Genomic DNA, 55,293 nt, shown 5'->3' with positions numbered 1-55,293 from the left:
CCGAGGAAGCCGAAGGGCGAGCCGTCGGCGAGATTGGCCGCGTAGACGCCGTCCGGGCGGAGCACCCGCTCGGCGGCGCGGGCGAACTCGACGGAGGTGAGATGCGCGGGCACCCGTGAGCCGCCGAAGACATCGGCGACGATCACATCGGCGCTCCGCGGGGGCGCGGACTCCACATGGGCGCGGGCGTCGGCGGCGCGTACGGTGATCCCCGATGCCCCGGGGAGCGGCAGGTGTTCGGCCACCAGGGCGATCAGGCCCCGGTCCGCCTCCACCACCTCCTGGCGCGAGCCCGGCCGGGTCGCGGCGGTGTAGCGGGGCAGGGTGAGCGCGCCGCCGCCGAGGTGGAGCACGTCGAGCGGCGCGCCCTCGGGGGCCGCCGTGTCGAGGAGATGGGCGATCCGCCGGGTGTACTCGAACTCCAGATGGGCCGGGTCGTCGAGGTCCACATAGGACTGCGGGGCCCCGTCGACCGTCAGCAGCCAGGCCCGGGCCCGGTCCACATCGGGCAGCAGCCTGGCGGTGCCGTGGTCGACGGTCCGGACGACGGGTATCGCCTCCGGTTCGGTGCCGGGCGGGCCGGATCGGTTGTTCTCCACTCCCCCATTGTCGGCGCGCCGGACCGGGCGCCGCACCGGGGTCGGGTCCGGGGATCCGGTCCGGGGGTCCGGGTCCGTCCGGAGTCCGGAGGATCCGGTACGGCCCCGGGACCCGTGCCGGGTTCCCGGGGCCGCCGGACCGGCGTTCGCGGCGCCGAGCTCGCGAAGGCGCGGCACCCGCCGTCGGCGCGCCGGTTCAGAGCAGGTCCGTCACCGTCCCGGCGCCGACCGTACGGCCGCCCTCGCGGATCGCGAAGCCGAGGCCCGGCTCCAGCGGGACGTCCCGCCCCAGTTCGACGGTGACCATGACGGTCTCGCCGGGACGGGCGACGGCCCGCTCGCCGAGGTCGATGTACCCGGCCACGTCCGCGGTCCGGAGATAGAACTGCGGCCGGTAGCCGGTGGCGACCGGGGTGGTCCGGCCGCCCTCACGGCCCGAGAGCAGATACACCCTGGCCGTGAACCGCCGCCTGGGGGTGGTACTGCCCGGCGCGGCCACCACGTGTCCGCGCCGGACCGCGTCGCGGCGCAGACCGCGGAGCAGCAGCGCCACGCTGTCCCCGGCCTCGGCGTACTCCATCGGTTTGCCGAAGGTCTCCAGACCGGTGACGACGGTCTCGGTACCGGCGCCCGGCACCTCGACCCGGTCGCCGACCCGGATCGTGCCCCGCTCGACCGCGCCGGTGACCACGGTGCCCCGGCCGGTGATGGTCAGGACGTTCTCCACCGGCATCAGGAACGGCGCGTCGGTGTACCGGACCGGCAGCGGCACATAGGTGTCCACCGCGTCGAGCAGCGCCTCGATCGACGCCGTCCAGCGGGGATCGCCCTCCAGGGCGCGCAGCCCGGAGACCCGTACCACCGGAGTGGTCTCGCCGCCGTATCCGTACCGGTCGAGCAGTTCGCGGACCTCCAGCTCCACCAGGTCGGCGAGTTCGCCGTCGCCCGCGTCGGCCTTGTTGAGGGCGACCACGATGTGATCGACCCCGACCTGACGGGCCAGCAGGACGTGCTCGGCGGTCTGCGGCATCACGCCGTCGACGGCGGAGACCACCAGGATCGCGCCGTCGAGCTGGGCGGCGCCGGTGACCATGTTCTTGATGTAGTCGGCGTGGCCCGGCATGTCGATATGGGCGTAGTGCCGGGTCCCGGTCTCGTACTCGACGTGCGCGATGTCGATGGTGATCCCGCGGGCGGCCTCCTCGGGGGCCCGGTCGATCCGCTCGAAGGGGACGAAGCCGCCGCCGCCGCGGTCGCTGAGGACCTTGGTGATGGCGGCGGTCAGGGTCGTCTTGCCGTGGTCGACATGGCCCATCGTGCCGATGTTGAGATGGGGCTTGGTGCGTACGTAGGCGGTCTTCGCCATGGTGATCGTCCTCGAATCGCCGTGCTCGGTGGAAGCGGACCCCGGGGGTCTGACCGACCCTCCCCCTGCGGGGTCCACGGACGATCCGGGAAGGGTCAGCCTCGGGCGCCGTCGGCGGCGAGGACGAGGGCAGCCCTCACCGCCGCCGCGACAGCGCGGCGATCAGCGGGGAGGGCGTACCGGAACATGCGCCGATCATGTCCGAGCCGGGGGCCCCGGTCGACCGGTTTTCGGTGCCCTCGGCGGGGCCGCGGGGTCCGGGCCGGTGCCGCGGTACGGCCCGGACGGGCGTACGGACGGGCCGCGGGAGGGCCCGGGCGCCGAGTGAGGCCCGCGTTACGGCGGCGGTCCGCCCCGTCGGTTACGCTCCCCGGATGTTCGAACCCGCGCCCGGGCCCGCCGCGAGCCCCCGGCCCGCCGCCTCGCTCGCCCTCCGCTGCGGCCGGGCCCTGCTCTCCCCGTGGTCACGCCTGTCCCTGCTGGCGCTGGTCCTGCTGTCGGCCGGGGTGCTCGTACTGCTGTACGAGCCGCAGCGGCTGCTCGCCGACGGCTGGCCGCCGTTCCGGCTGAGCGGACCGGCCGCGGTGGTCCTGTTCGCGGCGGCGTACGGGATCTGCACGGCAGCGTTCGTCCCCCGACCCCTGCTGAATCTGGCCGCGGGGGCGCTCTTCGGCTCCCAGGCCGGTCTGGTCTCGGCGGTCACGGGCACGGTCCTGGGCGCCGGTATCGCCTTCGCCCTCGGCCGGCTGCTGGGGCAGGACGCGCTGCGACCCCTGCTCCGGGGCCGCTGGCTGAAGGCCGCGGACCATCAGCTGAGCGCGCACGGTTTCCGCTCGATGCTGGCGGTCCGGCTCTTCCCCGGGGTGCCGTTCGCCGCGGCGAACTACTGTGCGGCCGTGTCCAGAATGGGCTGTACGCCGTTTCTGCTCGCCACCGCCGTCGGTTCGATCCCCAATACCGCCGCCTATGTGATCGCGGGCAGCCGGGCCAGCTCGCCCACCTCCCCGGCGTTTCTGATCTCCACCGGGTTCATCGTGCTCACCGGCGTGGTCGCGGCGGTCGTCGCCTGGCGCAAACGCCATCGGTTGAGCGGGAATTAACCGGACGTTCACCCCTTCGGGGGCATGGCCGTACATCTCCCTGCGGGACGGTACTCTTCCTGCCCATCGGCGCAGGACGGACAGCCCGCGCCCCGGGACGCCCCCGGGCCGCCGGACCGCGAACTCTTCCCTTGGGTGGCGTACTTCTTCATGTCGTGGTTTGAATCCCTCGTCCTCGGACTCGTCCAGGGACTGACCGAATTCCTGCCCATCTCGTCGAGCGCGCATCTCCGGCTGACGGCCGCGTTCGCGGGCTGGGAGGACCCCGGGGCGGCCTTCACCGCGATCACCCAGATCGGGACCGAGACGGCGGTACTGATCTACTTCCGCCGGGACATCGCCAGGATCCTCTCCGCGTGGTTCAGGTCGCTGACCGACAAGGCGATGCGCGCGGACCACGACGCCCGGATGGGCTGGCTGGTCATCATCGGCTCGATCCCGATCGGGGTGCTGGGCGTGAGCCTCAAGGACCAGATCGAGGGCCCGTTCCGCGATCTGCGGCTGATCGCCACGACCCTGATCGTGATGGGTGTCGTCCTCGGCGTCGCCGACCGGCTGGCCGCCCGGGACGAGTCCGGCGGCCGGCACCGGGCGCCGAAACAGCGCAAGACGCTCGGGGAGTTGACCGTCCGGGACGGTCTGATCTACGGGTTCTGCCAGGCGATGGCCCTGATCCCCGGGGTCTCCCGGTCCGGCGCCACCATCAGCGGCGGCCTGCTGATGGGCTACACCCGTGAGGCGGCGGCCCGTTACTCCTTTCTGCTCGCCATCCCGGCCGTGCTCGCCTCGGGCGCCTACGAGTTGAAGGACGCGGGCGAGGGCCATGTCTCCTGGGGGCCGACGGTCTTCGCGACCGTGGTGGCCTTTCTGGTGGGTTACGCGGTCATCGCCTGGTTCATGAAATTCATCACCACCAAGAGCTTCATGCCGTTCGTGGTCTATCGGATCCTGCTGGGAATCCTGATCTTCGCCCTGGTGGGAGCGGGTGTGCTCAGTCCGCACGCGGGAGAGTCCGCGGGCTGAGACCGGGCCCGCCGACAGGGCGGCAACAGGGCCTTGAGCGGATGACATACATCACGGCCGCCGGGCCGCCACTCAGGCAACCCGGCGCCGATTACCCTGCATTCATGCAGTTCAAACCGGCGTGACCGGGTGATTCGGAGGCACAGCGCCGGAAATTGGAGGCGTTCGGGGAGTGCGGCGGGGGTTCACGTCCGTCCGGGAGGCCGTAATCTGAGGTCATGTCCCCCCTTCAACGCGAGTCCGAGGCCGTCGTGCCGTCGGCGTCCGCCCAGTCCGCCGCAGAGCTGAACGCCCGTATCCGGGAGCTGTGGGCGGACGGACGGCTGCCAGAGGAGCGGCGCGGGGAGTACGAGGCCCTCGTACTGAAGTGGGCGACGGCGCTGGAGCACATCGAGCGCGCCGCCTGATCCTCCGGGCCTGAGCCCCCGGGCCTGTTCCGGGCCGGGTGACAGGCCCGGGCGGCGACCGGCCCGAGTCGCTCGGCCGGGCGGCAGGGCCGTGGCCGCCCGGTTCGGCGTCCCGCCCCGGTGCGGCTAGCCTGACTGCACGATGAACCGTCTGACCACGCCCTGGGGCGAGCTCGCCCTCACCCGCTTCCCCGAGGACCCCCGCGACCAGCTGCGCGCCTGGGACGCCGCCGACGAGTACCTGCTGCGGCATCTCGCCGACGAGGGGACGGATCTCTCCGGATCGCTGGTCGTCCTCGGCGACCGCTGGGGCGCGCTGACCGCATCGCTCGCCGGACACGGACCCGTCCAGCTCACCGACTCCTACCTGGGGCGGCGGGCCACCGAGGCCAATCTGGCCCGGACCGGGGCGGACACCTCGGCGGTGACCCTGCGGACCGTCCGCGACGAACCGCCGGGCCGGATCGACGTCCTGCTGGTCCGGGTGCCCAAGAGCCTGGCGCTGCTGGAGGACCAGCTCCACCGGCTGGCCCCGGCCATCCACCCGGGCACCGTCGTGGTCGGGGCCGGGATGGTCGACGAGATCCACACCTCCACCCTGCGGCTCTTCGAACGGCTCGTCGGGCCGACCCGGACCTCCCTCGCCGTCCGCAAGGCGCGGCTGATCTTCTGTACGCCCGACCCGGCGCCGGCCCGGTCTCCGAGCCCCTGGCCGCTGCGGTACGCCCTGCCGGGCGACATCGGGGCCATGGCGGGCCGTACGGTCACCAACCACGCGGGTGTCTTCTGCGCCGACCGGCTGGACATCGGGACCCGGTTCTTCCTCGGTACGCTCCCGGCGCCGCGCGGCGCGGTCGACGTGGTCGACCTGGGGTGCGGCAACGGAGTGGTCGGCACCGCGGTGGCCGTGGCCTCCCCGGACGCCTCGGTGACCTTCGTCGACGAGTCGTACTCGGCCGTGGCGTCGGCCCGGGAGACCTATCGCGACAACGTCCCCGACGGCGTCGGCCGGGCCGCGTTCGCCGTCGGCGACGGCCTCACCGGACTGCCGGACGGTTCGGCCGATCTGGTGCTCTGCAATCCGCCCTTCCACTCCCACCGGGCGACCACCGACGCCACCGCGCGGCGGATGTTCGGCGACGCCCGGCGGGTACTGCGGCCCGGCGGCGAGCTCTGGGTGGTCGGCAACCGCCACCTCGGCTACCACGTCCGGCTGCGCCGGATCTTCGGCGGCTGCGAGACCGTGGCGGGACATCCCAAGTTCGTGGTGCTGCGGGCCGTGGCCCCGGCACCGGCACCCTCCGCGGGTCGCCGTTCGCGGACCGGGACGCGCTGAGCGACCCGACCCGCACGGGTCTTGGCCTCCGGGTGCCGCTGCCGGAGACTTGGCCGATGACACAGCGCGTGGATCTTTCGACCGTGATGGACCGGCTGGCCATCGACGACCTGGTCACGGGGTACGCGGTGGCCGTGGACGACGGGGACTGGGGCGCCTTCGGGGCGCTCTTCACCGACGACGGCCGGGCGGACTACCGGTCGGCGGGCGGCGCCGAGGGCCCGGCGGCCGAGATCGCCGAGTGGCTGGCGAACACCCTGACCGACGTCCCCGTCCGCCAGCATCTGATCGCCAACCGCCGGGTGGACATCGAGGATCTGGGCGGCTATCCGGGTGACCGGGCCGAGCTCCGGGCGGACTATGTCTCCCCGATGCGGCTGGCCGCGGGAACGGATCTGGTCACCGGTGGCCGCTACCACTTCACCCTGGTCAGGACCGGTGCGGGCTGGCGGGTGAGCGCCGTCGTGGTCGAGGAACGGTGGCGGCGCGGCCCGGCGTGAGCCGGATCCGGACGCGCCGCCGGCCGTCCCGGGCCGCACTGTGGGCCTACGGGGCCGGGCCCGCCGCGGCCCCGGCCGCGAGTCCCGGCCACGGCGACGGCCACGGGGCGGAAGGAGGTCCCGTATGCGGATGCCGGGTGGCCGGTGGCGTACCGTCGCCGCGCCCCTCGCGGGTGCGCTGCCGGTCTTCGCCTTCCCCGTGCCGTCGCTGTGGTGGTCGGCGTACGCGGCCCTCGTGCCCTGGCTGCTGCTGTTGCGGACCGCGCCGACCGGCCGCCGGGCGGCGTACGAGGGCTGGCTCGGCGGAACCGGTTTCCTGGTCGCCGTCCACAGCTGGCTCGTCCCGAGTCTGCATATCTTCATCGTGGTGCTGGCGGCGCTGCCGGGGCTGCTGTGGGCACCGTGGGGATGGCTCGTCCAGGCCTGGCTGGGCCGTCGGGACGGACCCGGGGAGCCGTCGGCGGCACGCGCCACGGCGGCCGTCGCCGTCGTCCCCTCGGGCTGGCTGCTGATCGAGCTGGTCCGCTCCTGGCAGGGGCTCGGCGGCCCCTGGGGTCTGCTGGGCGCCTCTCAGTGGCAGTTCCCGCCCGCCCTGCGGCTGGCGTCCGCCGGAGGGGTGTGGCTGCCGAGTCTGCTGGTGGTGGCGGTGAATACGGCGATCGTCGTACTGATCGCCGTCCCCCGGGCGCGCCGGGCGACCGCCGTGGTGGCCGTGGCCGGTGCGCTGGCCGCCGGGTCGCTCGTGGTGTGGTCGCCGAGGCCGCACCCGGCCGGTACGGCGCGGATCGCGGTGGTCCAGCCGGGCGTGATCCACGGTGCGGAGGCCCGGTTCGACCGGGCGGAGCGGCTGACCTACGGGCTGGCGGGGCGGCGGCTCGATCTGGTGCTGTGGGGCGAGAGCGGTGTCGGGGCGGATCTGTCGGCGCGACCGGACCTCGCGGCCCGGCTGGCGGCGCTCTCCCGCGCGGTGGGCGCCGATCTGCTGGTGAATACGGACGCGCGGCGCGCCGGTGACGTCGGCGGTGGCGAGGGCGGGGGTATCTACAAGAGCGCCGTCCTGGTGGGACCGTCCGGTCCGACGGGTCAGCGGTACGACAAGACGCGGCTGGTGCCGTTCGGGGAGTACATCCCGTTCCGTTCGGCGCTGGGCTGGGTGACGGCGCTGGGCCGGGCGGCCCGCGAGAACCGGCTGCGGGGGACGCGCCAAGTGGTGATGGAGCTGCCGCCCGGCCCCGGCGATCCCGCGGGGCTGCGGATCGGCCCGCTGATCTGCTTCGAGACCACGTTCCCCGATATGAGCCGGAATCTGGTCCGCGGCGGCGCGCGGGTCCTTACGGCCCAGTCGTCGACCTCGACGTTCCAGCACAGCTGGGCCCCGGCGCAGCACGCGTCGCTGGCCGCGCTGCGGGCCGCCGAGACGGGCCGTCCGATGGTCCACGCGACCCTGACCGGGATCAGCGCGGCCTTCGGTCCCGACGGCGGCCCGGTCGGGCCCCGGCTGCCGGTGGACGCCTCGGCGGCCGTGGTCTACGAGGCCCCGCTGGCGACGGGGACGACGGCGTTCGTCCGGTTCGGGAACTGGGCGGTGTACGCGGCCGGGGCGGTGCTGGCGCTGGCGGGGACCGCGGCGCTCGCCCGGCGGCGCGGCCTACGGGAGCCGTAGACCACACCTCGCCCCCGGAACCGGAACCGGTACCGGGGTAGGGAGTTCCTGGGGGATCGGGCCGGATGGGCGAGCGGGGTCTGGTGCGTGCGGTCGCAAGGCGGAGGACGGGGGTTCCTCCGGGCCGCCAGGGCCCGGGGGGCGAGTCCACGCGGTGGGGGTACGCGCCCTGGGCTCCGCCCGGGAGGTGCCTCCACCCGCGCCGCCGGGCGCAGGGGGCCGTCGGCGACCGACGACAACGCCGGGGGTCCCTCCCGTGCCCGAAGGGCGACAGGGGAGAGCGGGCGTGCCGGGGCGGGCGAGCCCGGCAAGATCCACAAGAGACGGCCTGGCCGCCCGGCTCACCGGGCCTGTTCGAGGGCGCGGACGACGACCTGTTCGCAGAGTTCATGGGTGCGCAGGGCGTCCCGGGCGTCGGGGACCCGGCCCGCGCGGACGTCGTCGAGGAAGGCGAGGACGGCCTGTTCGATGCCGCGCTGCCGGGCGACGGGCACCCAGTCGCCCCGGCGCCGTACGCTCGGCTGCCCCTTGTGGTCGACGATCTCCGCCAGATTGCGCACCTCGCGCTTGGTGTCCTGGCCGGAGACCTCCAGGATCTCCTCGACCGATCCGCTCATGTGGTTCATCGTGCCGATGGCGGTGAAGCCGTCGCCGGAGAGCTGGAGGACGACATGGCGCAGCAGTCCGTCCTCGATCCGGGCGCGGACATCGGTATGGGTGATGGTGCCGGGGGCGAGGAAGCGGAGGGTGTCGACGACATGGATGAAGTCGTCGAAGACGAAGACCCGGGGGTCCTCGGGGAGGCCGACCCGGTTCTTCTGCATCAGGATCAGATCGCGCGGATGATCGGCGCACTGGGCGTAGGCCGGGGCGAGCCGCCGGTTGAAGCCGACGGTGAGCGTCGTGCCCCGGGCCTCGGCCAGCTCCACCAGCCGCCGCGCCTCGGCGATCTCGTAGGCCAGCGGCTTGTCGACGTAGGTGGGGATCCCGGCTTCGATGAGGGCGGTGACGATCCCGGAGTGGCTCGCCGTGGGGGCGTGGACGAAGGCCGCGTCGGGCCCGGCGGCGATCAGCGACTCCAGGTCGGTGTGGCGCGCCCCGGCGGGGACGCGGTACTCGTCGCCGACCCGGGCGAGGGTGGCGGGGGTACGGGTCTGGAGATGCAGTTCGACGCCCGGAAGGGTGCCGAGGACCGGCAGATATGCCTTTCGGGCGATGTCGCCGAGTCCGATGCAGCCGACCTTCACTGAGCCTCCTGTTGCCACCGCCGACCGCCGCCGGCCCCTCGCCGCGGTGCCGTCCGGTCACCCGTACGGGACCGGCCGGACCGTCACCCGTTCCGGGTCCGGTCAGCATACGTGCGGCCCGGTGGCCGCCAGTCGGCGATCCCGTCGAAGGCCCGCAGGGCGGCGCCGGGGACCAGCCGGGCGGCGAGGGCGATCAGGTTCTCCCGGAGGGCGACGGCGGGGGCGGCGCCGAGCGACTGGATCCGGCAGATCCGGGCCGCCTCGCGGACCACGGCGGTGGTGCGGGGCAGCCGGTCGGCGGTGTACGCGGCGAGGGCGGCGCCCTGGTCGGCGTCGGGGGCGCAGTGGTGGGCGAGGACGACGGCGTCCTCGATCGCCTGGTTGCCGCCCTGGCCGAGGGTGGGGGCCATGGCGTGGGCGGCGTCGCCGATCAGCACGGTCCGGCCGCGGTGGAAGGCGGGCAGCGGATCGGTGATGTGGTGGATGTCGTGGCGGAGTACGCCGCCGGGCTCGGCCGCGGCGACGAGAGCCGGGATCGGGTCGTGCCAGTCGCCGTACCGGCGCAGCAGTTCGGCCTTCTCGTCGGGCGCGCGGGTTCCGGCGGGGGCGAGGGCCGCCGCGTAGGCGTAGATCCGGCCGTCCTTCATGGGCTGGCTGCCCCAGATCCGGCCGGGGCCCCAGGTCTCGTGCGGCCGGATGCCGCCGGGGAGGCCGGGGACGACAATGCGCCAGCTGGTGAAGCCGGAGTAGCGGGGTCCGGGGTGGGCGGGGAAGAGGAACCGGCGTACTCCGGAGTGGATGCCGTCGGCGCCGACGACCAGGTCTGCCTCCTCCTCGGCGTCCCCGACGGCGACCACGGCCGGGCGTCCCCCGGCGGTCCCGGGGTCGGTGACCCGGGCGGCGGTACCGGTCCTGACCGCGTCTTCGGGCAGCCGGGTGAGGATCCGGTCCAGCAGGGTGGCGCGGTGGAGCAGCACCATGGGGCCGCCGTAGCGGGCGGCGAGCGCCTCGCCGCTGGTCCTGGCCAGCCATCGGCCGGCGGGGGTGCGCAGTCCGCCGTCGCCCTGCCAGGCGGCGAGGGCGCGGATCTCGTCGCCGAGCCCGACGGTGTCGAGGGCGCGCTGGGCGTTGGGGGCGAGGCCGATTCCGGCGCCGACGGGTTCGAGGGCGGCGGCTTGTTCGAGCACGGTGACCCGCCAGCCGCGCCGGTGGAGGGCGACGGCCGCGGTCAGTCCGCCGACTCCGCCGCCGATCACCAGGGCGCGCCGGTTCGGCATGATGACTCCTCACAGGTCGACTACAGCCGTAGTAGAACGGCACGCTACTACAGCCGTAGTGGGGGCGGTAGATTGACCGTCATGACGCCCCGAACCCCCGCCGGACCGACCCGCCCGGCACCCGCCGTGTCCCGAGCCGGGCTGATCGCCGATACGGCCCTGCGACTGCTGGCCGAACGGGGCATGCGCGGGCTCACCCACCGCGCCGTGGACGAGGCCGCGGGCCTCCCGCAGGGCTCGACCTCCAATACCGCCCGTACCCGGCTCGCCCTGCTGGAGATCGCGGTACGCCGGCTCGCGGAGCGCGAGGGCACCGTCCTGGGGATCCATGAACTCCCCGGGCCCGGCAGCGGTCCCGCGGCCGTCGCCGACGCGCTGGCGCTCGCCCTCCACCGCTGTCTGGCGCACCACCGGTCCCTGGTGGTGGCCCGCTACGAACTGGCCCTGGAGGCCACCCGCCGCCCCGAGTTGAGGGCGATCTACGACACCACCGGCGCCCGGCTGCGCGCCCCCCTGATCGCCCTGCTCACCGGGGCCGGGTCGACCGCGCCCGAACGGCACGCCCTCTCCCTGATCGCCTGGACGGACGGCCTGATGTTCACCTGCGCGGCCGGGTCGTACCAGGCGGAGGTCCCGGGGCTCGACGAACTCCGGTCGGGCTTCGCGGAACTCCTCGGCGGCATGCTCGGCACCCCGGGACGACCGGCCGCGGGCTGAGCCCGTCACCGCCGGAGCAGCGGCGCATCACTCGTACGAAGCAAACTCCGCGCGTACGACGGCACGCGCGCCCTCGCGCCCACCAGAGTGGCGGGGTGCCCCCGACGACGAACTCCGCCATCACCCTGGGCACGCTCACCCTCTGGGCCGCCGCGGGCCTCGCGGTCACCGGCTGCGTGAGCGTGTCACCCGCCGATCCGCCGCGGTCCGGCCCCGCGACCCGGACGAACGCCCCGCCGCCCGTCGTCGTACGGCCCCATATCGTCCGGCAGCCCGCGGTGGAGTCCCTGGACCGGCCGCCCGGGCCCACCCCGTCGTCCTCCGCGCGCCCGGCCGAGCCGGCGCGGCCGGACCGCCCGGCGCCGCCCGCCGCCCGGACCGTCCCCGACGACCGTCCGCGCCGGGTACCGCCCCGCCGTCCACCGGCGCTCCGGGTGACCCCGAGCACGGTCCCGGACGTCTGCGGCCTGGCGGAGACCTACGGCGGCTGGCCGCCCGACAGCCCCCAGGCCCGGATCTGCCGGGACGCGGCCCGCCGCTGACCGGCGCCGCCACGGCCCCGGCCGCCACCCCGGCGCCGCCGGGTCAGGTCAGCTCCCCCGCGACGCCCCGCCGTCCTGGTCGAGGCGGCGGGTCAACCGGTCGAGTGCCCGGCGGACCCCGGGGGCGTAGTCGTCGTCAGCCGGATCGCCCAGGGCTCCCAGCGCCGCCCGGGCCCGGTCGAGATGGAGCCGGGCCGCCTCCGGGTGGTGCAGTCGCAGATAGTCGGCGGCCAGATCGAGATGGAGTACGGGCCGGAGCGCGCGCAGCTCCCGTCCGGCCGCCTCCGGCGGTTCCGCCGGAGCGCTCTCGGCCGCCGCGAGGGCCCGCAGATCCCAGGCGAGCGTATCGCCGGGGTCGTCCTGGGCGTCCGCGAGATACCGGGCGAGCGTACAGCGGTGGAGGGCGGCACCGGACTCGCCGATCTCCGCCCAGAGCGCCCCGAACCGCTGCCGGGCCTCCTCCCGGTCGCCGCCGTGCAGCAGCATGGCCGTCTGCCCGATCCGGGTCCCGAGGACGTCGTCGTACGCCCGCTGCTGGGTCACCGCTGCCTCCCGCGCCTTGACGGGCGGCGCCGCGAAGGGCCGTCCGCCCCACCCGGTGCCACCGGTTCCACTGGAAGCGACGGTAGCCGCAGAACGCCGCGAACCGGGGCAGGCCGGGCGGCGGGGCCCGGCCCGGCCGACGACGGCCGACGGCGCCCCGGCCCCGTACCGCGAGCCCGGGAACGGCCCGCGCCCGCGCCCGCGCCCGGAACGGGCGGGGGCGCGGGTCGTCCGGAGGATCAGCCCAGGTCGGGGATGCGCCAGTCGATCGGCTCATGGCCCTGGGCCGCGACCGCCTCGTTGATCTGGGTGAAGGGGTGCGAGCCGAAGAACTTCTTCGCCGACAGCGGCGAGGGGTGCGCCCCCTTCACCACCACATGCCGCTCCTCGTCGATCAGCGGCAGCTTCTTCTGCGCGTAGTTCCCCCAGAGGACGAAGACGGCCGGGTCGGGCCGCTCGGCCACGGCCCTGATCACCGCGTCCGTCACCTTCTCCCAGCCCTTGCCCTTGTGGGAGTTGGCCTCCCCGCCCCGGACCGTGAGCACCGCGTTCAGCAGCAGGACGCCCTGCTGCGCCCAGGGCATCAGATAGCCGTTGTCCGGGACGGGCAGCCCCAGCTCCGCGTGCATCTCCTTGTAGATGTTCCGGAGCGACGGGGGGACCTTCACCCCGGGCCGCACCGAGAAGCAGAGGCCGTGGCCCTGGCCCTCCCCGTGGTACGGGTCCTGGCCGAGCACGAGGACCTTGACCCGGTCGTACGGCGTGGCCTCCAGGGCGGCGAAGACCTCCTCGCGCGGCGGATACACCGGCCCCTTGGCCCGCTCCTCCTCGACGAACTCGGTCAGCTCCTTGAAATAGGGCTTCTGCAGTTCGTCGCCGAGGACTCCCCGCCAGGACTCGGGCAGCAGGTCGGTGTCGGTCACGTCAAGAACCTCCGGAAAGCGTCGTGTTACCGAACACAGAACCTACCGGGGCCCACTGACAACGGTCCCGCCAACCGGAAGACTCCTGGTCGACGGAGTGTGCGAGGGATTGGATCACCACTCGCCCTTACGGAACAGCTCCCACATCAGCATCACGGTCTGCGGGTCCATGGCCCGGTCGGCGCCGCCGATGTCATCGGTGGTGGCGACGTACAGCTTGCCCTGCCAGAGCGGCAGATGCCGGACGTCCTCGACGAAGATCTCCTGGGCCCGGCCGAACTGCTTCGCCACCGCTCCCCGGTCGCTCTCGCGCCGCGCCTCCGGCAGCAGTGTCCCGGTGATCTCGGGGCTGTCGTACGGGGTGTTCAGCGCGTTCCGCTCGCCGACGAAGGGGGCGACGAAGTTGTCCGGGTCCGGGAAGTCGGGGAACCAGCCGCGGCCGAAGGCCGGGTACTTCCCGGCCGCGTACCCCTGCTGGAACTCCGCCCACGGCTTGCCCCGCACGGTGACCTCGAAGAGGCCCGTGGCCTCCAGCTGCCGCTTGATCTCGGCGAACTCCGCCGCCGTCGCGGTGCCGTACCGGTCGGTCGTGTACCAGAACTCCAGCTCGACGGGCGTGTCGATACCGGCGTCCCGGAGGATCTTCCGCGCCTTCTTCGTATCGGGCTCCCCGTAGACGTCGAAGAACTTGGTGGTGTGCCCCGTTATGCCCTTGGGGATCATCGAGTACAGCGGCTCGGCGGTGCCCCGGTAGACGGTGCCGACGAGCCGGCCGCGGTCGATCACCTGGGCGATCGCCCGGCGGACCGCGAGCTTTCCGACCACCGGGTCCTCGGCGTTGAAGACCAGGTAGCGGATGTCGGAGCCGACCGTCTCCACCAGTCGCAGATGGTTGTACTCCGGCATGCCCTTCTGGAGTTCGGTGACCTCGTCGGCGGTCAGACCGCGGTAGACCGCGTCGATCTGCCGGATCGCCAGCGCGTTGATCATCTCATCGGACTTCTTGAAGTACCGGATGGTCACGGAATCGTTTTTGCGGTCGGCGAACCCCTTGTAGTCGGGGTTCTTGGCGAGTTCGGCCCGTTCGCCCTTGGTGTAGGAGTCGAGGACGTACGGCCCCGATCCGGTGAGCTTCCCGTCGGATCTGAGCCGGGTGGCCGGGTACTCGCCCGGCGGCACCAGCGAGAGGGCGGGGGTGGCCAGGATGAAGGGGAAGGTCGCGTCCGGGGCCTTCAGCCGGAAGATCACGATCCGGTCGCCCTGGGTCTCCACGGTGCCCAGGGACCCGAGCAGCGCCTGCGGTCCGGTATCGGACTTGATGGTGCGGATCCGGTCCACGGTGTGCTTCACGGCCCGGGCGTCCAGCTTCTCCCCGTTGGAGAACGTCAGATCCCGGCGCAGCTCACAGCGGTAGACCTTGTTGGTGGTGTCGGTGAAAGCACAGGAGGCGGCGTCCGGGCGGGGGGTCGTACTGCCGGTCGGGAAGCTGAGGAGGGTCTGGAAGACATTCCGGTACAACTCCCAGGAGCCGTCGTACGCGGCGGCGGGATCGAGGGTGGAGGGCTCACTGATCGTCCCGACGACGATCCGCCGGTTCCCCTCGGCCTCGGCGTCGGAGAACAGTCCACATCCAGCCAGGAGGGAGAGGGTCGCCAGGGCCCCCACACCCCGCAGACAGTTCCGGTAGAACACGTGCGCACGCTCCTCGTTCGACCTGGATCCGGCGGACCCCACCGAAGTGCCCCGCCGGGTCAACACACGGTTTCCGGCAGGGCATCCGCCTCACGGGGCGACGGCGTCCGGGTCCCTGCGGACCCCTCCGTCCGTGCCGCACGAGGCCGTGCGCGCGTGCGGACACGGCCTCGGCGCGATGGCTCAATGCACTCCGGCTGTGAGGAACATACCGCCGTCCAGGACCAACGTCTGCCCTGTGATCCAATCGGATTGCGCGGAGGTGAGAAACGCGGCGGCGCCCCCCACGTCCCCGGGCACGCCGAGCCGCCCCAGCGGATAGCCCGCGGCGGTCTCCGCCTCCCGCCCTTCGTAGAGCGCCCGGGCGAACCGGGTCTTCACCACGGCGGGCGCGATGGCGTTGACCCGGACCCCCGGAGCGAACTCGTGGGCCAGCTGGAGGGTCAGATTCACCATGGCCGCCTTGCTCATCCCGTACGCGCCCACGAACGGCGACGGCGCGAGTCCGGCGACGGAGGCGATGTTCACGATCGCGCCACCGTGTCGCCGCTGCCAGGCGTGCCAGGTCCGCTGGGCGAAGCCGAGCGCCGAGACCACATTGGTCTCGTAGACCTTGCGGACGACCGCCGGGTCGAGGTCGGCGAGGGGCCCGTAGACCGGGTTGGTGCCCGCGTTGTTCACCAGGAAGTCGATCCGCCCGAAGGCGTCCATCACCCGCTCCACGGCCACCGCCTGATGGGCCTCGTCATGGGCCCGGCCCGCGACGCCGATCACCCGGTCGGGGCCGAGCGCGGCCACCGCCGCCGCCAGGTTCTCCTCGTCGCGGCCGGTGACGCAGACCCGGTCGCCCCGGGCCACCAGCGCCTCGGCGACGGCATAGCCGATGCCCCGGCTGGCACCGGTGACCAGGGCGACCCGTCCGCTGTCGGGAACCTCCACCCCACTCGCCCCGGCCGTCTCCGGTGTCGTCGCTGTCTCGTTCGGCATGATCGCTCCTCCGGTCAGTCGAGCGGTCCGCCCGCGACGTACAGCACCTGTCCCGAGACGAATCCGGTGTCGTCTCCCGCGAAGAACGCGATGGCCCCGGCGACGTCCTCCGGACGGCCGACGCGCTGGACCGGGATCTGGGTGGCGGCCGCGGCCTGGAAGTCCTCGAAGCCCATCCCGACCCGGGCGGCCGTCTGGGCGGTCATCTCGGTGGCGATGAAGCCGGGGGCGACCGCGTTCGCGGTGATCCCGAACTTCCCCAGCTCCTTCGCGAGCGTCTTGGTGAACCCCTGGAGCCCGGCCTTCACGGCCGCGTAGTTCGCCTGGCCCCGGTTGCCGAGCGCCGACGACGAGGAGAGCGAGACGATCCGGCCGAACCCGGCGTCGACCATGTACTTCTGACACGCCCGGGACATCAGGAACGCGCCCTTCAGATGGACGTCCATCACGGTGTCCCAGTCGGACTCGCTCATCTTGAAGAGCAGATTGTCCCGGAGCACGCCCGCGTTGTTGACCAGAACGACGGGCGGCCCGAGTTCCCCGGCGATCCGGGCGACGGCGGCCTCGACCCGGGCCGAGTCCGAGACGTCGCAGCCGACGGCGAGGGCCCGGCCGCCCGCCGCGACGATCTTCCCGACGGTCTCCTCGCAGGCCGTCTCGTCGAGATCGAGCACGGCCACGGCCCGGCCGTCGGCGGCCAGCCGGACCGCGGTGGCGGCACCGATGCCCCGGGCGGCACCGGTCACGACGGCGACACGCTGTTCGGTGGTGGACATACTGCTTCTCCTCGCCCTGGGGCGGGGCTCGTCCGGAGGTCCCGTCACGGGTGCCGTCAGGAGGTACGTACCACGCGCAGCGGGTACGCCAGCCGGATGAGCGACCGCTTAGTATCGTTCCGCTGACGTGACGCTAGAAGCCGGGGCACCCGGTGTCAACGGCCCACCGGGTGCGCCGGGGCCGCGTCCGCCGACCGGAACGGGCGTACGGGCGCGGGCGCCATCGACCGGCGCCACCGGCGGGCACCGCCGCGGGCTCATCGCACCAGCAGCTCCACCAGCCGGTCCAGCTCGGCTCGGGGATCCGCGGTGAGACCGGTATGGACCGGCCCCGGCTGCACGACCGTGGAACGGGGCGCCACCAGCCAGCGGAACCGGCGCCCCGCGTCGTCCCGGGCCGCCTGCCCGGCTTCGTCGCCGCCCGCGCAGACCCCCTCGACGGCGCGCAGGGCGGCCCGTACTCCGGCCGTGTCCGCGGCCGGATCGAGGGCCTTCAGCTTGACCTCGTCCAGCTGGGTGAGGGCCCCGACGAAGGAGTGGGCGCGGCAGTACAGCACGACGCCCGCGTTGAAGCACTCCCCGCGTTCGACCCGGGGCACCACGCGCACCAGCGCGTACTCGAAGACGACCCGCTCGCTCATGCGCCCGCCCCCGCTCCGCCCGTACGCTCCCCCGCGCCGGACGCGGGTGGGGACCCCTCGGGCGCGGACCCGGCCCGGGTACGTGTCACCGGCAGCCGGCCGGCCAGCCAGCCGGGGGCCCGGGACGGCCGGGGCTTCGACGGCTCGTCGAGGACGATCCGCTCGTGGATCGTCGCGACCCGCGACAGCAGGGCCCGCGCGTAGGCACGGCGGACCTCGTCGGTGGAGCCGAAGCCGGGCTCGTCGACCAGCCATGCGTCCGGTACGTCGGCCGTGACCTCCGCCAGCAGTTCCTCGGTGACCAGCGGGGCGAGCGCGTCGGCCGCGGCCTCCACTTCGGGCCGGAAGGGGGCGAGGGCATGGTCCGAGGCGTCGTACGGCTTGGCCGCGGACGCCTCGGCGCCGGGCCAGTTGTGGTGCCAGATCATGGTGGCCCCGTGGTCGATCAGCCAGAGGTCGCCGTGCCAGACCAGCAGATTGGGGTTGCGCCAGGAGCGGTCGACATTGTTGATCAGGGCGTCGAACCAGACGACCCGGCCGGCCTCGGCGGGATCCACCTCGTAGGCCAGCGGATCGAAGCCGATGGATCCCGGGAGATAGTCCATCCCGAGGTTCAGGCCGCCACTGGCCTTCAGCAGCTCCTGTACCTCCTGGTCGGGCTCGCCGAGCCCGATCACCGGGTCCAGTTCGATCGCCGCCAGCTCGGGAATCCGCAGCCCGAGCCGCCGGGCGAGCTGGCCGCAGATCACCTCGGCGACCAGCGTCTTGCGCCCCTGTCCGGCGCCGGTGAACTTCATGACGTACGTACCGAGGTCGTCGGCCTCGACGATCCCGGGGAGCGAACCGCCTTCACGCAGGGGCGTGACATACCGGGTCGCTGTCACTTCTGTCAGCATTTCCCCAGGTTATACGGCTGCCCGCGCGGGCAATCGGGGGAAGTGCGGGGGGCCGTACGGACCGTCGGACACTCGCGCCCCACCCGTCCCGGCCCGGCGCCCGCCCGCCTGCCGCCGCCCGGCGCCGCGCCCCGCGTCCCGCCCCGGGCCACCGGCCGCGGACGGAGCCACCGGAGAAACTAGTCGGACGTCCGAGCACATACCTTCTTGCTATTGGTATGTACCAATGCGATCCTGCCAGGGCAGAACTCATCGGCCCAACACCCCACGTACGGGCCGGTGTTGACGAAGACCTCCCGACGTCCCCAATACACGTACGAGAGTGAGCTGCCATCTTGTCTGCCATACGCCGCCGTATCGCCGCCGCGTCCGCCGTCGCGTCCGCCGCGACGCTGCTGTCCCTGACCCCCTCCCCCGCGACCGCGCACGGCTCCGTCTTCGGTCCGGCCAGCCGGGTGAGCGCCTGCTTCGCCGAAGGCCCGGAGACCCCGAAATCCAAGGTCTGCAAGGATCTCGTCGCCGACTCGGGCACCCAGCCCCTCTACGACTGGAACGAGGTGAACATCGCCAACGCCGACGGGAAGCACCAGCAGATCATCCCCGACGGCAAGCTCTGTTCCGCCAACCGCCAGAAGTACCGCGCCCTGGACTGGGCCCGTACCGACTGGCCCGCCACATCGGTCTCCGCGGGCTCCTACAACTTCAATGTCAGGATCACCGCGGCCCATCTGGGCACGATGAAGATGTACATCACCAAGCCGGGCTTCGACCCGACGAAGCCGCTGAAGTGGTCGGACCTCGACGCGACGCCGGTGGCCACGTACTCCACGCCTCGCGCCAGCGACAACGGCTACTACCGGTTCACGGGCACGCTCCCCGCCCGCACCGGCCGCCACATCGTCTACAAGGTCTGGCAGCGCCATGACAGCACCGAGGCGTTCTACGGCTGCTCGGACGTCGTCTACGGCAACGCGTCCGCGGCCACCGCCAAGGCCCCCAGCCAGACGGCGATCGACGCGAACGCGTCGCGCTCGACCGTCAGCCACGCCGGGCACGGCGGAGACGAGCACGCCCCCGCGCCGGCCTCCGCCGCGACGCAGACCGGCGGACCCTCGACCGCGGTCGCCGTGTCCGCGTCGGCGGGCGCCGCCGCGTTCGCCGTGGGCGCCCTGCTCTTCGGCCGCCGCCGCCAGCGGATGAACTGACCGGCCTCCGGCCCGCCCGGCACCACTCGGGACGGTTCCCGCCGCGCGTCCTGACGCGGCGGGGCCCGTTCCGCTACGGCCTCCGCCCCGTTCCGCGCCTCGTCACCGAGGCCCGGGACCGGCGGAGGCCGTACTCGTGCCGCCGCCGACACGAGCACTCGCGCCGCTTCGGTCTTTCGGGCTACCGCCTGCCCGGGGGCGGCGAACCCCGTTCGATCCGCCCCTCGACACCTTCCGGCCGAGGTGCCGACAGGCACTCTGCCGCTAGACTTGCAGAGTTCTGCAATTCACAAGATCGCATCGGCGAGGGAGGCGGAGTGCCGGGGTTCGAGGAAGCGGCGCGTGCGCGGGTCCGGCAGGCGCGGGCCGAACTGCTGGCCGCCCGGGAGGCCGGTGACGCCGTGGAAGAGGCATGGGCCGCCGACGAACTGGCCGACGCGCTGCGGACGGTCCGCGATCACGGGTTGGAGCCGGACGACGGTCCGGCGGCGGAAGAGGAAACCTCATGAGCGGCGCCCGGGACGGCCGCGGCAGGACGAACGAGGTGGACGAGGAGGAGCGCAAGGAGAAGGGCGTGGCGTTGCGCGTCTTCTTCTACATCTTCGGGACGCATCTGTTCGCCGGTTTCGTCTGGCTGCTCTTCTACGTCGGGCAGCACGCCCAGAAGTAGCCCTCGCCCATGCGGCGCCGCCCGTGCCGTCGGCGCCGTCGAGACCCCAGGGAATCCGGCCCGGCCTCGGAAAACGCCGCCGCGGGCGGCGCGACGGCCCGCGGCGCCCGGCGGGTCGGCCGCGGGTCAGCTCGCGCTCTGCGCGGCCATCACATGATCACGGGCGCCTTCGACATGGGCGGTGATCACCCGGCGGAGCGCCGCCGCGTCACGGTCGCGCAGGGCGTCGACCATCCGCTGGTGTTCGGCGTCGATGCGTTCGAGGTCGTGGCCGGAGCGCACCCAGCGCCGGCTGTACGGCTCCACGAGATGCAGCAGCTGATCGACGAAGCGGAGCGTGAGCCGTCGCTCCGAGAGGGCGTAGACGCGCCGGTGGAACTCGTAGTTGAGGGACGCCCGGCTCGCGGCGTCGGCGCCCCGGCGGCGCATCTCGTCGGCCAGTTCCTGGAGTTCGTCGATGTCCCGGTCACGGGCACCGCGGACGATCTCATCGGCCAGATGCGGCTCCATCTGGAGCCGTAGTTCGAAGAGTTCGGCGATCTCGCCGCGGCTCAGCTCGGCGACGACCATGCCGCGCCGCGGCTGTACTTCGATCAGCCCTTCGGCCGCCAGCGCGTGCAGCGCCTCGCGCAGGGGGATCCGGCTCACCTTCAGTTCGGTCGCCAGCTTCTCCTGCACCAGCCGGGTGCCCGGGAGCAGCCCTCCGTCGCGAATGGAGGTGCGTAGCCGATCGGCGATGACGCCGGCGCTGTTGCTCGTGCTGGGGGTCCGGGCTGCTCGGGTCACCTGATCACTCTATCCCTTGTGTACTCAGGCAGCGGCTGTATACATTCACTCTTCATTCGCAGCGAATGTATACAGTCGCTGCGCATTCTCTGTTCCCGCCACCGGAAGGGCTGCCGGATGTCACACGCCGTCGACGTCGCCGTCATCGGAGGAGGGCTGCTCGGGCTCGCCACGGCCCGGGCGCTGCTGCGGGCCCGGCCCGAACTCTCCGTCACGGTCCTGGAGAAGGAGGACCACTGGGGTGCCCACCAGTCCGGGCACAACAGCAATGTCATCCACAGCGGGCTGTACTACGCGCCGGGCTCCCTCAAGGCCCGGCTGGCCCGGGCCGGTGGCGAGGCGATGATCCGGTACTGCGAGGAGCACGGGGTGCCCGTCAAGCGCACCGGGAAGCTCGTGGTGGCCACGGCCGCGTCCCAGCTCCCCGGCCTGGACGCGCTCGCGCAGCGCGGCCGGGCGAACGGCGTCACCGTCAGCAGGCTGAGCCGGGCCGAGTTCGCCGAGCGGGAACCGCATATCGCCGGGGTGGCCGCGCTGTCGGTCGCGGATACCGCGATGACCGACTTCGGCGCGGTGTGCCGGGCGCTGGCGGCCGAGTTGACGGAGCTGGGAGCCGAACTGCGTACGGGATCACCGGCTCTCTCCTTCGCCACCGCCGGGGACCGGACCGTGATCCGCACACCGGGCGGGGAGATCCGCGCCAGGACCCTGGTGAACTGCGCGGGTCTGCACAGCGACAGGATCGCGGCGGCGGCCGGTGACCGTCCGGCGGTACGGATCATGCCCTTCCGCGGCGAGTACGCCGAGATCAGGCCCGGCCGCCGGGGACTGGTCAACAACCCCGTCTATCCGGTGCCCGACCCCGAACTCCCCTTCCTCGGCGTCCACATCACCCCGATGCTCGACGGTTCGGTCCATGTGGGTCCCAACGCCGTACCGGCCCTCGCCCGCCAGGGCTACCGCTGGCGCGATGTCGACCCCCGCCTGGTGGGCGAGCTCCTGCGGGACCCGGCCCTGCGCGGTCTCGCCCGGCGCTTCTGGCGGCACGGGGTCACCGAGATCAGCCGGTCGCTGATCTGGCCGCTCTTCGTCCGCGACGTCCGGCGGCTGCTGCCGGAGATCGAGAGCCGGGACATGCGGCGGCACGGCAGCGGGGTCCGCGCCCAGGCGGTCACAGCGGACGGGCGGCTGGTCGACGACTTCGTCATCAGCCGCACGCCGCGCGCCGTCCATGTACTCAACGCGCCGTCCCCCGCGGCCACGTCGAGCCTCCACATCGGCAGCCGGATAGCGGCCGACGTGCTGGAGCAACTGGGTCACCAGGAGTCCGCCCGGACCGTACGCCAGGAGTCCGCCGCGGTCTGACCGCGAACGTCCCCACCACCCTTCCGCCAACCCCTTTTCCCGGTTCTCCGAGTTCCGATTTCCGGGCGCCGGACCGTTTCGCCGCGGTCCGGCCGCTCACCAACCCGCCCCCCCGGCGGAACCCCACCCCCCACCCCCCCTTCCCCGTCTCTTCCCCTCTCTTTGAACGGTGATCGAGGACAGCACATGGAGCACGCCCCGCAGAAAGCCGCGCAGGACCCCGGAACATCCCCCGCCGTCGCCCGCCGCCGCGTCGCCACCGCCACCATCGTGGGCTCGGCGCTGGAGTGGTACGACTTCTATCTCTACGCCTCCATGGCCGCACTGGTCTTCGGCAAGATCTTCTTCCCGCAGACCGACGACGCGGCCGGCACCATGGCCGCCTTCGCGACCTTCGCGGCCGGATTCCTGGCCCGCCCCCTGGGCGGCGTCCTGTTCGGCCATCTCGCCGACCGCATCGGCCGGCGCAACGTACTGATCATCACCTTCGTCCTGATGGGCGTCTCCACCGGGCTGATCGGACTACTGCCCACCTACGACACCGTCGGCGTCGCGGCACCCGTCGCCCTGGTGGTCCTCCGCATCCTCCAGGGCCTAGGCTCGGGGGCCGAGTACGCCAGCGCCGCGGTGGTCGCCTACGAGCACGCCGACGAGAACCGGCGCGGCCGCCAGGGCGCCTGGCCGGCCCTGGGGCTCAACCTCGGCCTGCTGCTGTCGTCGCTGACCGTCACGCTCCTCACCAGCCTGGACGAGGAGACCCTGCTGAACTGGGCCTGGCGGGTGCCGTTCGTGGCGAGCTTCGCCCTCGCGGGGATCGGGCTGTGGGTGCGCCGCCGGGTGCCCGAGTCGGGCGACTTCCACCGGACCAAGGAGAAGCAGAAGCAGGACGCCGCCCCGAAGATGCCGCTCGTCACCCTGCTGCGGGAGCATCGGCGCGGCCTGCTGGTGGTGCTGGCCGTCTCGCTCGGCTACAACGCCCTCAGCTATATCTTCAAGACCTTCTCCCTGGCCTATCTCGCGGACTTCCAGGACGTCTCGGCGAGCGTCGGCGCCTTCGGCGTCACCCTGGCCAGCGCCACCGCCATCGTCGCCGTACCGTTCTTCGGCTGGGCCAGTGACCGCTTCGGCAGCCGGAAGGTGCTCGCGGGCGGCGGGATCGCCTCGGCGCTCTTCGCCTTCCCGTTCTTCGTCCTGCTCGACACCCGGAACTCCGTGGTGATCTGGCTCTGTCTGATCATCGCGACGGGCATCCTGGCACCGGCCATGTTCGCCCCGCAGGGCTCCTTCCTCTCCCGGCAGTTCCCGGCGGACGTCCGGGTGAGCGGAGTCGGCACCGGGCGGGAGCTCGGGGCCGCGTTCTCGGGCGGTCTGGCGCCCCTGGCGGCCCTGGCCATCGTCGGCGCCAGCGCGTCCCACGCCACCTGGGGCGTCTCCCTCATCCTCGTCGCGGGAGCCGTGGTGGTCGTCATCGGCTCCCTCTACGACCGGTCGGCGGGCCCGGCCGCCCCGGCGGCCGTACCCCGGGAGTCGGCCACGGACCGGTCCCCCGACCCGGCACCGGACCGGGAGGAGGTCCCCGCGGGCCGGTCGGGCCGCGCGGACTGACACCGGAGCCCACCGCGTTCCGTCCGGCGGACGGACCGGCCCGGACCCTCGCGGTCCGGGCCGGTCCGTCATGTCTCCCGCCGGTCCGTTCGGCTCCGTTCCGCTGTCCGGCGGCGGCCTTCGACGGGGAACGGAACCGGCGTACCGTCCGTGAACCGGGGCGAATCCGGCCGAGCCCGCCCGGTCCGCCCGCAATGCCTCGAACCACGAAGCACCGACAAGCACCGACCAACATGGCCTATGCATTTCAGCCACGATCGTACGGAAGGAGCCTCCGCGGGACCGGTAATCCGGGTGAAATGCGGGTCAACTCCAGGGGTGGACGAGGTCCGAGAGGTGACCTTCGGCCGTACCGACGAGTACACGGTCCACAAGCCGGGGGTGTGCGGCAGAGTCGGTTCGCCATGCGGGACCGGGATCACCGGTCACCGTCCGGTCCTGCCCCACCAGGAGGTTCCGATGTCACCCCGAGCACGATCCCGGTCCCGGTCCCGGTTCCGCCTCTCGCGGCCCGTGCGGGTCGCCGTCACGGTCGGTCTGCCGCTCGCCCTGATCGGCGGAGTGGCCTTCACCGCCAACGCCACCATGGATTCCTCCGGCTCCGGTCCGGACTCCGCGCAGCGGGCCGAGGCGCCCGTGGTCACCGGCTCCGCCGTACTGGACGAGATACCGCTCGCCGAGTTCGGCAACGGACTGATCCCCGGCTCGATCGCCGACGACCGGGGCGTCGACCTCGGTATCGGCAGCGATCTCTACCCGGCCGACCGCCCCGGCGAGTTCTGGGCCCTCACCGACCGCGGCCCGAACGGGCTGATCACCGTGGCCGGGAAGAAGCGCCGGACGTTCGCCGTACCGGAGTTCAACCCCGCGATCGTGCGGGTGAAGGTCGAGGGCGAGCGGGTCCGGGTACTCGGCGCCGTCCCGATCACCACCCGGTCCGGAAAGCCGGTGACCGGACTGCCCAACCAGCTCTCCCGGGACGAGGCCCCGTTCACCTACGACGCCCGGACGCCCCTGGCCACGAACCCGAACGGGCTCGACACCGAGGGTCTGGCCAGGGCGGCCGACGGCACGTTCTGGCTGGTCGACGAGTACAGCCCGTCCCTCGTCAAGGTCTCCCCCAAGGGCAAGGTGCTGGCCCGCTACGTCCCCGAGGGGCTGAAGCTGCAGGGCGCCGACTATCCGGTGGTCGAGGCGCTGCCGTCGATCCTGCTGAACCGCAAGCAGAACCGGGGCTTCGAGGCGCTGACCCTCCTTCCCGGCGGCGATCTGCTGATCGCGGTGCAGAGCCCGCTGCTGGTACCCGACAAGCCCGCCGGCGAGGCGTCCCGCAATCTGCGGCTGCTCCGGTTCTCGCCCGAGGAGGGCGAGGTCACCGCCGAGTACGCGTACCGGGTCGACCCGGTGAACGTGGTGGACCCGGCGGAGACCGACCAGTCGGAGCTGAAGGTCTCGGCCCTGGTCGCGGTGGACGCGAGGACGGTCCTGGTCCAGGAGCGCACCGACCGTACGGCCCGGCTGCACCGGGTGACCCTGCCGAGCGGCGAGGGCATCCTCGACAGCCGCTGGGACGAGGTCACCACATCCCCCAGCTACGAGCAGACCGAGGACCCGGCCGCCGCCGGGATCGACGTCCTGCCCAAGCGGCTCGTGGTGGATCTCGGCAAGATCCCCGGGGTACCGGGCAAGGTCGAGGGCGCGGCCCTGGTCGGCCGGGACACCCTCGCTCTGATCAACGACAACGACTTCGGGATGTCGGACGGCCCCGAGGCGTTCGACGAGCACGGCAGGCTGCGGGACAGCGGCCTCAACACCAGGATCACCCACGTCGAGCTCCCCTCCCCGATCCGCCGTTGAGCCTTGCCGGTGTGCCCGCCCCCGGCCTGTCGGGGGCGGGCACACCGCCGGGCGCGGTGATCCGCCCGGAGCAGGCGCGCACGTCGCGGGCCCCCGTCCCCAAGGCCGGGCCCGTTTGATGAAGCGGGCGGGGCCGTGTCACGATCGGCTCCCCTCCGCCGGGAGATGCGCCGTGGGATCTCGACCGTGCCGGGTTCCGGGGCGGCCACCGTGGCGGTGCGCCCCCGCCGACGGCGCTCGCCGGGACGGACGTCCTCCCGGCCCGGCGGGCTTTCCCCTGCTGCCGGCTGGAGTCCGAGCCCCATGTCACCGTCTTTCGACACCTCGCCCAATGTCCTGTTCGAGACCCGGGTACGCGCCGTGCGGCGGCCCTCCCCCGGATTCGTCCGGCTCACCCTGACCGGGCCCCGGCTGGACGTGTTCGCCCCCTACGGCCTCGACCAGCGGGTCAAGATACTCATTCCGGACGGCGGCTATCCGGCGGTCTTCGACGAGGACCTGCTCCCCGAGGCGCGCTGGCGCAGCCGGTGGCGCGAGCTGCCCGCCGCCGAGCGGCCGACCATGCGCAGTTACACCCCGAGCGCCGTCCGGCCGGGGCCGCGCGAGGTCGATCTGGACTTCTTCGTACACACCCGGCCCGGCCCGGCGAGTGCCTGGGCGCTCTCGGCCCGGGAGGGGGAACGGGTGCTCGTCTCCGGGCCCGACGCGCGTCCCGGGCGGCCGACGCACGGGATCCAGTGGGAACCCGGGCCCGCGACCCGGGTATTGATCGCCGGGGACGAGACGGCCTTCCCGGCGATCCGGAACATCGTCTCGACGCTCGACGCGTCGGTGCGGGCGGAGATCTTCCTCGAAGCGGAAGACGACGCGGACGCCGAGGCGGTCGGCGCCGCGCCGGACGGCGGGACCGTCACGGTCCGCCGCCGTCATGGCGGGGATCCCGCCGGGCCGCTGTTCGGGGAGATCGACACCTGGGCCCGTGCGTACGGCGCCGAAGCCGCGGCGCTCGGCCGGGGGTTCTACGCCTGGCTGGCCACCGAGAGCACCCGGGTGGCCCGGCTCCGGGACCGGCTGCGGGACGCGGGGATCGCCCCGGACCGGCTGCACGCGCAGGGCTACTGGCACGACAGGATCCGGACGTCCTGAACCACCTCGGCTCGTCTTAGCCGGTGGACAGCCGTAAGACCGAAAATCAGCCAATGCTAATTTAGGCATGCCTAAGCTAAGTTGCCTACGGCTTCGCCCTCTCCCGGAACGGAACCATCCGATGCCGCCCAGAACCGGTCCTGCCAAGCGGAGGCTGCTCGCCGGCCTCGCCCTGCCCGCCGTCGCCGCCCTCGCGCTCACCGCGTGCGGCAGTGGTGACGGCGATTCGGCGAACGGCTCCGGCGGCCACTCCGGCAAGCACGAGGTGAAGCACGCCCGGGGTACGGCGAACGTGCCGGCCGAGCCGAAGCGCGTGGTGACCCTGGAGCCGGTCCAACTGGACACCTCGGTCGCCCTCGGAGTCGTACCGGTCGGCACCGCGGTGCTCAACGAGAAGACCGGCGTCCCCCCGTACCTCGGTGAGAAGGCGGCCGGGATCAAGACCGTGGGGACGGTCCAGGAGCCGAACATCGAGAAGATCGCCGCCCTGAAGCCGGATCTCATCCTCGGTACCGAGTCCCGGCACTCGGCCCTCTACGAGCGGCTCACGTCCGTGGCCCCGACGGTCTTCATGGCCACCCAGACCGACCCCTGGACCGAGAACGTCCGGCTGGTCGCGCGGGCCCTCGGGGACGAGAAGGGCGCCGACAGGCTGCTCGGCGACTACCGCACCCGCTGTACCGAGGTGGCCGGCGAGCACCGGACCAAGGGCAGAACCGCCCAGCTCATCCGGCCCCGCGACGGGGTGCTGAGTCTGTACGGCCCCACGTCCTTCGCGGGCAGCACCCTCGAATGCGCCGGATTCACCACGCCCGCCCGGGACTGGGAGAACTCGATCTCGGTGGACCTCTCCCCCGAGCGGGTCCGTGACGCCGGGGCCGATCTCGTCCTGGTGACCGCGGCGGACGTCGAGGCGGCCGACGCCGTCCCGGACGCGATCCGCGACAACGCGAAGACGTTCCCGGCACCGCATGTGGTGGACCAGTCGTTCTGGATCTCCGGTGTCGGCCCGCTCGGCGGCCAGGCCGTTCTCAACGACCTCGACCGCATCCTCACCGCCGCGAAGTAGCCCTCCATGGCCCTGACACGTGTAGGTACGGGAACCGAAGGCACGAAACGGGCCTCCGTGCTGCCCCGCCCCGCCCGGGTGACCGGCGCGGCGGTCGTACTCGCCGTCGCCGTCGCCCTCTCCCTGCTGGTCGGCGCGAACCCGCTGTCCCCGTCGACCGTGCTGGAGACCCTGCTGGGCGGGGGCAGCGACGAATCCCGGTTCGTCGTCTGGGAACAGCGCGTACCGCGTACGGTCGCGGGCGTCCTGGTCGGCGCGGCACTGGGCGTCGCGGGCGCGCTGATCCAGGCGTTCACCCGCAATCCGCTGGCCGACCCGGGGATCCTCGGGGTCAACGCGGGGGCCGCGTTCGCGGTCGCCGTCGGCATCGTCTTCCTCGGTGTCACCAGCCCGTTCGGCTATGTCTGGCTGGCCTGCGCGGGCGCCCTCGTACTGACCACGATCGTCTACGGGGTCGGCGCCACCGGACGGGACGCCGCGGGCCCGGTCCGGCTGACCGTCACCGGTGTGGCGGTCGGCGCGGTCTTCGCCGGGCTCACCACCGGACTCACCCTCACCCACCCCGACGCCTTCGACCGGATGCGGGGCTGGAGCGCCGGAAGCCTGCTGGGACGCGGCTTCGACGTGCTGCTCCCGGTCCTTCCGCTGGTCGTCGTCGGGCTGCTGCTGGCCGTCGCCGCGGCCCCCGGGCTCAACTCCGTCGCCCTCGGCGTCGACGTGGCGCGGGCCCAGGGCGTGAACGTACGCCGGATCCGGATCGCCGTCCTGGCCGCCGTCACCCTGCTGGCGGGGTGCGCCACCGCCGTCGCGGGTCCGATCGTCTTCGTCGGTCTGATGGTGCCGCATCTCGTCCGCTGGGCCGTCGGGACCGACCAGCGCCGGATCGTCCTCGGCTCACTGGTCGTCGCCCCGGCCCTGGTCGTCCTCGCCGATGTCCTCGGCCGGGTGGCGGTCCTGCCGAGCGAGATGCCCGCCGGAGTCGTCACCGCCTTCCTGGGAGCGCCCGTGCTGATCGCCCTCGTCCGCCGTCCGCAGGCGAGCGGCCTGTGAGCGCGCCGGAGCACCGCCCCGGGGCGCCCTCTACGGCCGTGCGCCGGGCGCCGCTCGACATCGGCAGACGTCGGCTCGTGATCGGACCGGACCGGCTGCATCTCGTCCTGGGCGCCCGGTCCTTCGCGGTCACCCTGCTGATCTGCGCCGTGACCGCCGTCCTCGGGGTACTCGCCCTGGCCCTGGGCGACTTCCCGCTGTCCTCCGCCGAGGTGCTGGGCGTCATCACCGGGGAGACCGGGGGCTTCGCCCGTACGGTGGTCCTCGAATGGCGGCTGCCGCGTGCCGCGTCGGCCGTGCTGTTCGGTGCCGCGCTCGCCGTCGCCGGGGCGGTGTTCCAGACCCTCACCCGCAATCCGCTCGCCAGCCCGGACATCATCGGTCTGGCGAACGGTTCCTTCACCGGCATGCTGATCGCGCTGCTGATGCTCGGCGGCAGCTGGCCGCTGCTGACGGCGGGTTCGCTGATCGGCGGGCTGCTGGCGGCGGTCGCGATCTATCTGCTGGCCTACCGCGACGGACTGCAGGGGTTCCGTTTCATCGTGGTGGGGATCGGCGTCTCCGCCGTGCTCTCCTCCTTCAACACCTGGATGCTGCTGCGGGCGGAGCTGGAGACCGCCCTCTTCGCGTCCGCGTGGGGGGCCGGAACCCTCAACAACGTCACCGTCACCACGGCGGTCCCCGCGGGGATCTGCATCGTCCTGCTGCTCGCCCTGATACCGCTGCTCACCCCGTCGCTGCGCCAGCTGGATCTGGGCGACGACGCCGCGCGGGCGACCGGGGTCCGGGTGGCCCGGGTCCGTCCGGCCGCCATCGTGGTCGCGGTGGGGCTGGTGAGCGTCGTCACCTCGGTGGCCGGGCCGATCGCGTTCGTGGCCCTGGCCGCGCCGCAGATCGCCCGGCGGCTCACCCGCTCCCCCGGAATCCCGTTCGGGGCGGCCGGGGCGGTCGGCGCGGTACTCCTCCTGGGGTCCGATCTGATCGCCCAGCACGTCCTTCCGCTCACCGTGCCGGTCGGCGTGGTCACCATCGTCCTCGGTGGCGGCTATCTCGTCTGGCTCCTCATCCACCAAGCCAGAAACCGGACATGACGACAGAGCCGTCCACCGCGCCCGCCGAGAACGCCAAAAACCCGGCCTCCACCGACAAGGCAGGCCGCGCCGTCGGCCCCGGCGGGCCCGCCGTCGCCGACGCCCGGCTGGGAGCCGAAGGGCTCAGCCTGCGCTACGGCCGCCGGACCGTCGTCGAGAATCTGGAGCTCGTGGTGCCTCCGGGGTCGTTCACCGTCGTCATCGGCCCGAACGCCTGCGGCAAGTCGACCCTGCTGCGCGCCCTGGCGGGGCTGCTCCCGCCGGCGGCCGGGCGGATCGTCCTCGACGGTGCCGACATCGCCTCCTATCCGCCGAAGGAGGCGGCTCGGCGGCTCGGCCTGCTGCCCCAGACCGCGATCGCGCCCGACGGAATCACCGTCGCCGAACTCGTCTCCCGGGGCCGGTACGCGCACCAGCGGGTGCTGCGGCAGTGGTCGCGCGAGGACGAGGCGGCCGTCCTGGACGCCCTGACCGCCACCGGGGTGGCCGATCTGTCGGCCCGCCGGGTCGAGGAGCTGTCGGGCGGCCAGCGGCAGCGGGTGTGGATCGCGATGGTGCTGGCCCAGGAGACTCCGCTGATCCTGCTGGACGAGCCGACCACCTATCTCGACATCGCCCATCAGATCGAGGTCCTCAATCTGCTCCACGACCTCCATCTGCGGGGCCGCACGATCGTCGCCGTACTCCACGACCTCAACCAGGCGGCCCGCTACGCGTCGCATGTCGTCGCCATGAAGGACGGCCGGATCACCGCCGCCGGCACCCCCGCCGAGACGATCACCGCCGAGCTGGTCCGGGAGGTGTTCGGGCTCGCCGGGATCGTGATCCCCGACCCGGTCACGGGCACACCGCTGATCGTCCCGGCCGATACCCGTACCCCGGCGCCCGAAGCCTGACGGTGTGCCGGGCACCCGGGGCGGACGACCACCCGAAGGGCGCCGCCGGGCGGGTCAGGCCCGCAGCTAGGCGAGCACGGCCAGCACCCTGCGATGCGTCCGGTCGGTCTGCGGCAGATCCAGTTTCGTGAGGATACTGCCGATGTGTTCACCGACCGCCGCCTCGGAGACCACCAACTGCCCGGCGATCGCGCCGTTGGATCTGCCCTCGGCGATCAGGGCCGGCACCTCGCGTTCGCGCGGGGTGAGCCGCTCGGGGTTCTTCGTGGTCCTCGGGATCGCGCTCCCCTATACCGGGCTGTCCTTGGCCGACACGATGGCGATGGCGGCCTCGGACCGGTCGCGCGAGCCGGCCGTGCTCCGGCTGACCGGGGACACGGGCGGTCAGATCCTGCGGCTGGTGGCCGCCGAGGCGCTGACGGCGGCCGTAGTGGGCGGGCTGCTGGGAGCGCTGGTCACCGCGGTCGATCCGGCCGGGATGCGGGGCGCGCCGGCCCTGCTCTCGGTACGGCCGCCGATCGGGATGCCGTGGCCGACGCTCGCGGCGGCCGCTGCCGCCCGTGCGGTACTCGCCGTGGTCGCGGCGGTCGTTCCGGCCGCGCTCGCCCTCCGGCGGCGGGCCGTGGGGCCGGCGGGGGTGCGGGAGTGACCTCGTGGCGAGGACTCGCCGGTCCGGTGTAAGCGGCGGGGTCCCGGGTAGGTGCGTTCACCCGAGGGACGTCACCACACCATCCGCTACGGGAGAGGTTCCACGTTCGTCATGCACCAGACCGCACATACCTCGTCGGACACGTACACGGACCGCCCTCCGGGCGGCCGCCGGTTGAGCCCCGGGTTCGCCGGGATGCTGGAGAGGATCCGGTACGACGGCGCTTACGCCACCAGAGCCCAGGCGGAACGGGCCACCCGGCCCGTGCTCGCCGCCCTCGGCCGGCAGTTGGCGGCGCCCGAACGCCGGGAGCTGGCCGCCGTGCTGCCGCCCGAGGCGGCCGAGGTGCTCGTCGGTGAGCCGGTGGCGAAGACGCCCCTCGGTCCGCTCGACTTCGTCCGGGAGATAGCGGAGCACAGCGGTGGTACGCCCGCGACGGCACGCTGGGCCGCCGACGCCGTCTGCGCGCAGCTGGCCGGGTTCTGCGGTCCGGACCTCACGGGCCGGGTGGTCGACGGGCTGCCGTCCGGATACGCCGCTCTGTTCGGCCGGGTCCGGACGGAGCGGGCCGCCGCCTGACCGCGCGCCCGCCCCGCCCCCGCTGCTGCCGGGCGCGGGGCGCCGCGGGCGGCGGTACGGAGCATCAGATGCTGAAGCGCTCCTTCGCCAGCAGCGGCCTGACCCGGGCGGCGAAACCGCCTGTGCGGAAGGGGCGCTGAAGCAGTCCCGGGCGCAGTTCCTGGGCGAGGGCCGCCGCGATCATGCCCTGGTCGAGGGCGAGTACGAAGTCGCTGACCCGGCCCGTGCGGACGTCGACGGAGTCCCGGAAGCCGTATCCGTCGTGGTAGGCGCCGAAGTCGCGGGCGAGCGCCGTCAGATTGGCGATCGCCTCGGTACGGGCGTAGGGCAGGGCGAGCATCGCGGCGTGCGGGGTGACGACCCCGCTGGAGTGGTAGCCGTCGATCTGCATGCCGAGGGCGTCCACGCCGTACTCGCGGTAGCCGCCGTCGGGGACGTTCGACGGGGAGAAGCCCCAGTAGCCGTACCGCTCCTCCAGCGTGCCGTGCTCGATCTGGGAGCGGACGTACCGCCGGTGGGTCACTCCCCAGGAGCGGCGGGCCCATTCGGGTTCGGGGACGAAGAGGGGACCATCAGGGCCTCGAACATGGAGCCGCCCCAGGAGGAGACGAGTTTGCGGCCCCGGTGGGTGTAGTGGCCGTTCCAGACCCGGATGCCGTCGACGACGGCGTACGTACCGCCGGGCGGCTGCTCCTGGCCGTGTTCGGGGAGCATGGTCCGCAGCAGGTGCCGGTAGTGGTCGGCGGGGAGGGAGCCGTCGGCGATGCCGAGGTAGCTGGCCATCCGGGGTTCGGTGTCGAGGGCGCCGTAGTGGTGTCCGGTGGGTTCGCCGGTGTCGGTCCAGAAGCCGCCGCGGAGCTGTCCGGGACCCGTGACCGGGTCGGCGGGGTCGTAGGGGGTGTAGAAGTACGACCAGTCGGCGGTGGCGAGGATCCGGTCGACGCGACGGCGCAGCCGCGGGGAGGCGTCGGCGGCGATCATCAGTCCGGTGACCAGCCAGGCGTTGTCGACCGATGACGGTCGTGAGTAGCAGCGGTACAGCGGTTAGCGCTAAGCCTCCGGGGCAGGTCAGCGGCCGTGATCGGCGCTGAGGGTGATCACGCTCGGGGGCCCGATATCACGGAAGGGATCTTCCGCGCAGGGGTTCGAGTGACGGCTGACTGAGCCAGCGGCGGCCCGGCCACCCTCCGGCCCGTGCCGGTTGAGTTCTTAACTGATGATCAGGCCGCGTCCTACGGCTCCTTCAAAGAGCTGCCGGCCCGCCCTGAGCTGGAGCGATTCTTCTTCCTCGATGACGAGGACCGCCTGCTGACCGCGAAACGGCGCGGGGACCACAACCGCCTCGGCTTCGCCCCGCAGATCTGCACCGTCCGGTACGTGGGGCTGTTCCTGGCGGACCCGCTGGACGTGCCGTGGGCGGTGGTGGACTACCTGGCCGAGCAGCTGGTGCCCGAGGACGACGGCTCGGCGGAGATCGCGCTGCGCCAGCAGCTGACCGGCCGGTACAACACGGTGCGCCCGTTCCCCGCGCTGCTGGGCGACAGCGACGCGCTCGGGGCCGCGCAGGGCGGGCGCCGCGTGCTGAAGGCGGTGCGGCGGCTGCCGGTGCTGACCCGGCGCGACGTCTTCGCCGCGCCGTCGAACCGCTGGTCCGACCCTCGGGCGCGGCTGCTGGACGGCGCCCGGTGGGAGGCGGTGCGCGAGGACGTGCTGGCCGGCCTGAGCCTGACCGAGCCGGTGGACGAGCACCTGGACGGGCTGACCCGCGGGCTGGACGCGGCGTGGCGGCAGATGGCGGCCCGGCTGGAGGAGGCGGGCCCGGCGGCGAAGGTGGAGATCGTGGTACCGCCGGAGGGCGGGCGGGCCCGGCTGAGCGTGGGCAAGCTCGGCGCGCTCGGCGAGAGCCGGTCGCTGAACTGGCTGCGCAAGACCACGCTGGCGATGCTGCCGCGCATCGACCTGCCGGACCTGCTGTTCGAGGTGCACTCCTGGACCGGGTTCCTGGACGCCTTCACCCACGTCTCCACCAGCGCGACCCGGATGGAGGGCCTGCCGGTCAGCCTGGTGGCGCTGCTCGTGAGCGAGAGCTGCGACATCGGGCTGACCCCGGTGACGAACCCGGCCTACCCGGAGCTGACCCGCAGCCGGCTCTCCCACGTGGACCAGAACTACCTGCGGGCCGACACGATCGCAGCCAGCAACGCCCTGCTCATCTCGGCCCAGGCGCGGGCCGCTCGCGCAGAGCTGGGGCGGCGGAATGCGCGCCTCGGTGGACGGCCTGCGGTTCGTCGTGCCCAAGCGCAGCATCAACTCGGCGCCCCCGCCCGAGCACTTCGGGCAGAAGAGGGGTCTGACCTGGCTCAACGCACTGAATGACCAGGTGTCGGGGATCGGCGCGATGCTGGTGCCCGGCACCCCGCGCGACTCCCTGTTCATCCTGGACACCCTGCTGAACCTGGACGGCGGGGTGCGCCCGGAGATGGTGGCGACCGACAACGCCTCGTACTCCGACATGGTCTTCGGGATCTTCAAGATGCTCGGCTTCCGCTTCGCGCCGCGCTTCCGCGACCTGGCCGACCAGCGGTTCTGGCGCGCCGACACACCCGGCGAGCAACCGGCCGGCGGCTACGGGCCGCTGGAGGCCATCGCCTGCAACAAGGTGAACCTCAAGAAGATCCGCGAGCAGTGGCCCGACATGCTGCGGGTGGCCGGGTCGCCGATCACCAACCAGGTCCGCGCCTGCGACCTGCTGCGGATGTTCGGCCGCGAAGGCCACCCCACCCCGCTGGGGCGGGCGTTCGCCGAGTACGGCCGGATCGAGAAGACCTTCCACCTCTTCGACCTGGTCGACCCGGTGGACGACACCTACCGGCGCCGGATGAACCGCCGGCTCACCGTGCAGGCGTCCCGCCACACCCTGGCCCGCGCGATCTGCCACGGCAAGCGCGGCCACATCCAGCAGGCCTACAAGGACAGCCAGGAGGACCAGTTGGCCAGCCTCGGACTGGTCCTCAATGCCGTGGTGCTGTGGAACACCCGCTACCTCGACGCCGCCGTCGAGCAGCGCGGGCGCTGCCCGCCGACCAGCGCGAGCACGACGTCCTGGACGAGGACGGCGCCCGCCTGTCCCCGCTCAAGGCCGGCCACCCGAACGTCCTGGGCCGGTACGCCTTCACCCCCTCCCAGCCCGAAGGCGCTCTGCGTCCGCTGCGCGACCCGGACGCGGTGGACGACGACGACCAGGACGACGAGTAGCTCCGGCGGCCCAACCGCGAGGAACGGGCGGGCTGGGGCGTCGTTGAGCCGGTGCGCGGGCCGAAGGGCCCGGTCGCTCAGGTTCTGCCGGGTTTGCCCGTCGAGACCAGCAGGAGGACGGACGAGCCCGGTGCCACCGGTTCTGCGCCGCCCCGGGGGGCACTGCTGATCACCTGCCCGGCGGGAGCGTTCCAGTCCGTGTGCCGCATGATCGTGCAGCTCAGTCCGAGTCCGCGCAGCAGGCTTCCGGCCTGTTCGACCGGCATGCCGGCCAGGTCCGGCAGCGCGATGCCCGCTCCCGCGGTCTGCTCCTGCTCCTGTGTCGGAGTCGCATCGGCGCTTCCGCTCTTGGGGGTGCCGGTGGCGAGCGGGGTGCACGCCCCGTTCGCCGGCGGGGACAGGGACGGGGAGGCGCCGGGCGCGGGCGGCATGGGCTTCAGCGCGAAGAACCCCACCGTGGCGCACGCCAGCACGCCGCACGCCGCAGCGGTGCCGAGGAGCGCCCGGCGGGTGCGGCTGCGGCTGACGACTCGCTCGATCGCGGCCGCGTCGACGACCGGCGCCGTCGGCCCGTCGGCGAAGGAGGCCACCGCGGCACGCAGCTCGGCTTCGAGGCCCGGCTCGAACGGGGCGGGTCCGGACGACGTGTTCCTCACTTCGTACCTCCGAAAGCGGCTGACGGGGTGTGCGGCGCCTGGGCGCCCGATACGGAATCGTGCAGCTTGGCCAGGCCGCGGGCGAGCTGGGACCTCACCGCGCTCGAAGAGATGTCCAGGACGTCGGCGACCTGCCGGGCGTCCAGATCGTGCAGGTAGTACAGGACCACCACGCTGCGCATGCCCATCGGCAGCCCGAGCAGTGCCTCGATCAGTTCCGCGCGCAGATCCACCTGCCCGAACCGGTCCCGGGGGTCGGCCTTCTCGGGCACCCCCGACAGCCCGGGGCGCTCGCCCAGGCGCGACAGCCGCCGCCAGCGGTCGTTGGCCAGGTTGACCAGCACTTTGCGCACGTACGCCTCCGGCGAGTCCGCCACCGCGACCTTCCGCCAGTGTCGGCACGCCCGCTCCAGCGCCTCCTGCACCAGATCCTCGGCCACGTGCACGTCACCGGTCAGCGCATACGCGGTGCGGAACAACGCTCCCGACCGATGTGCGACGAACTCCGTGAATCCGTTGCCCGGACCGCTCCTGCGAAATCTCACCCGCCGACCTCCTTTCCTCGTCCCGTCCCGATCACTGCCCCCATGACGGCGGAACGGGGCCGGGTGCTGCACCGAGCCGCCGGAAGTGACGTGAATCACAGCCGGGACGGAAGGGTGTCCCAGGGCCTCGCGCCGCTGCCGCCCGGGGTGGGGGCGGGGCCCGGCGTCCCGCGCGGGCGGAGCGGAAGCGGGCTCGGGCTCCGACCGGCCGCCCGTCGTCACGGAACGCGGGCCGGCCCTCTCCCGGGAGGCGAGCAGGCGAGTCCGGCCGTCCGGGGGTTCAGTCCTCCGGGATGCCCGGCCTGGCCGGTGGGGGCGGTGGGGCTGCGGCGAAGTGGTCTCCGCCCTGGCCGGCTCCGGGTGTCAGTCCTCCCACAGCTCGGTCATCTCGCGGTCGCAGTGGTAGCAGTACATGGATGCGCTGTCGGCCAGGTCGAAGAACAGCCCCGGGTTCGCCTTGCGCATCGCGGCCTCGGTGGTCTCGCACCAGTCGTCCGGTCCCGGCCGGCGTCGAGGCGGCCGGACTGCGCACTTGGCGTACCGGTGGCCCGGGTCGTGGTCGACCGCATCCGTGCAGCCGTTCGGGCAGGGCCAGTTCTGCGCGGCCGTAGGAGTACAGCGGGGGCAGTACCGCGGATTCCGGGCGTGCGGGCACTTGCGGGTGGGCGGGAACTGCTTTCCGTCGTGCGGCTGGATGTAGTCCGCGGGGCCGTACTGCGGCCACAACCGGTGGAAGCAGTTGTAGCAGCTCGCGCAGCCAGAAGCCGTCCTGGTGGGCGGCCAGCAGGCCGACTGCCGCGTTGACGGCCTCGTTGCCGACGCCCTCCAGCAGGACGCGGGCCAGCTCGGGCGCGGTGGCGGTGGTGGTGCTCACTCGGGTTCTCCGCTCGGTCGGGGACGGTCTTCCCCGCCAGCGTGGAGGCCGGTGCGTGCCGGGCCGCCGAACCGGTGACGGCGTGCCTGCGGCACCGGGCCCGCAAGCGTTTCGGTCGAAACGCTTGCGGGCCGATGGTTGGCTGATCGGCCCGAGATCAATGGAACCGTGGTTAGCGGTGAGAACGATCTTGGTCGACGGCAGCCAGGCCGCTCGCATAGCTACGGCGAAGGGACAAGTAGCCGAGCGTCACGATGGTGACGGTGGGTGATTCGCAGAAATGGTCAGTTGTGAGAGTTCCGCGAGCCCCCCGGGTCATGTCTGGTTTGTCCGGGTATCCATTCGCAGAACATCTCTCAGAACTCCGGCGCCCCGAGAGGCACTTCCGAGGGAATCCCGGCATGGATCTGACACCCGATCAGGCCGCAGATGCGGTAGAGCGGCACGATTGTCCCAAATGCGAGGCTCCGGCGGGGAGCCCCTGCCGCACCCAGGGCGGGAAGACCGCGGCGAAGTACCACACCGCCCGCTTCACCCTCGTCTCGAAGCTGCGCGAGGAGCTGGAGGTGCCGGTGCCCGCCGACCGGGGACCGGGCCGGGCGTGGGTCGAGCGCCCACCGCTGCCGGCCGGGCCGGTGGAGACCGGCTCGGTGGTGATCCGGATCGGGTACGCGCGCTGCTCGATGGCCGAGCAGGAGATCGCCAGCCAGCTGGTCGCGCTGGAGAAGGCCGGCTGCACGAAGGTCTTCCAGGAGAAGATCTCCACCCGGGTCCACCGCCGCCCCGAGATGGAGGCCGCGCTCGCGCTGGCCAACAACATCAAGGAGGCCGCCCCGGACCAGGTGGTCATCCTGACCGTCCACGAGATGAAGCGCCTGGCCCGCAACGCGGCCGAGCTGATGCAGCTCGCCTCCGACCTGGAGAAGGCGGACATCCTGCTGGAGCTGCTGACCGGCCCGCTCACCGGCATCTACGACCCGAACGGGATGGGCGCGATGTTCTTCGCCGTCCTGGCCGCCGCCGCCCAGATCGAGCGCAACTACATCCGGGAGAAGACGCTGGAGGGCCAGCAGATCGCCGCGGCCAGGGGCAACCACGGCGGCCGGCCCAAGGTGATCGACGACGACATGCTGACCTTCGCCCTCGCGCTCAAGGCCAAGGGCGCCCCGCTGCCGGAGATCGCGGCCAAGCTCACCATCAAGGAGGGCAAGAACGCCGGGAAGAACCCCTCGGTGGCCTCCGTCTACCGGGCGCTCGCCGAGGCCGAGGAAGCCGCCGCAGCGACCCGGGCCGACGACGATCCGCCCCTGCGGCCCGTGCCCGTACGGCTCCGCCAACCCGGGGACCCGCTCACCGCCGAGGACCTGAAGCTGCGCGAGCGCCTGGTCGCCCAGCGCGCCGCGCTCACCGCCGCCGAGCGCGAGGAGGCCACCCCGTGATCCCCAAGCCCGCACCGGATGCAGGGCGGCGCGCTGCTGCTCGGCGCCGAGCAGCGCGGTCGGCCCGGCCCGTTCGGCACCTGGACCGACACACCGGAGCCGATCGAAGCCGACGTCGAGGACACCGACCCGGCCGGCCGGGAGGAGGCGCGGTGAGCGGGGAGTGGAGCAACCCGGCGTACGTTCCCGTCTACGACATGCTGCTGGAGCTGGAGAAGCGCCTCGACGCCCTGCGGCACGTCGGCCACGCCGACGGCATCGACCCGCGCGGGACCACCGCCCTGCACGCCGTCCGGCTCGCCGCGGCCATCCTGCAGCCCGTCGTCCCCGGCACCGAGCCGCCGCCGTTCCCCGACGACACCGGCCCGCCTGCTGCAGCTGATCGCCAACTGGCGCGACGCCGCTCTCGACCTCGGCGAGTTCGCCCCCGCCGACCCCGTCCTGCGGGTCATCCCCGGCGGCCGGGACAACCGGCCCGGGTCGGCAGGGTAACGGCCGGCCGTCGCCTTCGCCGTGCTCTCGGAGCCACTCGGCGACATCGTGCACCTCGTGCACCCGGCGCCCGGTGACTTCCTCGTGCAGGTCCATGTCCCCGGTGTCGAGGGCGATCAGGATCGCGGTGCCGCGCAGGGCGGAGGCGACGTTCAGCAGGTCCTCGTCGCGGTAGTCCTGCATCCGCCAGCCGAGATCGCCCATCCGCTCGGCCAGCAGCCGCAGGCCGCCGCGGCTGCCACGGCCTGGCGGGCGAGAGCGGCAAGCTCGGCGTTCCGGTCCTCAGCCACACCTCCAGCGTGCGCCCGTTCTGGCCGGGCCGCCCCCGGGAGCGAAGATCATTCCTTAGCGCTAACCGCTGTACCGCTGCTACTCGCGACCGGAACAGGCGGGACGACGGGCCCGGCGCCCGGGGGCGGGCGTGCGGCCGGGGGACGAGAGCCCCACGCCCCGTACCGCAGTACCTGTACCGCAGGACCCGCGTGCCGCAGAACCCGTACCCCGCGGCCCGTACGGCGGCCCCGGTAAAGGGGGGCGGCCGTGAGCAGCGGCCTGCTGGGTCGCTGCTCACGGCCGTGGGCGCCGGGCCGTCACCACGGCCCGGCACCCGGGTCGCCGGAATCCGCGGGGGCGGGTCCGGTGCCACCGCGGCACCGGACCCGGAACCCGAGCGGTCGCGGATCCCGGCATGTCGAGAGTCGTCAGGCGGCCGTTCGCGGCCCCCACGCGTGGCGGTCCCGGACCGCCGCCTTCTTCCCCAGATGCCCCTCCCTGACCAGAACGGCCAGGGAGTCCAGGATCACCCGGGCGCTGAGCAGCGCCGTCTGTTCGGCCCAGTCGTACGGCGGCGCGCACTCCACGACCTCCAGTCCGGCGAGACCGGGGGCCGAGATCTTCCGGATGAGATTGAGGGCTTCGCGCGGCAGCAGACCGCCGGGTTCGGGCCAGCCGGTGCCGGGGACGAAGCCCGCGTCGACGACGTCGATGTCGAAGGAGAGATAGACCGCCTTGGCCCCCTTCCACGCCGTCTCCAGGGCGATCTCGGCGACCTTGTCGATACCGACCCGTTCGACGTCGCCCACCGTGATCACCGTGGTGCCGCGCTCCCGCCCGACCTCGACCCCGGCCCGCGGCGCCTGCCAGCCGCCGATGCCGACCTGGACCAGATTGGTCGCGGGGGCGTTCTTGATGTTCGTGGCGTGGAACCACGGTGTGGTGTGCATGCGTTCGTCGAGATCGGTCTCCTGGGTGTCCACATGCCGGTCGAAGTGGATGATCCCGATATTGCCGTCGACGTAAGGGGCCATTCCCCGAATGGTGGGATAGCCGATGGAGTGGTCGCCGCCGAGGATGACCGGGAACACTCCCCGCTGGTAGACATGGGCCATCGCCTGGCTGATCTGGTCGAAGGACTTCTCCAAGTTGCCGGGGATGGTGAAGACATCACCGATGTCGACCATATTGAGCTGCTCGCGCAGATCGACGCCCAGTTCGAAGCAGTAGGTGCCGAAGAGATTGGTCGACCGCCGGATGCCCTGGGGGCCGAACCGGGCGCCGGGCCGGTAGGTGGCGCCGGAGTCGAGAGGCGCTCCGAAGACGGCGACCTCGGCGTCCTCGATCTCATTGACGTCCTCCAGGAACGGGCTCTTGAGGAAAGTGCCCCGTTCCCCGGCGAAATGCGGGAGTTCACCGCGGGAGAAGGTGGGAATGGTCCGGTCGACCAGGGTCGGTGAGCCCGGCAGCCCATGGGCCAGGCCGCGCTGGATCTCTTCGTCGTGCCGGAAGAGCGAGATCCGTTCCTCGGCGAGCTGGGCCCACTTGCCTTCCTTCACGGCAAAGGCGTCGCTGTGCGAATGTCCGTGCTCATGACGGTGGGAGTGGCCCGAAGGGCCGTGGTGGTGCTGGTGACGATGTGAGTCGCTGCCCGCCGCGCCGGCGTCGTCGCGCTCAAAGGGATCGGGCGTTTTCGGCATTCTCAGCCTCCAACGAGGCCGTCTTTACGCGAAACCGGTACGGCCACCCTCGTCGGCAGATGCTCTGATAGCACCTGTTCGGCACTGTAGCACCGGAACCCGGCGGTCCGGGCTGCTTCCCCGGCCCGGACCGCCGGGTTCCGGGGACCGGCCGGGGGTACCGGAACCGAGTGCTCTACAGTGCCCGTGACCGGCCCGGGGCTGATATCGCCGCCCGGGCGGGCCGGGGATCCGGATCGGAGGAGCGCCGGGGTGACGGACCATCACGAGGATTTCTCCGCCCATCTCCTGGACGCGGCGACGGGCGTCCTGGCGCGTTTTCCGGCGGAGCTCCGGCCGGAGATCTACGCCCTCTCGTTCCGGATCTGGCGGACGGACGACGACGACCGCCGCCCCTATGTGGCCATCGGCTGCAACACGGAGAGCCGCTACGAGCGGGAGAGTCTGCGCACGGATCCCGGCGAGGCCCGCTGGAACTACGCGTACTGGCGGCTGGACGGCTTCGAGACGCTGGGGAACGTGCCCGGGGACCCGGTGGGTTCCCGGCTGTACACGACGGAGGTCCGGCGGCTCGGTCTGTGGTTCGAGGACGACGGGTCGGAGGACGAGGCGCCGGAGAACGGTGGACAGGGGAACGGTGCACCGGACGACGACCGGGAGTCCCGGCGCGAACTGCTCCGGGAGCACTTCGCCTCCGCCTGTGTCCGGGTGGCCCGGCGGCTGCACACGGAGGGCCGGATCGAGCGGATCTTCGGACGTCCGCTGCCGGTCGTGGTCTTCGACATGTACTGCCCCGGCTGGGAGGTGGAGGCCACCAGGGCCGCCAATCCGCCGGAGGCCGTCCGTGACTTCCTGGCCTGGTACGACACGCCCGCACCGGGGTGATCCAGCCCCCTTCCGCCCATGGACGGACCCCGGCTACGGCGGGGGCTGCGGGGCCGGCGGCCCCGAACCCGGCGGACCGCCCGGGTCCCCGCCCCCGCTCCCGCGACGAGTCCGGGCAGCCGCCGGAGATCGTCGACGAGTACCGTGTCCGGGCCCGCCGGCCGGTCCGCCGGGGTCAGTCCGCCGTGGTAGCCGAAGACCCGCATCCCCGCCGCGCGGGCCGCGGCACAGCCGTACGGACTGTCCTCGACCACCGCGCACCGCTCCGGAGCCGCGCCGAGCCTCCGGGCCGCGTACAGGAAGAGGTCCGGGGCCGGTTTCCCCCGCGCCACCTGCTCGGCGCTGAAGACCCGGTCGCCGAACCAGTGCGCCAGCCCGGTCAGCCGCAGGCCGCGCCGTACGCTCGCGAGCCGGGTGTTGGACGCGACGCAGACCGGCACGGCGAGGGCGGCCGGCGCGTCGGCGACCCCGTCGACCGCCGTCAGCCCCTCGGCCTCGTACGCCTCCTGGTACAGATGCTCGTACGGCTGCTGCCAGCCCGGGGGCAGCTACGGGCCGTCCGGGTCAACTGGCCCCGGATGACGGCCCGGGGACGGCTGCTCGGGGCCGTCACGGTCGGCGGTCTGGCGGTACGGGCCGCGCTGCTGCTCGCGGACGCGGTCTGCGTGCTGGGGGCCCGGGCGACACCGGAGTACCGGGACCGGACCGACGCCCTGGGCTGGGCGCTGGTCCTGCCCTGGCATCTGGTCGGCTCGGGCGCGGTCCATCTCGCCCTGTGGGAGCTGGTCCGCGGCGACCGGGGCTGGCACAGCGTCCGCGGCACCGGAACGGACGAGAACGACGGATCGGGCGCGCGTCGGGGCACGGGAGAGGAGGCGGCCGGATGACCCACCGTACGGAACCCGTCATCGGCGCCGCCGTGATGACCCACCCCGCGCGGCGCGCGGTCGCCGCCGCCCTCGCGGCCCGGCTGGACCACTGGGGAGCCGTCGTCGCCGAGGACCCCCTGCCCGGGCGGCCCCCCGCGACGCTGCGCGCGGCCCGGGCCGCCTGGGCCGCGATCGCCCCCGGCGCCAGCCACCATCTGGTCCTCCAGGACGACGTGGAGCTGTGCGCGGACTTCGCCCGCCTGGTCACGGAGGCGGTAAGCCGCCATCCGGACACCCCTCTGGCCCTGTACGCCAACTCGTCGGCAGTCTGATCGAGCGCCACAGCACGGTGATGTGGGCCGTACTGGCCGTACTGATCGCCGCGGGCGGCCTCGGCTTCCACCGGGTCGGGCAGGCCCGCACGGCGGGTACCGCGTCCCCCGCCGGCCGGCGCGGGACCGCGACGTACAAGGAGGTCTGAGATGCCGGGAACGATCACACGGCGGGGCGCGCTGGCACTCGCGGCGCCGCTGGCGGGCCGGGCCGGGGAGGCGGCGGCCGAACCGGCCCCCGCCCGTACGCTCACGGTCTGGCTGATGTGGGGCTCGGTGCCCGCGCGGGTACTCGCCGAGGCCGTGGCCGAGTTCGAGGCCGCGCACCCCGGGGTCCGCGTCCGGGTCACGATGCAGGACCGGGGGTGGTGTCCGGGAGCGGCTGGAGCGGGCCCTCGCCTCGGACACCCCGCCGGACGTGGCGGAGACGGGCACCACCATGACCCCGTACTTCGCCGCCGCCGGGCTGCTCCGCGATCTCTCCGCCGAGGCCCCGGCGATGGGCCGGGACGCCTGGCCGCCCGGACTGCGGGCCTCCGGGGCGTGGCGGGGAGAGGCAGTACGGCATCCCGTTGTACGCGGCGTCCCGGGTCGTCGTCCACCGTACGGACCTGTTCGCCCGGGCCGGCCTGACGACCCCCGCGACCAGGGCGAATGGCTCGCCACCAGCCGGGCGCTGGGCCGGGCGTACCGGACCGTACCGGGCTTCCAGCCGATCTGTCCGCCCGGCCGGAACTGGTACTTCCTCTCCGGTCCGCTCTGGGACCGGGGCGGCGAACCGGCCACCCGGGACGCGGTCACCGGACGCTGGCGGGGCGGCCTGTCGACCCGGGCGGCGGCCGGGGCCCTGCGCTACCACGGCCGGCTCCAGTCGCTCTCGGACGCGCCGGTGGACCAGGACGAGGGGAACCGGCCGCAGTGGGAGGCGCTGGCCCGGGGGAACGTCGGACAGCTGGTGGGAATGCCCTGGGAGCTGCCGGACGCGGAGCGGCTCAATCCGGAGCTGCGCGGAAAGCTGGGGCTCTTCCCCGTCCCCGGCCCCGTCCGGGGACGGGCCGGGAGCACCTTCCTCGGCGGTACGCGTCTCGCCGTCGCGGCCCGGACCCGGGAGACCGGCCCAGCCGTCGACCGGACGTCGAAGCTGAGCGGCCCGGCGTTCCAGACCGAGCTGGCGATCGCCAACGGCACCCTGCCCAACCGGCGGGCCCTGGCCGACGCCATCGACGACCCGGCGGTACGGGCCCGGGCCGCGGCGGCGGTGTTCGGCCGGACCGTACCGGTCGACCCCCGCTGGCCGCTGGTGGAGGCCGAGCCCCATCCCGTGAAGGGCCTGCTGACCGCCGTCCTCACCGGAACCCCGCCGCGCACGGCGGGCCGGTCGGCCGACCGGGAGCTGGAGCTGCGGCTGAACGGACCCGTCCGGCGCGCGTCCTGACGGCGGGTATCCGCCCGAGTCGGGCGTTCTGTGCAGGTGACAGGTGCATACCTATAGTGATTTCGGCCTGTCTCATGACCTGTTGCGCCACGGGAGGGTGCCTTGGATCTGCATGCAACGCTGCATTTAGGACTTCCGAAACAGAGTCGAAGGGTTTACGGCAGTCTCGCGTCGGAGAAGACTCCGGCGCACCCCGAAACCCTCGCGAGACGTCTGGGACTGTCCAGGGACCAAGTGGACAGAGCCGTCGACGATCTCCGCATCCTCCGTCTGGTCAGCCCGGCCCCGGACGGCGGCGACGGCGCGCTGATCGCCAATCCGCCGTTCGAGGCCCTGGCACCGATGCTGGGCTCCCTGGAGGCCCAGGCCGAACGGAACTCGCTCTACGCCAACCGATTACGGCTGGTCCTCGACGAACTCGGCCAGCTCTACGACGACTCCGGCGCGGGGGCGGAGTCCACCGCCGCGATCGAGCGCTTCGCCGACCCGGCATCGGTCCAACGGGCCCTGGTCGAGGCCATGTGCGGTTGCAAGAAGGAGATCGTCGCCACCCGCCCGGGCGACGGCCCCGCCGACGGGTCCCCGGGCCGGGGCCTCCCCGACGAACTCGCCGTCCACGAACGCGGCGTCCGGGTCCGGCTGCTCTATCCCCACGCGATCCGCTACCGGCGCGCCGCCCTCGCCCACGCCCGGCGGCTGGCGGCGGGCGGTGCCGAGATCCGTACCTCCGACAGCCCGCTCCCCCGGACCTTCCTCTTCGACAACGAGACCGTCTTCCTCCCCGACACCGAGGATCCGCACGGCGCGGTGGCCGTCTACGACCCCGTGGTGGTGGCGTTCGTCCGGGGTGTTCTGGAGACCGCCTGGACGGAGGCCGAACCCCTGCGCGAACCTCCGGCCGGTCTCACCGAACGCCATCTGGTCGCCGAACGCAGCAAACAGGCCATCCTCCGGCTGCTGATCACCGGCGCCAAGGACGAGGCCATCGCCCGTCAGCTGGGCCTCTCCCTGCGGACCTGCCGCCGCCATATCGCCGAACTCATGGACCGGCTCGGCGCCGAGAGCCGCTTCCAGGCGGGCTGGCTCACCTCGGCCAACGGACGGCTCCCCCCACCTGATCTCCCCGACTGACCCGCGCCCCACCCCGCCCGGCGCCCGCCGCGACCCCGTCGCGCCGGGCGCCCCGCGCGCCCCGGCCGGGAGAGGCCGCGGCCGGGACGTTGAACCCGTCGGCGATCAGGGCCGTACATCCGGCGGAAGCCGGACGGTCGCCGTCCGGCTCCGGGACCGTGTCCAAGAGGCGAAGGAGTACACACCATGACCGGATCGCAGGACGAGCCCCGTACCGTCTGCCGCAGGACCGTCGTCGCGGCGGTGGGAGGAGCCGGTCTGACGGTGGCTCTGACGGCCTGCGGCGACGACGCCCCCGGCGACGGGAAGGGCGCCGGGAGTACGGGCGGGGCCAACGCGCCGGGCGGCGACAGCGGCGGCACGCCCGGCGGCGGGGGCGGCGGCAAGGTCCTGGCCGGGGTGGCCGAGATCCCCGAGGGCGGCGGGAAGATCATCGGTGACGTGGTGGTCACCCAGCCGGTGAAGGGCGAGTTCAAGGCGTTCTCGGCGAAGTGCACCCATCAGGGGTGCGCGGTGGGGAGCGTGGCGGCGAATGTGATCGTCTGCCCCTGTCACAACAGCCGGTTCGACGCCTCGGACAGCAGTGTGCAGGGCGGCCCGGCCACCAGCCCGCTGCCGTCGGCGCCGATCAGGCGGGAAGGGGACTCGATCGTCCTGGCGTGATCGCCGCCCCGGGGCGAGTACGGGCCGGGGCGCCGATCGCCCGGCCCGGCTACACCGGGCCGCCCGCCGCCGGACCCGCCGCGGTGTCGGTCAGCGCCCGTACGGTCGCCCGGATCGACGGCCGCCGGTCCGCGTCCGTGCGCCACACGGCGTAGATATGCCGCAGTACCCGCTGCCGTACGGGCACGAGCGCCACCCCCTCCGGTACCGGACCGCGCCCCAGCCGGGGCGTGACACAGACCCCGAACCCGGCGGCGATCAGGGCGAGCTGGGTGTGGTGCTCACCCGCGAGATGCGGGATCCGGGGCTCGATGCCGCGCGAACGCAGGGTGAAGGTCAGCCACTCGTGGCAGAACTCGCCCTCGGGCCACGACACCCAGTCGTCGTCCGCGAAGTCCTCCAGATCGACCTCGGCCCGGTCCGCCAGCGGATGCCCGGCGGGCATCGCGATATCGGGCGGGTCGTCCAGCAGCCGGGCCTGCGCCAGCCCGCCGGGGACGGGCAGCCGCTTATTGCTCCAGTCGAGGACCACGGCAAGGTCGTAGTCGCCCCGGATGACCCCGCTGATCCCGTCCTCCGGCTCCACCTCACGGGTCCGCACCCGCAGGTCGGGATGGCCGGAGCGGAGGGCCGAGAGCATGCCGGGGAAGAGACCCCGGGCCGCCGTGGGGAAGGCGGCCACCAGCACCTCGCCGACCACCTGGCCCCGCTGTGCCTCGATATCGGCCTGGGCCAGTTCGACCTGGGAGAGGATGCGGGCGGCATGGTCGGCCAGCAGCCGGCCGGCGTCGGTCAGCCGTACGCCCCGGCCGTTCTTGGCCAGCAGCTGCTGACCCACCTCCCGCTCCAGCTTGGACAGTTGCTGGGAGACGGCGGAAGTCGTGACATGCAGTCCGTCCGCCGCGGCGCTGACCGAGCCGTGCCGGGCGAGGGCGTCCAGGGTCCGCAGGCGCTCCAGATTCAACATGTAAGCAATGCTAAGCTATTCGGCTAAGAAAATCTCACTTGTGCTACGAAGTTCCGGGCGCGACAGTGGACGTCATGACCACCGCCTCCCGGGCGCCCGCCGCCCCGTCCGCCTCCCCCACGGCCACCGCCCGGCGCTCCGGGCCCGACTGGCGCGCCGGCTTCGCCTTTCTCTCCGTCATCTGGGGCCTGAGCTTTCTGCTGACCAAGGTCGGCGTCCAGGGATACGCGCCGTTCCAGGTCACCTTCGGCCGGCTGCTGTTCGGTACGGCGGTGCTCGCCGTCGCCCTGGCGTTCCGGCGCGAGGGGCTGCCGCGCGGCGGCCGGACCTGGCTCCATCTGACGGTGGCGGCGTTCCTGTTGAACGCGCTGCCGTTCTCCCTCTTCGCGTACTCGCAGGAGACGATCCCCTCCGCGCTGGCGGCGATCTGCAACGCGACCTCGCCGCTCTGGGGCATGGTGCTGTCGCTGGTCGCGCTCTCGGAGGACCGGCCCACCCGGCGCAAGGTGGCCGGTCTCGGACTGGGCTTCCTCGGGGTGCTCACGGTGCTCGGTGCCTGGCAGGGCTTCTCCGGTATCGAGCCCACCGGTACCGCCTTCGCGCTGCTGGCGTCGCTGAGCTATCCGATCGGCTGGATCTACGTCCGCCGCACCCTGGCCGGGAGCTCCCGTTCGAACCTCTCCCTGACCACCGCCCAGCTGGGGGTCGCCACGGTTCAGCTCGCCGTCGTCACCCCGCTGTTCACCACGTTCCCGGCCTCCTTCCCCGTGGTGCCGCTGCTCTCGATAGCCGCCCTGGGTGCCCTCGCCACCGGCCTGGCGATGCTCGTCCAGTACGGTCTGGTCGCCGAGGTGGGCCCGACCACCGCGCAGATGGTCACCTACTTCACCCCGGTCATCGCGACGATCGCCGGAGTGACGGTGCTCGGCGAACGGCTGAGCTGGAGCACCCCGGTAGGCGCCCTGATCATCATCGCGGGGGCGGCGCTGAGCCAGTCCCGCCCCGGACCCCCGACCGCCGCCGCCCCGGTCGCGACCGCCCCGACGGCCCTGGCCGACGGGGGCGCGGACAGCGCGCCGGGACCGGATCCCGCCGAGGAGTCCCCGGTGACCACCGCCCCGGCGCCGGTCCCCTCGGCCGGGCCCGCGCCCGCCGTCTGCGCGGCCGGTGGTGGCGGCCGGGACATCTGACCGGCGGTGTGACGTGCCGCGCGGCGACAGGACGGCGGGCACACGGGAGCGGCACCCCGCCGCTCAGCCGTAGCTCCGCCGCGCCGGTTCCATCGCCCCGGTGACGGCGTCGGCAAGCGCGTCGATCTCGGCACCGGTCAGTCCGGAGACGGTCAGCCGGATGCCCGGCGGCGCCGAGATCCGGAACCGGGCGCCCGGCGAGGCCGCCCATCCGGCGTGCAGCAGCCGGGCCACGGTCCCGGTCTCGTCCCCGACCGGCACCCAGACGTTCATCCCGCTGCGGCCGTGGGCCGCCACCCCGCGCCGCCCGAGGGCGGTGATCAGGGCGTCGCGCCGCTCGCCGTAGGCCCCGGCGACGGCGGCGGGGTCGATCGCGTGCTCGGCCCAGAGCCGGGCGACGGCGGACTGGAGCAGCCGGCTCACCCAGCCGGGGCCGACGAACTGCCGTCCCGTGACCCGGTCCACGGTGGTCTCGTCCCCGGTGAGGACTGCGGTCCGCAGATCGGGGCCGTACGCCTTCGCCGTGGAACGGACCAGCGCCCAGTGGTCGGTGGTCCCGGCCAGCGGATGCAGGGGCAGGTCCACGATGCCGTGACCGTGGTCGTCCTCGATCAGCAGGGTGCGCGGGAAGCCGCGGAGGACCTCCCGCAGCTCCCGGGCCCGGGCCGGGCCCACCGCGCCGCCCGTCGGGTTCTGCGCCCGGTCGGTGACGACGATCGCCCGCGCGCCCCCGGCCAGCGCCCGGGCCGCCGCGTCGGGGAGCGGTCCCTCGTCGTCGACCGCGACGGCGACCGGCCGCAGTCCGAGCGCCGGTACCAGGTCGAGCAGGCTGCCCCAGCCCGGATCCTCGACCGCGACCCGGTCGCCGGGGCGCAGATGCGCGGCGAGTACGCGTTCGACGGCGTCGAGGGAGCCCGAGGTCACGGCGATCGGGCCGGGCGGCACCCCGTCGGCGTCCAGGGCGGCCCGGGCCAGCCGGGCGAACTCGGGCTCGACGGTGGGGCCCGAGTAGAGCCCGAGTTCCGGGACCCGCCGCTGCCGGCGGGCGGCCGCGGCGAGCACGTCCGCCAGCGGGGGCAGCAGCGCCGGATCGGGGTTGCCGTGGCTGACGTCCCGTACACCGGGCGGCGCGTCCACCCGGATCGCGCCGCGCGCCGTACTGACGGGCCGGGCCCGGATCCGGCTCCCCCGCCGTCCGGCCGTCTCGATGATGCCCCGCTCGCGCAGGGTGCGATAGGCGGCGGCGACCGTATTCGGGTTCACCCCCAGGTCGCCCGCCAGCTCCCGCAGCGGCGGCAGCGGATGCCCGGGCTCCAGGGAGCCGTCGGCGACTCCGCGTTCGACGCTGGCGGCGATCTCCGATGCGCCCCGCCCCGTGATCCGATACTCTCCTAGCACAAACAAGATTATGCACTAGTGCAATGGAGTTGTCATGTCGGACACCTCGGCCACCCCGTCGACCACCCCGGCCTCCGCCGCTTCCGCCGCCACCGCCGAGCCGACCTCCTACGAGCCCACCGGGCGGACCGTCCCGACCCGGCTCCGGGAGCGCGCCGCGTACGACCACGACACCGTCCACGCGATACTCGACGCGGCGTACGTCTGCCACCTCGGCTTCGTCCGCGACGGCCGGCCGGTCGTCCTGCCCACCCTCTACGCCCGGGTCGGGGACCGGCTCTACGTCCACGGCTCGACGGGCTCGCGACCGCTGCGGATGGCGCGAGAGGCGGACCCCGGGCTGCCCGTCTGCCTGACGGTCACCCATGTCGACGGCCTGGTCCTGGCCCGTTCGGCGTTCCACCACTCGATCAATTACCGATCGGTCGTGGTGCAGGGCGTCGCCCACCAGGTCACCGACCCGGCGGAGAAGGCGGCGGCACTCGACGCCCTGGTCGACCATGTGGTCCCCGGCCGGTCGGCCGACTCGCGTCCGGCGAACCCCAAGGAGGCGGCGGCGACGGCCGTCCTCCGGCTCGAACTGACCGAGGTGTCGGCGAAGACCCGCTCCGGCGGGCCCGGCGACGAACCGGAGGATGTGGAGCTGCCGTACTGGACGGGGGTCGTACCGGTGCACCACGGCTACGGCGCCCCCGTCCCGGCGGACGATCTGGCGCCCTCGGTACCGCTGCCCGGCTATCTCGCACACCTCTGACACGCGGGGCGCCCCGGCGCCGGGCCGCGTCCGGCGAAGAGCGCCGTCCGCCGCCCGCGGCGTCCGGCTCGCGACGGCGCCGAGGGCCCTCCGGCGAAGGCAAGGGCCGGCTTCCCTCGCACGAGACGCACTCTGGCAAACCCCGGCGATGCCCGGGGCACCTCCCGCGCCCGAAAGGCTATGCGGAAGAGCGCGCGGGCCGGACGTCGCAGGCCGGGCGGGGTGCGTCGGACACGATCCGCGTCAGCCCCCGGAACGGCCCGCGGACAGCTCGCCCCCGGCGCCCCGTGCCACCACCGCCGTACCTCCGGCTGCGGGCAGGGGCGTACCGGCCTCCCCGCCCCGGCCGTCCCCGGAGGCAACGGGTCCGGACGGCGCTTTCGGTGCCTGCGACTGCGCGATGAACGCACCCGTCAGCACCAGCGCCCCGCCGATGATCTGCGGCAGGGAGAGATGCTCGCGCAGCAGCACCCAGGCGAGGACGGTCGCGACCACCGCCTCCAGGCAGGCCACCACCCCCGCGACCTGCGGCGACAGTGAACGTACCGACACCACCCCGGTGATGTAGGCGAGCACGGTCGCGATCAGGACGACCCAGCCCAGCAGCAGCCAGCCCGGCACCTCCGTCGCGCCCATCAGGACGGCGTCGCCCAGCAGTCCGGCGTCCATGTTCCACGGGCGGGCCACCACCGTCAGCGCGACGGAGCCGACGAGAAGTCCGTACGCGATCACCCCGAGCGGGTCGGCCCGGTTCTCGGCGTCGTCGCCGCCGTGGTCGGAGAGGATGAAGTAGCAGGCCTGGCAGCAGGCCGCGCCCAGGGCGAGCAGCAGCCCCAGCAGATCGAAGCCGAGCCCGGACCAGACCTCGACCACACAGGCGAGACCGGTGACGGCGAGAACCACGCCGACGGCGGCGGCGCGGGTGACCGGACGCCGCTGGACGAACCGGATCCAGCCCAGCACCAGGGCCGGGCCGAGGTACTCGACCAGCAGCGCGACCCCGACCGGGATCCGGGAGATGGAGGCGAAGTAGAACGCCTGCACCCCGGCGACGGCCAGCAGTCCGAAGCCGAGCAGCAGTACGGGTTTGCGGCGGACCAGATCGCGGTGGCGCCAGGCGAAGGGCAGCATCACCAGCGCGGCGCCGGTCACCCGGAGCCAGACCACGTGCAGCGGGTCGAGGCCCGCCTCGATCAGCGGCTTGGCCGCCACACCCGAACCGCCGAACGCGACGGCGGAGACCAGGGCGATGCCCAGGCCGCTCTTTCTCCCGGAGATCGCCTGCATCGGCACATCATGTCAGCAGGGGTCATGACCGTCGACCCTGTGACGCATGTCGAGATGGTACGGGGCGGGAGCCTTCTCGGCCCGCTCCGCCCGGTCAGCCCGCTCCACCCGGTTCGGCCCCGGCCCGCCGCAGGACCTCCATCGCCCGGCAGCCCGGATCGGCGGCGAGGGCGTCGAGCAGATCGACCCCGGTGGCCCGGCCCGCGCCGCGCCGGGCCGCCCGCGCCAGCGCGCCTTCGACGGCGTCGGCGGCCGAGGGCGACCAGGTACCGGCACCGCCGACGGTCCTCGGCCCCGGCAGCCGTACGACGGGTACCGCGCCGGAGTCCTCGACGGAGCCGCGCCAGCGCCGGCCGTAGCCGATGGCGCGCTGGGCGAGATAGCCCAGCACCCGGGCGACCCGGGGCCCCGGCCCCAGCGCCGCCCGGGCGTCGGGATCGACTTCGAGCAGGGAGTGCAGCAGATGGGCGGTATCGATCTGACGGTCTCCCACCCGCAGGGCCCGGCGGCGCGCGCCCGACACCACCGACGCCAGTTCGGGGGTCAGCCGGGTGTCGACGACGGCTCGCGGGACGGCGGACCGCCGGAGCGGTCGCGGGACGGGGCTCTGCACAACTCCCACCCCATCAGGCAATGGCGCGGAAAGCGTCCCCGTCCCGGCCTATTCGCCCATCCAGCAGAAGTCGGGTACACCCGGAGTATTTCTCCTCCTTGCGGATGAGATCACAACGTTCTCGCCCCGGGCTCGCGCGCCGCCTTGCCCGTGCGCCCCCCTGTGCCCCCGCCGCCCCGGTCGGATGCCTCGGGCAAGCAACCGGCTCCGCCACGGGCGCGTCACCGGAAGCATGTTCTGGTTGGTCGCCCTGCCCGCCGCGGACGGCCGGGAGTACGTGTACCGGGTGTACGCACCGGCGTCGGCGCTGCGCGCGGATGTCTTCTGGGCGGCCTTCCACTGTCATGACGAGGGCCCGCACCCCCGGGCGTCCGACCGCTTCGACGCGGCCGGGATCTGGCGGCACCCCGCGCCCGAGCGGCGCTGAGGCCCGGGACGGGCCCGGCCCGCCCCGGGGACCGAACGACGAAGGGCCCCGTGCCGGCGCACAGGGCCCACCGCTTCCCGTCCGGCCGCTCACCGGCCGCAACCGCCGCGACCCCCGTCAGCGCTCGTCGGCGAGGATGAGATACAGCTTCTTCCGGGATTCGTTGATCACTTCGAGGGCCTTCTGCCGCTGCTCGGGACTACCGGTCTTCCAGACCTGGCCGAAGGCTTCCATCAGCCCCCAGCCCGCCTGGCGGATCTCGTTGACGGTGTCCCAGTCGACCCCGCGACCGGCGTCCTCCCACGGGGCTTCCGGCCCCGACTCGGCCTCGGCCCGCCCGGTGTCGGTAAGGGTGAAGAGCTTCTTGCCGCCCTCGCTCTCACTGACGATCAGACCCTCGTCCTCCAGCATCTGAAGGGTCGGATAGACCGAGCCGGGACTGGGCTTCCACGCCCCGCCGCTGCGCTCGCCGATCTCCTGGATCATCTCGTAACCGTGCATCGGCCGGTCCTTCAGCAGGGCCAGGATCGAGGCCCGGACATCACCGCGCCGGGCCCTCCCCCGGCCGCCGCCCCGGCCGCGACCGCCGCCGAAGGGGCCTCCGAACGGTCCGCCGAAGGGCGGGCCGAACTGCCCGAAGGCGCCCCGGCGGCCCTCGAAGCCGCCCCAGCCACGATGTCCGGGTCCGCCGCACTGCCCCCGGCCGTACTCGTCGTCTCCTTGCGGACGCATCACGTACTCCTTCCATCGTTGATCCATCACGACACTTCAACGATATATCGGAATGCGTCGCCGAACAAGCAACCGAACAATGAGCCGACTGTCCTGCGGCGGTGTGTTCGGCGACTGCGTGGCGCCGCGCCCGGCGCGCCCGGTCGCGCCCCCGCCCGAGTGGCCCCTACTCCGCGCCGTCCGGTCCAGACGTTCCGGATTGGCCTTGGTGACCCGGCGCGTACCGCCCGTACCGTCGCCCCATGAAGATTCGTATCGTCGACGCCTTCACCCCGCGCCCCTTCGGGGGCAACCCCGCCGGGGTGGTCCTCTTCCCGGACGCACACGCCTTCCCCGCCGACGACTGGCTCCAACGGGTCGCCGCCGAGGTCAATCTCTCCGAGACCGCCTACGCGCATCCGCTGCCCGGCGGACCGGGGGAAGGGGAAGCGGACTGGGCCCTGCGCTGGTTCACCCCCGTCACCGAGGTCGACATGTGCGGGCACGCCACCCTGGCCACCGCCCATGTCCTGGGCGAGACGGGGCTGGTGACCGGCACGGTGCGGTTCGCCGCCCGCTGCGGCCTGCTCGCCGCCACGGTCCACGACGACGCCACGATCACCATGGACTTCCCGACGTCGCCACTCGTCCCGGCCGAGGCGCCGGACGGCGTCGAGCGGGCGATCGGCGCCCCCGTCGTCTCGGTCCACGACACCGGCGAGCACATCGGCGATCTGCTGGTGGAGGTCGCCGACGAGGCGACCGTACGCACCCTGGTCCCGGATCTCGCGGCCGTCGGCCGGCTCTCCCGGCGCGGCCTGATCGTCACGGCCGCGGCCGAGGACCCCGGCCGCGGCTACGACTTCGTCTCACGCGGGTTCTTCCCCAACGCGGGCATCGACGAGGATCCGGTGACGGGGAGCGCCCATACGGCCCTCGCCCCCTTCTGGTCGGCGCGGCTCGGACGTACCGAACTGACCGGTCTCCAGGGCTCGGCCAGGACCGGACTGGTCCGTACGGCCCTGCGGGGCGAGCGGACCCTGCTCACCGGCAGCGCCGTCACCGTCATCGAGGGCGAACTGCTGGCCGCACCCTGACCGTCGTCGGGCGCGGCCATTCTCGGAGCCCGGAAATGCCTTCACAAGTACCGACTAATTTGTGGGGTACTCACCAAAAGGTGTGTGAAGGCCATGG

Annotated in this window: 53 protein-coding genes, 5 pseudogenes and 1 riboswitch (1 of these 59 only partly in view); of the genes and pseudogenes, 35 read left to right on the top strand and 23 right to left on the bottom strand. The window is 73.1% G+C overall.

The window, feature by feature from the left end; genetic code table 11:
• Positions 1-599, bottom strand: partial view of a fused MFS/spermidine synthase gene (locus ABZ714_RS17205; protein WP_358826051.1) — the 5' portion only. Its footprint begins 280 nt before the window's first position; 599 of the gene's 879 nt are visible here — the first part of the coding sequence; the start codon lies at positions 597-599; its stop codon lies off the left edge, out of view.
• A 196-nt stretch (positions 600-795) separates the two neighbouring features.
• The gene (gene tuf / locus ABZ714_RS17200) at positions 796-1,965 is read right to left on the bottom strand and encodes an elongation factor Tu (RefSeq protein ID WP_358826050.1); all 1,170 of its coding nucleotides are present in this window, start codon (positions 1,963-1,965) and stop codon (positions 796-798) included.
• A 374-nt stretch (positions 1,966-2,339) separates the two neighbouring features.
• Here tuf and ABZ714_RS17195 point away from each other — a divergent pair, with 374 nt between their 5' ends.
• The 6 genes from ABZ714_RS17195 (at position 2,340) to lnt (ending at position 7,994) form a co-directional block, all read left to right on the top strand.
• On the top strand, positions 2,340-3,065 hold the full coding sequence (locus ABZ714_RS17195) for a TVP38/TMEM64 family protein (RefSeq protein WP_358826049.1): 726 nt from the start codon (positions 2,340-2,342) through the stop codon (positions 3,063-3,065).
• A 150-nt stretch (positions 3,066-3,215) separates the two neighbouring features.
• Positions 3,216-4,088 carry an undecaprenyl-diphosphate phosphatase gene (locus tag ABZ714_RS17190; protein WP_358826048.1) on the top strand — a complete coding sequence of 291 codons (873 nt, stop codon included), beginning with the start codon at positions 3,216-3,218 and terminating at the stop codon, positions 4,086-4,088.
• 218 nt (positions 4,089-4,306) lie between these two features.
• Positions 4,307-4,495 (top strand): hypothetical protein, encoded by a 189-nt coding sequence (locus ABZ714_RS17185; RefSeq protein WP_358826047.1) that lies wholly within the window; start codon positions 4,307-4,309, stop codon positions 4,493-4,495.
• Between the two features lie 142 nt (positions 4,496-4,637).
• Positions 4,638-5,831: a methyltransferase gene (locus ABZ714_RS17180; RefSeq protein ID WP_358826046.1), complete on the top strand. Its 1,194-nt coding sequence runs from the start codon at positions 4,638-4,640 to the stop codon at positions 5,829-5,831.
• Positions 5,832-5,887: 56 nt separating this feature from the next.
• Positions 5,888-6,331, top strand: a complete 444-nt coding sequence (locus ABZ714_RS17175) for a nuclear transport factor 2 family protein (protein WP_358826045.1) — start codon at positions 5,888-5,890, stop codon at positions 6,329-6,331.
• 124 nt (positions 6,332-6,455) lie between these two features.
• On the top strand, positions 6,456-7,994 hold the full coding sequence (lnt, locus tag ABZ714_RS17170; protein ID WP_358826044.1) for an apolipoprotein N-acyltransferase: 1,539 nt from the start codon (positions 6,456-6,458) through the stop codon (positions 7,992-7,994).
• 341 nt (positions 7,995-8,335) lie between these two features.
• Here the strand turns inward: lnt and ABZ714_RS17165 are convergent, their stop codons facing one another.
• Together ABZ714_RS17165 and ABZ714_RS17160 are read right to left on the bottom strand one after the other, a co-directional pair.
• The gene (locus ABZ714_RS17165; protein ID WP_358826043.1) at positions 8,336-9,241 is read right to left on the bottom strand and encodes a Gfo/Idh/MocA family oxidoreductase; all 906 of its coding nucleotides are present in this window, start codon (positions 9,239-9,241) and stop codon (positions 8,336-8,338) included.
• A gap of 83 nt (positions 9,242-9,324) precedes the next feature.
• Positions 9,325-10,518 (bottom strand): FAD-dependent monooxygenase, encoded by a 1,194-nt coding sequence (locus tag ABZ714_RS17160; RefSeq protein WP_358826042.1) that lies wholly within the window; start codon positions 10,516-10,518, stop codon positions 9,325-9,327.
• Positions 10,519-10,599: 81 nt separating this feature from the next.
• On the opposite strand from ABZ714_RS17160, the gene ABZ714_RS17155 reads away from it, so the two are divergent.
• Positions 10,600-11,235 (top strand): TetR/AcrR family transcriptional regulator, encoded by a 636-nt coding sequence (locus tag ABZ714_RS17155; RefSeq protein WP_358826041.1) that lies wholly within the window; start codon positions 10,600-10,602, stop codon positions 11,233-11,235.
• 95 nt (positions 11,236-11,330) lie between these two features.
• The gene (locus ABZ714_RS17150) at positions 11,331-11,777 is read left to right on the top strand and encodes a hypothetical protein (protein WP_358826040.1); all 447 of its coding nucleotides are present in this window, start codon (positions 11,331-11,333) and stop codon (positions 11,775-11,777) included.
• A 48-nt stretch (positions 11,778-11,825) separates the two neighbouring features.
• Here the strand turns inward: ABZ714_RS17150 and ABZ714_RS17145 are convergent, their stop codons facing one another.
• The 7 genes from ABZ714_RS17145 to ABZ714_RS17115 all read right to left on the bottom strand — a co-directional run bounded on the left by ABZ714_RS17145 (position 11,826) and on the right by ABZ714_RS17115 (position 18,235).
• Positions 11,826-12,320, bottom strand: a complete 495-nt coding sequence (locus ABZ714_RS17145; protein ID WP_358826039.1) for a hypothetical protein — start codon at positions 12,318-12,320, stop codon at positions 11,826-11,828.
• A 239-nt stretch (positions 12,321-12,559) separates the two neighbouring features.
• The gene (locus tag ABZ714_RS17140) at positions 12,560-13,243 is read right to left on the bottom strand and encodes a uracil-DNA glycosylase (RefSeq protein ID WP_358826038.1); all 684 of its coding nucleotides are present in this window, start codon (positions 13,241-13,243) and stop codon (positions 12,560-12,562) included.
• Positions 13,244-13,357: 114 nt separating this feature from the next.
• Positions 13,358-14,935: an ABC transporter substrate-binding protein gene (locus ABZ714_RS17135; protein ID WP_358826037.1), complete on the bottom strand. Its 1,578-nt coding sequence runs from the start codon at positions 14,933-14,935 to the stop codon at positions 13,358-13,360.
• 183 nt (positions 14,936-15,118) lie between these two features.
• Positions 15,119-15,922, bottom strand: coding sequence for an SDR family oxidoreductase (locus tag ABZ714_RS17130; protein WP_358826036.1), 804 nt, complete (start codon positions 15,920-15,922; stop codon positions 15,119-15,121).
• Between the two features lie 14 nt (positions 15,923-15,936).
• A complete protein-coding gene (gene fabG, locus ABZ714_RS17125; RefSeq protein ID WP_358826035.1) occupies positions 15,937-16,698 on the bottom strand; it encodes a 3-oxoacyl-ACP reductase FabG in 762 nt (253 codons plus the stop codon).
• 257 nt (positions 16,699-16,955) lie between these two features.
• A complete protein-coding gene (locus ABZ714_RS17120) occupies positions 16,956-17,339 on the bottom strand; it encodes a DUF3037 domain-containing protein (RefSeq protein WP_358826034.1) in 384 nt (127 codons plus the stop codon).
• Positions 17,336-18,235 carry a HipA family kinase gene (locus tag ABZ714_RS17115; RefSeq protein WP_358826033.1) on the bottom strand — a complete coding sequence of 300 codons (900 nt, stop codon included), beginning with the start codon at positions 18,233-18,235 and terminating at the stop codon, positions 17,336-17,338. Before ABZ714_RS17115 ends, ABZ714_RS17120 begins: the two co-directional genes overlap by 4 nt.
• 335 nt (positions 18,236-18,570) lie before the next feature.
• Here ABZ714_RS17115 and ABZ714_RS17110 point away from each other — a divergent pair, with 335 nt between their 5' ends.
• The 3 genes from ABZ714_RS17110 to ABZ714_RS17100 all read left to right on the top strand — a co-directional run bounded on the left by ABZ714_RS17110 (position 18,571) and on the right by ABZ714_RS17100 (position 20,110).
• Complete coding sequence (locus ABZ714_RS17110; RefSeq protein WP_358826032.1) at positions 18,571-19,440, top strand: lytic polysaccharide monooxygenase; 870 nt, start codon at positions 18,571-18,573, stop codon at positions 19,438-19,440.
• Positions 19,441-19,757: 317 nt separating this feature from the next.
• On the top strand, positions 19,758-19,949 hold the full coding sequence (locus ABZ714_RS17105) for a hypothetical protein (RefSeq protein WP_358826031.1): 192 nt from the start codon (positions 19,758-19,760) through the stop codon (positions 19,947-19,949).
• Complete coding sequence (locus ABZ714_RS17100) at positions 19,946-20,110, top strand: DUF6126 family protein (RefSeq protein ID WP_358826030.1); 165 nt, start codon at positions 19,946-19,948, stop codon at positions 20,108-20,110. The genes ABZ714_RS17105 and ABZ714_RS17100 overlap by 4 nt, the downstream gene beginning before the upstream one ends.
• A gap of 126 nt (positions 20,111-20,236) precedes the next feature.
• On the opposite strand, the gene ABZ714_RS17095 is transcribed toward ABZ714_RS17100, so the two are convergent.
• Complete coding sequence (locus ABZ714_RS17095; protein WP_358826029.1) at positions 20,237-20,896, bottom strand: GntR family transcriptional regulator; 660 nt, start codon at positions 20,894-20,896, stop codon at positions 20,237-20,239.
• A gap of 117 nt (positions 20,897-21,013) precedes the next feature.
• Between ABZ714_RS17095 and lhgO the strand changes: the two genes are divergently transcribed.
• From lhgO to ABZ714_RS17055, 8 genes are all read left to right on the top strand, one after another.
• The gene (gene lhgO, locus ABZ714_RS17090; protein WP_358826028.1) at positions 21,014-22,261 is read left to right on the top strand and encodes an L-2-hydroxyglutarate oxidase; all 1,248 of its coding nucleotides are present in this window, start codon (positions 21,014-21,016) and stop codon (positions 22,259-22,261) included.
• A 186-nt stretch (positions 22,262-22,447) separates the two neighbouring features.
• A complete protein-coding gene (locus ABZ714_RS17085) occupies positions 22,448-23,866 on the top strand; it encodes an MFS transporter (protein ID WP_358826027.1) in 1,419 nt (472 codons plus the stop codon).
• Between the two features lie 585 nt (positions 23,867-24,451).
• The gene (locus tag ABZ714_RS17080; RefSeq protein ID WP_358826106.1) at positions 24,452-25,723 is read left to right on the top strand and encodes an esterase-like activity of phytase family protein; all 1,272 of its coding nucleotides are present in this window, start codon (positions 24,452-24,454) and stop codon (positions 25,721-25,723) included.
• Between the two features lie 303 nt (positions 25,724-26,026).
• The gene (locus tag ABZ714_RS17075; protein ID WP_358826026.1) at positions 26,027-26,869 is read left to right on the top strand and encodes a siderophore-interacting protein; all 843 of its coding nucleotides are present in this window, start codon (positions 26,027-26,029) and stop codon (positions 26,867-26,869) included.
• Between the two features lie 121 nt (positions 26,870-26,990).
• Positions 26,991-27,938: an iron-siderophore ABC transporter substrate-binding protein gene (locus ABZ714_RS17070; RefSeq protein ID WP_358826025.1), complete on the top strand. Its 948-nt coding sequence runs from the start codon at positions 26,991-26,993 to the stop codon at positions 27,936-27,938.
• 6 nt (positions 27,939-27,944) lie between these two features.
• Positions 27,945-28,988: an iron chelate uptake ABC transporter family permease subunit gene (locus tag ABZ714_RS17065; protein ID WP_358826024.1), complete on the top strand. Its 1,044-nt coding sequence runs from the start codon at positions 27,945-27,947 to the stop codon at positions 28,986-28,988.
• A gap of 38 nt (positions 28,989-29,026) precedes the next feature.
• The gene (locus ABZ714_RS17060) at positions 29,027-30,079 is read left to right on the top strand and encodes an iron chelate uptake ABC transporter family permease subunit (protein ID WP_358826023.1); all 1,053 of its coding nucleotides are present in this window, start codon (positions 29,027-29,029) and stop codon (positions 30,077-30,079) included.
• Positions 30,076-30,975, top strand: a complete 900-nt coding sequence (locus ABZ714_RS17055; protein ID WP_358826022.1) for an ABC transporter ATP-binding protein — start codon at positions 30,076-30,078, stop codon at positions 30,973-30,975. The genes ABZ714_RS17060 and ABZ714_RS17055 overlap by 4 nt, the downstream gene beginning before the upstream one ends.
• Positions 30,976-31,041: 66 nt before the next feature.
• Here ABZ714_RS17055 and ABZ714_RS17050 read toward each other — a convergent pair.
• Positions 31,042-31,230: pseudogene (locus ABZ714_RS17050) on the bottom strand (helix-turn-helix transcriptional regulator); the annotation flags it as partial.
• Between ABZ714_RS17050 and ABZ714_RS17045 the strand changes: the two are divergent.
• Both ABZ714_RS17045 and ABZ714_RS17040 read left to right on the top strand, forming a co-directional pair.
• Positions 31,220-31,624: an ABC transporter permease gene (locus tag ABZ714_RS17045; protein ID WP_358826105.1), complete on the top strand. Its 405-nt coding sequence runs from the start codon at positions 31,220-31,222 to the stop codon at positions 31,622-31,624. The pseudogene ABZ714_RS17050 and the gene ABZ714_RS17045 overlap by 11 nt on opposite strands.
• Before the next feature lie 111 nt (positions 31,625-31,735).
• Positions 31,736-32,203, top strand: a complete 468-nt coding sequence (locus tag ABZ714_RS17040) for a DUF2267 domain-containing protein (RefSeq protein WP_358826021.1) — start codon at positions 31,736-31,738, stop codon at positions 32,201-32,203.
• Between the two features lie 64 nt (positions 32,204-32,267).
• Here ABZ714_RS17040 and ABZ714_RS17035 read toward each other — a convergent pair.
• Positions 32,268-33,226 (bottom strand): annotated as a pseudogene (locus ABZ714_RS17035) (glucoamylase family protein); the annotation flags it as partial.
• A 171-nt stretch (positions 33,227-33,397) separates the two neighbouring features.
• Here ABZ714_RS17035 and ABZ714_RS17030 point away from each other — a divergent pair.
• A pseudogene (locus ABZ714_RS17030) lies at positions 33,398-35,458 on the top strand (Tn3 family transposase).
• Positions 35,459-35,535: 77 nt separating this feature from the next.
• Here ABZ714_RS17030 and ABZ714_RS17025 read toward each other — a convergent pair.
• Together ABZ714_RS17025 and ABZ714_RS17020 are read right to left on the bottom strand one after the other, a co-directional pair.
• Complete coding sequence (locus tag ABZ714_RS17025; RefSeq protein ID WP_358826020.1) at positions 35,536-36,114, bottom strand: PASTA domain-containing protein; 579 nt, start codon at positions 36,112-36,114, stop codon at positions 35,536-35,538.
• Entirely contained in the window at positions 36,111-36,659 is a 549-nt protein-coding gene (locus tag ABZ714_RS17020) for a SigE family RNA polymerase sigma factor (RefSeq protein ID WP_358826019.1), read from the bottom strand. Before ABZ714_RS17020 ends, ABZ714_RS17025 begins: the two co-directional genes overlap by 4 nt.
• 1,275 nt (positions 36,660-37,934) lie before the next feature.
• Between ABZ714_RS17020 and ABZ714_RS17015 the strand changes: the two genes are divergently transcribed.
• Positions 37,935-38,972: a recombinase family protein gene (locus ABZ714_RS17015; protein WP_358826018.1), complete on the top strand. Its 1,038-nt coding sequence runs from the start codon at positions 37,935-37,937 to the stop codon at positions 38,970-38,972.
• 18 nt (positions 38,973-38,990) lie between these two features.
• The gene (locus ABZ714_RS17010; RefSeq protein ID WP_358826017.1) at positions 38,991-39,128 is read left to right on the top strand and encodes a hypothetical protein; all 138 of its coding nucleotides are present in this window, start codon (positions 38,991-38,993) and stop codon (positions 39,126-39,128) included.
• Positions 39,129-40,165: 1,037 nt separating this feature from the next.
• On the opposite strand, the gene ABZ714_RS17005 is transcribed toward ABZ714_RS17010, so the two are convergent.
• Positions 40,166-41,296, bottom strand: a complete 1,131-nt coding sequence (locus tag ABZ714_RS17005; protein ID WP_358826016.1) for an agmatinase family protein — start codon at positions 41,294-41,296, stop codon at positions 40,166-40,168.
• Positions 41,297-41,449: 153 nt separating this feature from the next.
• A riboswitch (guanidine-III (ykkC-III) riboswitch) is annotated at positions 41,450-41,516 on the bottom strand.
• Positions 41,517-41,689: 173 nt separating this feature from the next.
• On the opposite strand from ABZ714_RS17005, the gene ABZ714_RS17000 reads away from it, so the two are divergent.
• Entirely contained in the window at positions 41,690-42,322 is a 633-nt protein-coding gene (locus ABZ714_RS17000; RefSeq protein ID WP_358826015.1) for a hypothetical protein, read from the top strand.
• A gap of 131 nt (positions 42,323-42,453) precedes the next feature.
• Here ABZ714_RS17000 and ABZ714_RS16995 read toward each other — a convergent pair.
• A pseudogene (locus ABZ714_RS16995) lies at positions 42,454-42,807 on the bottom strand (HAD-IA family hydrolase); the annotation flags it as partial.
• Between ABZ714_RS16995 and ABZ714_RS16990 the strand changes: the two are divergent.
• The 6 genes and pseudogenes from ABZ714_RS16990 to ABZ714_RS16965 all read left to right on the top strand — a co-directional run bounded on the left by ABZ714_RS16990 (position 42,688) and on the right by ABZ714_RS16965 (position 46,752).
• A complete protein-coding gene (locus ABZ714_RS16990) occupies positions 42,688-43,209 on the top strand; it encodes a hypothetical protein (protein WP_358826014.1) in 522 nt (173 codons plus the stop codon). The pseudogene ABZ714_RS16995 and the gene ABZ714_RS16990 overlap by 120 nt on opposite strands.
• Positions 43,206-43,523 carry a hypothetical protein gene (locus tag ABZ714_RS16985; protein WP_358826013.1) on the top strand — a complete coding sequence of 106 codons (318 nt, stop codon included), beginning with the start codon at positions 43,206-43,208 and terminating at the stop codon, positions 43,521-43,523. The genes ABZ714_RS16990 and ABZ714_RS16985 overlap by 4 nt, the downstream gene beginning before the upstream one ends.
• Positions 43,524-43,543: 20 nt before the next feature.
• On the top strand, positions 43,544-43,672 hold the full coding sequence (locus tag ABZ714_RS16980; protein WP_358826012.1) for a hypothetical protein: 129 nt from the start codon (positions 43,544-43,546) through the stop codon (positions 43,670-43,672).
• Between the two features lie 224 nt (positions 43,673-43,896).
• A pseudogene (locus ABZ714_RS16975) lies at positions 43,897-44,958 on the top strand (hypothetical protein); the annotation flags it as partial.
• Between the two features lie 234 nt (positions 44,959-45,192).
• Complete coding sequence (locus ABZ714_RS16970) at positions 45,193-46,089, top strand: helix-turn-helix transcriptional regulator (protein ID WP_358826011.1); 897 nt, start codon at positions 45,193-45,195, stop codon at positions 46,087-46,089.
• Between the two features lie 186 nt (positions 46,090-46,275).
• Positions 46,276-46,752, top strand: a complete 477-nt coding sequence (locus ABZ714_RS16965) for a Rieske (2Fe-2S) protein (protein WP_358826010.1) — start codon at positions 46,276-46,278, stop codon at positions 46,750-46,752.
• A 49-nt stretch (positions 46,753-46,801) separates the two neighbouring features.
• On the opposite strand, the gene ABZ714_RS16960 is transcribed toward ABZ714_RS16965, so the two are convergent.
• On the bottom strand, positions 46,802-47,719 hold the full coding sequence (locus ABZ714_RS16960) for a LysR family transcriptional regulator (protein WP_358826009.1): 918 nt from the start codon (positions 47,717-47,719) through the stop codon (positions 46,802-46,804).
• A gap of 74 nt (positions 47,720-47,793) precedes the next feature.
• Between ABZ714_RS16960 and ABZ714_RS16955 the strand changes: the two genes are divergently transcribed.
• Positions 47,794-48,909 (top strand): DMT family transporter, encoded by a 1,116-nt coding sequence (locus ABZ714_RS16955; RefSeq protein ID WP_358826008.1) that lies wholly within the window; start codon positions 47,794-47,796, stop codon positions 48,907-48,909.
• A gap of 63 nt (positions 48,910-48,972) precedes the next feature.
• Here ABZ714_RS16955 and ABZ714_RS16950 read toward each other — a convergent pair whose 3' ends face one another.
• Positions 48,973-50,307, bottom strand: coding sequence for an aminotransferase class I/II-fold pyridoxal phosphate-dependent enzyme (locus ABZ714_RS16950; protein WP_358826007.1), 1,335 nt, complete (start codon positions 50,305-50,307; stop codon positions 48,973-48,975).
• Positions 50,308-50,341: 34 nt separating this feature from the next.
• On the opposite strand from ABZ714_RS16950, the gene ABZ714_RS16945 reads away from it, so the two are divergent.
• Complete coding sequence (locus tag ABZ714_RS16945) at positions 50,342-51,061, top strand: pyridoxamine 5'-phosphate oxidase family protein (protein WP_358826006.1); 720 nt, start codon at positions 50,342-50,344, stop codon at positions 51,059-51,061.
• 243 nt (positions 51,062-51,304) lie between these two features.
• Here the strand turns inward: ABZ714_RS16945 and ABZ714_RS16940 are convergent, their stop codons facing one another.
• Together ABZ714_RS16940 and ABZ714_RS16935 are read right to left on the bottom strand one after the other, a co-directional pair.
• Positions 51,305-52,348 (bottom strand): DMT family transporter, encoded by a 1,044-nt coding sequence (locus ABZ714_RS16940; protein WP_358826005.1) that lies wholly within the window; start codon positions 52,346-52,348, stop codon positions 51,305-51,307.
• Positions 52,349-52,442: 94 nt separating this feature from the next.
• Positions 52,443-52,961, bottom strand: a complete 519-nt coding sequence (locus ABZ714_RS16935; protein WP_358826004.1) for a peptidase — start codon at positions 52,959-52,961, stop codon at positions 52,443-52,445.
• Between the two features lie 232 nt (positions 52,962-53,193).
• On the opposite strand from ABZ714_RS16935, the gene ABZ714_RS16930 reads away from it, so the two are divergent.
• Positions 53,194-53,388 (top strand): hypothetical protein, encoded by a 195-nt coding sequence (locus ABZ714_RS16930; protein WP_358826003.1) that lies wholly within the window; start codon positions 53,194-53,196, stop codon positions 53,386-53,388.
• A 117-nt stretch (positions 53,389-53,505) separates the two neighbouring features.
• Here the strand turns inward: ABZ714_RS16930 and ABZ714_RS16925 are convergent, their stop codons facing one another.
• Positions 53,506-54,120: a PadR family transcriptional regulator gene (locus tag ABZ714_RS16925; RefSeq protein WP_358826002.1), complete on the bottom strand. Its 615-nt coding sequence runs from the start codon at positions 54,118-54,120 to the stop codon at positions 53,506-53,508.
• Between the two features lie 242 nt (positions 54,121-54,362).
• Here ABZ714_RS16925 and ABZ714_RS16920 point away from each other — a divergent pair, with 242 nt between their 5' ends.
• On the top strand, positions 54,363-55,196 hold the full coding sequence (locus tag ABZ714_RS16920; RefSeq protein WP_358826001.1) for a PhzF family phenazine biosynthesis protein: 834 nt from the start codon (positions 54,363-54,365) through the stop codon (positions 55,194-55,196).
• The last annotated feature ends 97 nt before the right edge of the window (positions 55,197-55,293 follow it).

The sequence above is a fragment of the Streptomyces sp. NPDC006798 genome, assembly GCF_040635975.1.
In the GTDB taxonomy this organism is placed as follows: Bacteria; Actinomycetota; Actinomycetes; order Streptomycetales; family Streptomycetaceae; genus Streptomyces.
Note: the sequence above shows the minus strand (reverse complement) of the source record. Positions and strands in the feature narration are given on the sequence as shown.

What these genes read in the sequence shown, in the direction of transcription:
- tuf (WP_358826050.1), bottom strand. Translation starts at nt 1,965, where the DNA reads ATGGCGAAGACCGCCTACGTACGCACCAAGCCCCATCTCAACATCGGC.
- ABZ714_RS17195 (WP_358826049.1), top strand. Translation starts at nt 2,340, where the DNA reads ATGTTCGAACCCGCGCCCGGGCCCGCCGCGAGCCCCCGGCCCGCCGCC.
- ABZ714_RS17190 (WP_358826048.1), top strand. Translation starts at nt 3,216, where the DNA reads ATGTCGTGGTTTGAATCCCTCGTCCTCGGACTCGTCCAGGGACTGACC.
- ABZ714_RS17185 (WP_358826047.1), top strand. Translation starts at nt 4,307, where the DNA reads ATGTCCCCCCTTCAACGCGAGTCCGAGGCCGTCGTGCCGTCGGCGTCC.
- ABZ714_RS17180 (WP_358826046.1), top strand. Translation starts at nt 4,638, where the DNA reads ATGAACCGTCTGACCACGCCCTGGGGCGAGCTCGCCCTCACCCGCTTC.
- ABZ714_RS17175 (WP_358826045.1), top strand. Translation starts at nt 5,888, where the DNA reads ATGACACAGCGCGTGGATCTTTCGACCGTGATGGACCGGCTGGCCATC.
- lnt (WP_358826044.1), top strand. Translation starts at nt 6,456, where the DNA reads ATGCGGATGCCGGGTGGCCGGTGGCGTACCGTCGCCGCGCCCCTCGCG.
- ABZ714_RS17160 (WP_358826042.1), bottom strand. Translation starts at nt 10,518, where the DNA reads ATGCCGAACCGGCGCGCCCTGGTGATCGGCGGCGGAGTCGGCGGACTG.
- ABZ714_RS17155 (WP_358826041.1), top strand. Translation starts at nt 10,600, where the DNA reads ATGACGCCCCGAACCCCCGCCGGACCGACCCGCCCGGCACCCGCCGTG.
- ABZ714_RS17130 (WP_358826036.1), bottom strand. Translation starts at nt 15,922, where the DNA reads ATGCCGAACGAGACAGCGACGACACCGGAGACGGCCGGGGCGAGTGGG.
- fabG (WP_358826035.1), bottom strand. Translation starts at nt 16,698, where the DNA reads ATGTCCACCACCGAACAGCGTGTCGCCGTCGTGACCGGTGCCGCCCGG.
- ABZ714_RS17120 (WP_358826034.1), bottom strand. Translation starts at nt 17,339, where the DNA reads ATGAGCGAGCGGGTCGTCTTCGAGTACGCGCTGGTGCGCGTGGTGCCC.
- ABZ714_RS17115 (WP_358826033.1), bottom strand. Translation starts at nt 18,235, where the DNA reads ATGCTGACAGAAGTGACAGCGACCCGGTATGTCACGCCCCTGCGTGAA.
- ABZ714_RS17100 (WP_358826030.1), top strand. Translation starts at nt 19,946, where the DNA reads ATGAGCGGCGCCCGGGACGGCCGCGGCAGGACGAACGAGGTGGACGAG.
- lhgO (WP_358826028.1), top strand. Translation starts at nt 21,014, where the DNA reads ATGTCACACGCCGTCGACGTCGCCGTCATCGGAGGAGGGCTGCTCGGG.
- ABZ714_RS17085 (WP_358826027.1), top strand. Translation starts at nt 22,448, where the DNA reads ATGGAGCACGCCCCGCAGAAAGCCGCGCAGGACCCCGGAACATCCCCC.
- ABZ714_RS17080 (WP_358826106.1), top strand. Translation starts at nt 24,452, where the DNA reads ATGGATTCCTCCGGCTCCGGTCCGGACTCCGCGCAGCGGGCCGAGGCG.
- ABZ714_RS17075 (WP_358826026.1), top strand. Translation starts at nt 26,027, where the DNA reads ATGTCACCGTCTTTCGACACCTCGCCCAATGTCCTGTTCGAGACCCGG.
- ABZ714_RS17070 (WP_358826025.1), top strand. Translation starts at nt 26,991, where the DNA reads ATGCCGCCCAGAACCGGTCCTGCCAAGCGGAGGCTGCTCGCCGGCCTC.
- ABZ714_RS17065 (WP_358826024.1), top strand. Translation starts at nt 27,945, where the DNA reads ATGGCCCTGACACGTGTAGGTACGGGAACCGAAGGCACGAAACGGGCC.
- ABZ714_RS17055 (WP_358826022.1), top strand. Translation starts at nt 30,076, where the DNA reads ATGACGACAGAGCCGTCCACCGCGCCCGCCGAGAACGCCAAAAACCCG.
- ABZ714_RS17040 (WP_358826021.1), top strand. Translation starts at nt 31,736, where the DNA reads ATGCACCAGACCGCACATACCTCGTCGGACACGTACACGGACCGCCCT.
- ABZ714_RS17015 (WP_358826018.1), top strand. Translation starts at nt 37,935, where the DNA reads ATGGATCTGACACCCGATCAGGCCGCAGATGCGGTAGAGCGGCACGAT.
- ABZ714_RS17010 (WP_358826017.1), top strand. Translation starts at nt 38,991, where the DNA reads ATGCAGGGCGGCGCGCTGCTGCTCGGCGCCGAGCAGCGCGGTCGGCCC.
- ABZ714_RS16985 (WP_358826013.1), top strand. Translation starts at nt 43,206, where the DNA reads ATGACCCACCGTACGGAACCCGTCATCGGCGCCGCCGTGATGACCCAC.
- ABZ714_RS16980 (WP_358826012.1), top strand. Translation starts at nt 43,544, where the DNA reads ATGTGGGCCGTACTGGCCGTACTGATCGCCGCGGGCGGCCTCGGCTTC.
- ABZ714_RS16965 (WP_358826010.1), top strand. Translation starts at nt 46,276, where the DNA reads ATGACCGGATCGCAGGACGAGCCCCGTACCGTCTGCCGCAGGACCGTC.
- ABZ714_RS16960 (WP_358826009.1), bottom strand. Translation starts at nt 47,719, where the DNA reads ATGTTGAATCTGGAGCGCCTGCGGACCCTGGACGCCCTCGCCCGGCAC.
- ABZ714_RS16955 (WP_358826008.1), top strand. Translation starts at nt 47,794, where the DNA reads ATGACCACCGCCTCCCGGGCGCCCGCCGCCCCGTCCGCCTCCCCCACG.
- ABZ714_RS16945 (WP_358826006.1), top strand. Translation starts at nt 50,342, where the DNA reads ATGTCGGACACCTCGGCCACCCCGTCGACCACCCCGGCCTCCGCCGCT.
- ABZ714_RS16940 (WP_358826005.1), bottom strand. Translation starts at nt 52,348, where the DNA reads ATGCAGGCGATCTCCGGGAGAAAGAGCGGCCTGGGCATCGCCCTGGTC.
- ABZ714_RS16930 (WP_358826003.1), top strand. Translation starts at nt 53,194, where the DNA reads ATGTTCTGGTTGGTCGCCCTGCCCGCCGCGGACGGCCGGGAGTACGTG.
- ABZ714_RS16925 (WP_358826002.1), bottom strand. Translation starts at nt 54,120, where the DNA reads ATGCGTCCGCAAGGAGACGACGAGTACGGCCGGGGGCAGTGCGGCGGA.
- ABZ714_RS16920 (WP_358826001.1), top strand. Translation starts at nt 54,363, where the DNA reads ATGAAGATTCGTATCGTCGACGCCTTCACCCCGCGCCCCTTCGGGGGC.